Origin of the sequence: Paenibacillus jamilae (assembly GCF_050482105.1) — a bacterium.
GTDB classification, from domain to species: domain Bacteria; phylum Bacillota; class Bacilli; order Paenibacillales; family Paenibacillaceae; genus Paenibacillus; species Paenibacillus jamilae_B.
This window is the reverse complement of the sequence record NZ_JBCNHI010000044.1, coordinates 1-49,478: the sequence shown is the minus strand read 5'-3', so window position 1 is coordinate 49,478 and position 49,478 is coordinate 1. Positions and strand designations below refer to the sequence as shown.

At 39.6% G+C, this 49,478-nt stretch carries 35 protein-coding genes and 2 pseudogenes; 14 read left to right on the top strand and 23 right to left on the bottom strand.

All coding sequences use genetic code 11. From position 1 onward, the window contains the following. The 7 genes and pseudogenes from ABEW32_RS25965 to xerS all read left to right on the top strand — a co-directional run. On the top strand, positions 1 to 5,253 hold a 5,253-nt coding region (locus ABEW32_RS25965), incomplete at its 5' end, for an amino acid adenylation domain-containing protein (RefSeq protein ID WP_430193152.1). A 29-nt stretch (positions 5,254 to 5,282) separates the two neighbouring features. Further along, positions 5,283 to 15,392 carry a non-ribosomal peptide synthetase gene (locus ABEW32_RS25960; protein WP_430193150.1) on the top strand — a complete coding sequence of 3,370 codons (10,110 nt, stop codon included), beginning with the start codon at positions 5,283 to 5,285 and terminating at the stop codon, positions 15,390 to 15,392. Positions 15,393 to 15,415: 23 nt separating this feature from the next. After that, the gene (locus tag ABEW32_RS25955; RefSeq protein WP_025721395.1) at positions 15,416 to 16,138 is read left to right on the top strand and encodes a thioesterase II family protein; all 723 of its coding nucleotides are present in this window, start codon (positions 15,416 to 15,418) and stop codon (positions 16,136 to 16,138) included. Between the two features lie 201 nt (positions 16,139 to 16,339). Then, positions 16,340 to 16,543: a hypothetical protein gene (locus tag ABEW32_RS25950; RefSeq protein ID WP_430193148.1), complete on the top strand. Its 204-nt coding sequence runs from the start codon at positions 16,340 to 16,342 to the stop codon at positions 16,541 to 16,543. 332 nt (positions 16,544 to 16,875) lie between these two features. Beyond that, positions 16,876 to 18,084 (top strand): annotated as a pseudogene (locus ABEW32_RS25945) (IS5 family transposase); the annotation flags it as partial. A 659-nt stretch (positions 18,085 to 18,743) separates the two neighbouring features. Further along, positions 18,744 to 19,634 (top strand): phosphotransferase enzyme family protein, encoded by an 891-nt coding sequence (locus ABEW32_RS25940; protein WP_430193146.1) that lies wholly within the window; start codon positions 18,744 to 18,746, stop codon positions 19,632 to 19,634. Positions 19,635 to 19,830: 196 nt separating this feature from the next. Next, a complete protein-coding gene (gene xerS, locus ABEW32_RS25935) occupies positions 19,831 to 20,901 on the top strand; it encodes a tyrosine recombinase XerS (protein ID WP_023988768.1) in 1,071 nt (356 codons plus the stop codon). 435 nt (positions 20,902 to 21,336) lie between these two features. On the opposite strand, the gene bluB is transcribed toward xerS, so the two are convergent. From bluB to ABEW32_RS25890, 9 genes and pseudogenes are all read right to left on the bottom strand, one after another. After that, entirely contained in the window at positions 21,337 to 21,972 is a 636-nt protein-coding gene (gene bluB, locus ABEW32_RS25930; RefSeq protein ID WP_430193143.1) for a 5,6-dimethylbenzimidazole synthase, read from the bottom strand. A 386-nt stretch (positions 21,973 to 22,358) separates the two neighbouring features. Beyond that, positions 22,359 to 22,478 (bottom strand): annotated as a pseudogene (locus ABEW32_RS25925) (hypothetical protein); the annotation flags it as partial. Positions 22,479 to 22,835: 357 nt separating this feature from the next. Continuing rightward, on the bottom strand, positions 22,836 to 23,135 hold the full coding sequence (locus ABEW32_RS25920; protein WP_430193141.1) for a beta C-S lyase family protein: 300 nt from the start codon (positions 23,133 to 23,135) through the stop codon (positions 22,836 to 22,838). A gap of 131 nt (positions 23,136 to 23,266) precedes the next feature. Further along, positions 23,267 to 23,662, bottom strand: a complete 396-nt coding sequence (locus ABEW32_RS25915; RefSeq protein WP_017426959.1) for a cupin domain-containing protein — start codon at positions 23,660 to 23,662, stop codon at positions 23,267 to 23,269. Positions 23,663 to 23,693: 31 nt separating this feature from the next. Continuing rightward, positions 23,694 to 24,440 carry an SDR family oxidoreductase gene (locus ABEW32_RS25910; RefSeq protein WP_430193139.1) on the bottom strand — a complete coding sequence of 249 codons (747 nt, stop codon included), beginning with the start codon at positions 24,438 to 24,440 and terminating at the stop codon, positions 23,694 to 23,696. A 78-nt stretch (positions 24,441 to 24,518) separates the two neighbouring features. Further along, a complete protein-coding gene (locus ABEW32_RS25905; protein ID WP_430193137.1) occupies positions 24,519 to 25,271 on the bottom strand; it encodes a carboxymuconolactone decarboxylase family protein in 753 nt (250 codons plus the stop codon). 128 nt (positions 25,272 to 25,399) lie between these two features. Beyond that, on the bottom strand, positions 25,400 to 25,933 hold the full coding sequence (locus ABEW32_RS25900) for an NAD(P)H-dependent oxidoreductase (protein ID WP_430193135.1): 534 nt from the start codon (positions 25,931 to 25,933) through the stop codon (positions 25,400 to 25,402). 70 nt (positions 25,934 to 26,003) lie between these two features. Further along, positions 26,004 to 26,216, bottom strand: a complete 213-nt coding sequence (dmpI, locus tag ABEW32_RS25895; RefSeq protein WP_430193133.1) for a 4-oxalocrotonate tautomerase DmpI — start codon at positions 26,214 to 26,216, stop codon at positions 26,004 to 26,006. A gap of 106 nt (positions 26,217 to 26,322) precedes the next feature. Further along, positions 26,323 to 27,297 (bottom strand): aldo/keto reductase, encoded by a 975-nt coding sequence (locus tag ABEW32_RS25890; protein ID WP_430193131.1) that lies wholly within the window; start codon positions 27,295 to 27,297, stop codon positions 26,323 to 26,325. 218 nt (positions 27,298 to 27,515) lie between these two features. Here ABEW32_RS25890 and ABEW32_RS25885 point away from each other — a divergent pair, with 218 nt between their 5' ends. Further along, entirely contained in the window at positions 27,516 to 28,061 is a 546-nt protein-coding gene (locus tag ABEW32_RS25885; protein ID WP_430193129.1) for a TetR/AcrR family transcriptional regulator, read from the top strand. A 304-nt stretch (positions 28,062 to 28,365) separates the two neighbouring features. Here ABEW32_RS25885 and ABEW32_RS25880 read toward each other — a convergent pair whose 3' ends face one another. From ABEW32_RS25880 to ABEW32_RS25865, 4 genes are all read right to left on the bottom strand, one after another. Continuing rightward, complete coding sequence (locus ABEW32_RS25880; protein ID WP_430193127.1) at positions 28,366 to 29,793, bottom strand: 6-phospho-beta-glucosidase; 1,428 nt, start codon at positions 29,791 to 29,793, stop codon at positions 28,366 to 28,368. A 29-nt stretch (positions 29,794 to 29,822) separates the two neighbouring features. Then, entirely contained in the window at positions 29,823 to 31,691 is a 1,869-nt protein-coding gene (locus tag ABEW32_RS25875; protein ID WP_430193125.1) for a beta-glucoside-specific PTS transporter subunit IIABC, read from the bottom strand. A gap of 188 nt (positions 31,692 to 31,879) precedes the next feature. Beyond that, on the bottom strand, positions 31,880 to 32,761 hold the full coding sequence (locus tag ABEW32_RS25870; protein ID WP_430193123.1) for a LysR family transcriptional regulator: 882 nt from the start codon (positions 32,759 to 32,761) through the stop codon (positions 31,880 to 31,882). 309 nt (positions 32,762 to 33,070) lie between these two features. Continuing rightward, positions 33,071 to 34,288 carry a multidrug effflux MFS transporter gene (locus ABEW32_RS25865; RefSeq protein ID WP_430193121.1) on the bottom strand — a complete coding sequence of 406 codons (1,218 nt, stop codon included), beginning with the start codon at positions 34,286 to 34,288 and terminating at the stop codon, positions 33,071 to 33,073. 537 nt (positions 34,289 to 34,825) lie between these two features. Here ABEW32_RS25865 and ABEW32_RS25860 point away from each other — a divergent pair. Next, positions 34,826 to 35,377: a TetR/AcrR family transcriptional regulator gene (locus ABEW32_RS25860; protein ID WP_430193120.1), complete on the top strand. Its 552-nt coding sequence runs from the start codon at positions 34,826 to 34,828 to the stop codon at positions 35,375 to 35,377. Between the two features lie 947 nt (positions 35,378 to 36,324). On the opposite strand, the gene ABEW32_RS25855 is transcribed toward ABEW32_RS25860, so the two are convergent. The 3 genes from ABEW32_RS25855 to ABEW32_RS25845 all read right to left on the bottom strand — a co-directional run bounded on the left by ABEW32_RS25855 (position 36,325) and on the right by ABEW32_RS25845 (position 39,975). After that, the gene (locus ABEW32_RS25855) at positions 36,325 to 37,365 is read right to left on the bottom strand and encodes an NAD(P)-dependent alcohol dehydrogenase (RefSeq protein ID WP_430193118.1); all 1,041 of its coding nucleotides are present in this window, start codon (positions 37,363 to 37,365) and stop codon (positions 36,325 to 36,327) included. A 434-nt stretch (positions 37,366 to 37,799) separates the two neighbouring features. Beyond that, the gene (locus ABEW32_RS25850) at positions 37,800 to 39,197 is read right to left on the bottom strand and encodes a catalase (RefSeq protein WP_430193116.1); all 1,398 of its coding nucleotides are present in this window, start codon (positions 39,195 to 39,197) and stop codon (positions 37,800 to 37,802) included. Positions 39,198 to 39,651: 454 nt separating this feature from the next. Continuing rightward, positions 39,652 to 39,975, bottom strand: coding sequence for a hypothetical protein (locus tag ABEW32_RS25845; RefSeq protein WP_430193114.1), 324 nt, complete (start codon positions 39,973 to 39,975; stop codon positions 39,652 to 39,654). An 81-nt stretch (positions 39,976 to 40,056) separates the two neighbouring features. Between ABEW32_RS25845 and ABEW32_RS25840 the strand changes: the two genes are divergently transcribed. Beyond that, positions 40,057 to 40,671: a GyrI-like domain-containing protein gene (locus tag ABEW32_RS25840; protein ID WP_430193113.1), complete on the top strand. Its 615-nt coding sequence runs from the start codon at positions 40,057 to 40,059 to the stop codon at positions 40,669 to 40,671. 175 nt (positions 40,672 to 40,846) lie between these two features. Continuing rightward, complete coding sequence (locus tag ABEW32_RS25835) at positions 40,847 to 41,224, top strand: GyrI-like domain-containing protein (RefSeq protein WP_430193111.1); 378 nt, start codon at positions 40,847 to 40,849, stop codon at positions 41,222 to 41,224. Between the two features lie 69 nt (positions 41,225 to 41,293). Here ABEW32_RS25835 and ABEW32_RS25830 read toward each other — a convergent pair whose 3' ends face one another. The 3 genes from ABEW32_RS25830 to ABEW32_RS25820 all read right to left on the bottom strand — a co-directional run bounded on the left by ABEW32_RS25830 (position 41,294) and on the right by ABEW32_RS25820 (position 44,327). Continuing rightward, positions 41,294 to 42,691, bottom strand: a complete 1,398-nt coding sequence (locus ABEW32_RS25830; RefSeq protein WP_430193109.1) for an MATE family efflux transporter — start codon at positions 42,689 to 42,691, stop codon at positions 41,294 to 41,296. Between the two features lie 199 nt (positions 42,692 to 42,890). Next, on the bottom strand, positions 42,891 to 43,682 hold the full coding sequence (locus ABEW32_RS25825; protein ID WP_430193107.1) for an HAD family hydrolase: 792 nt from the start codon (positions 43,680 to 43,682) through the stop codon (positions 42,891 to 42,893). Positions 43,683 to 43,706: 24 nt separating this feature from the next. Then, the gene (locus ABEW32_RS25820) at positions 43,707 to 44,327 is read right to left on the bottom strand and encodes a DapH/DapD/GlmU-related protein (protein ID WP_430193105.1); all 621 of its coding nucleotides are present in this window, start codon (positions 44,325 to 44,327) and stop codon (positions 43,707 to 43,709) included. A gap of 178 nt (positions 44,328 to 44,505) precedes the next feature. Between ABEW32_RS25820 and ABEW32_RS25815 the strand changes: the two genes are divergently transcribed. After that, entirely contained in the window at positions 44,506 to 45,402 is an 897-nt protein-coding gene (locus tag ABEW32_RS25815; RefSeq protein WP_430193103.1) for an AraC family transcriptional regulator, read from the top strand. Positions 45,403 to 45,451: 49 nt separating this feature from the next. On the opposite strand, the gene ABEW32_RS25810 is transcribed toward ABEW32_RS25815, so the two are convergent. Then, on the bottom strand, positions 45,452 to 45,667 hold the full coding sequence (locus tag ABEW32_RS25810; protein WP_430193101.1) for a hypothetical protein: 216 nt from the start codon (positions 45,665 to 45,667) through the stop codon (positions 45,452 to 45,454). A 455-nt stretch (positions 45,668 to 46,122) separates the two neighbouring features. Next, positions 46,123 to 46,992, bottom strand: coding sequence for an SDR family NAD(P)-dependent oxidoreductase (locus ABEW32_RS25805; protein ID WP_430193099.1), 870 nt, complete (start codon positions 46,990 to 46,992; stop codon positions 46,123 to 46,125). A gap of 362 nt (positions 46,993 to 47,354) precedes the next feature. Here ABEW32_RS25805 and ABEW32_RS25800 point away from each other — a divergent pair, with 362 nt between their 5' ends. Beyond that, the gene (locus ABEW32_RS25800) at positions 47,355 to 48,260 is read left to right on the top strand and encodes a helix-turn-helix domain-containing protein (RefSeq protein ID WP_430193097.1); all 906 of its coding nucleotides are present in this window, start codon (positions 47,355 to 47,357) and stop codon (positions 48,258 to 48,260) included. Between the two features lie 192 nt (positions 48,261 to 48,452). On the opposite strand, the gene ABEW32_RS26485 is transcribed toward ABEW32_RS25800, so the two are convergent. Next, entirely contained in the window at positions 48,453 to 48,572 is a 120-nt protein-coding gene (locus tag ABEW32_RS26485; protein WP_488168824.1) for a hypothetical protein, read from the bottom strand. 62 nt (positions 48,573 to 48,634) lie between these two features. Here ABEW32_RS26485 and ABEW32_RS25795 point away from each other — a divergent pair, with 62 nt between their 5' ends. Beyond that, positions 48,635 to 48,778, top strand: coding sequence for a hypothetical protein (locus ABEW32_RS25795; protein WP_430193095.1), 144 nt, complete (start codon positions 48,635 to 48,637; stop codon positions 48,776 to 48,778). Positions 48,779 to 48,893: 115 nt separating this feature from the next. Here ABEW32_RS25795 and ABEW32_RS25790 read toward each other — a convergent pair. Continuing rightward, on the bottom strand, positions 48,894 to 49,478 hold a 585-nt coding region (locus tag ABEW32_RS25790), incomplete at its 5' end, for a condensation domain-containing protein (RefSeq protein ID WP_430193093.1).

Below are 49,478 nucleotides of genomic sequence, written 5' to 3'. Positions count from 1 at the left end.
CCTGACGGCAACCTAGAATATCTGGGCAGGATCGACCATCAGGTAAAGATAAGAGGCTACAGGATAGAACTGGGTGAAATAGAGAACCGGTTATTAAAGCATGAAACAATAAAAGAAGCGGTGGTATTGGACAAAGAAGGAGCTGACGGAAATAAGTATCTTTGTGCGTACGTCGTACCGGATCAAGAAATAACCGTACAGGGGATGAGGGAACACTTGTCAAAAGAGCTCCCGGACTACATGATCCCTTCTTACTTTATGCAGATGGAAAAGCTGCCATTGACCCCTAATGGAAAAATAGACAGGAAAGCATTGCCCGAGCCTGACGGAAGTATGAGTACGGGAACAGAATATGTAGCGCCGCGGAATGAAGTGGAAGAGAAACTGGTTGAAATATGGCAGGAAGTGCTTGGAGCAAAACAGGTAGGAATAAGGGACAACTTCTTTAAAATAGGCGGAGATTCTATACGTGCAATATCATTAGTCAGCACAATATGCAAAAAGTTGGATATAAACATCCAAATCAGGGATATATACATGAATCCTGATATTGAGAGATTGTCTGCATTCTTAAAAGTAAAAGATACGGAAGATTTTAACAGTAAGATGGGTAAAGCAAGGGAAGAACTGGAGTTATTTAAACAGCGAATATTGATGAATGAAACTCTCTCAGAAAAGTTACCTTCGGACATGGAAGATATATATCCGATGAGTCACATAGAGCTGGGTATGATTTATCATTCCAAAAAAGACTATGAAAATGCAGTTTATCATGACCAATTTGCATTTCATCTGAATGACAAAGACTTTGATTTCCCAGCATTTAAAGAAGCGATGCTTCTAATGACGTCAAAACATGATATTTTAAGGACGGTTTTTAATTTAGAGGATTTTGAAACTCCTGTGCAAATTGTTTACAAGGGCAGTAGTCTTGATATTGAGCAGATAGATATCATGAATTTTAGCAGGACAGGGCAGGTTGAGTATATAAACAAATATTTGGAAAATGACAGAGCGAATCCGTTTGATATATCAAAGCCCCTTTGGAGGATAAGAATATTCAAACTTGACGCAAACCATATTTGTCTGGTTTTGATATTCCACCATGCTATCCTGGATGGCTGGAGTGTTGCTTCATTGATTACGGAAGTTTCAAACCTATACTCTAAGCTTAAGCAAGAAAAAGATTATATACCAACACGGCTTAAATGCAGCTATAAAGATTATATAGCAGACCAAATGACAATTAAGGACAACCAGGAAGTAATTAATTATTGGAGAGAGGAATTAAGTGAATATAAAAGGTTGAATATGCCTGCAAATATTCATGGAAAAACAAAAAAATCTTATAAAGTAGACCATGTAACACGCCATTTAAGTCAGGAATTTTTAGGTGATTTAAGAAGTACTGCCAGAAGATATGATGTAAGCTTAAAGACACTTTGCTTTGCTGCATACACTTATATGCTCAATATGCTTTCATACGAGGATGACTTTGTCGTAGGTTTGGTAGAAAATAACAGACCTGTATGCGAAGATGGAGATAAGATGCTGGGGTGCTTCTTAAATACGGTTCCCGTCAAAATGTGTTTTGATAAAATCGATATATGGGAGGAATTGATAAAAGTTGCAGAAAAGAAATTAATAAGCTTAAAGCTTTATGGAAGACTGCCTTTATTTGAGATCATAAATATCCTGGGCGGAAAAGAAAACAAAGAGGAAAATCCTTTATTTGATACCATATTCAATTATGTGGATTTTCATATATATAACGAGATAATAAACAAAGAAATCGGTGATGTTAAAGATAGAATTTCAGTTGATGAATATGAAGCAACCAATACAAGTCTTGACTTTACAGTAAGTAATACATTCGATGATCTTAATATAAGCTTGATCTACTCGGACAAAGTATTGGAAAGAAAACAGGCAGAAGAGTGTATAGACTATTTTATTAATATTTTAAATATGTTTATCCATAACCCCAAAGGGTCAGTTGACAAGCTTATTATATTAAGTCATGAAGAAAGAAAGCAGTTGCTGATAGACTTTAATAATACTAAGAAAGACTATCCGCAGGACAAAACCATACATGAGCTGTTTGCTGAGCAGGTGGAAAGGACACCTGACAACATAGCTGTGGTATATGAAGACAAGCACTTGACTTACAGGGAATTGAACGGAAAGGCAAATCATTTGGCCAGAGTATTGAGGAACAAAGGGGTAAAGCCTGACCGTATTGTAGGAATTATGGCCGAACGTTCATTTGAGATGATTGTGGGGATATTTGCCATATTGAAAGCTGGAGGGGCGTATCTGCCGATAGATCCTAATTATCCTGATACAAGGATAAAGTATTTGTTGGACGATAGTGGTTCCCAGATCCTTTTGACCTCCAGGACCTTTATGGAAAATAAGCAGATTGATGCGGATATTATATATCTGGAGGAAGAATATTTAAATGAAGAGAACTCAAAGCTTGAAAATGTAAACAAACCCTCGGACCTTGCGTACGTCATTTATACATCAGGTTCGACAGGGAAGCCCAAAGGTGGAATGATTGAGCATACTAGCGTTGTAAACATAATTACAGCCCTCCAGGCCATGTATCCGCTTAAAGCGGAAGACGCTTTTCTATTTAAAACAACTTATACCTTTGACGTATCCGTAGCTGAGATATTTGGCTGGTTCCTCAACGGAGGAAAGCTTGTAATATCACGCCAAGGTGTGGAAAAGGAAGCTATGGAGTTAGTAGAGGTAATAAACAAGCATAAGATAACCCATGTAAACTTTGTACCATCAATGCTGAATATAATGGTGCATACTTTAAAAGATAATGGTATAAAACTGCCATCAACTCTCAGGTATATTTTTGCTGCTGGAGAAGCGCTGCCCAAAAAGCTTGTCCATGAGCTTTTCGATGTCTCAGAGAACACATCTCTGGAAAATATCTATGGGCCTACAGAGTCCACGATATATGCAGCGGGTTACAGTATAACAAAGAAAATAGCAGAAGAACTTATAACAGTACCTATAGGGAAAGCTTTACAGAATGTATACCTTTATATACTGGACAAGCACAACCAATTAACTCCTGTAGGAGTGGCCGGTGAACTTGTGATAGGTGGAAGCGGTCTTGCAAGGGGCTATTTGAATAGACCTGAACTGACAGCAGAAAAATTTGTACCTAACCCGTTTATTCCCGGCGAAAAAGTGTACCGCACAGGGGACTTAGTAAGGCGGCTTCCTGATGGGAACATCGAATTCATGGGCAGGATCGACCACCAGGTAAAGATAAGAGGCTTTAGAATAGAGCTTGGAGAAATTGAAGCACATCTGGTGAAGCACACTGCTATTAAGGAAGCAGTGGTTATTGCAAAGGAAGAGCAGCAAGGGAAGAAGTACCTGTGTGCATATATTGTAGGGGAAAATGAATTGACCATTTCCGAGCTAAGGGAGCATCTCTTAAACGAACTACCTGACTACATGGTACCAGCATATTTCATGCATCTGGAACAGATGCCATTTAATGCCAACGGTAAAATTGATCGGAAAGCATTGCCTGAACCACAGGGGAATATTAATACCGGAGTAGAGCATGTAGTTCCTAGAAACGAAAGAGAAGAAATACTGGCCAAAGTATGGGAAGACGTACTAAAAACTGAAAACATCGGGGTAAAAGATAATTTCTTCAGCCTTGGAGGAGACTCAATAAAAGCCATACAGGTAATGTCGCGTCTTAACGTCCATGGGCTAAAGCTTGAAATGCGGGACTTATTCAAACATCCTGTAATTGAGGAACTCGTCGAATATATACAATCTACAAGCCGAAGAATTCATCAAGGCCCGGTAGAAGGCATAGTACCGATAACACCTATACAAAGATGGTTGTATAAACAAGACAGCAAGGATATCCATCATTTTAATCAGGAAATAATGATATATGGGCGTAACGGATTTGAAGAAGCTATTATTCGAAAAGTATTGTCAAAGCTTGTAGAGCACCACGATATTTTTAGAACAGTGGTAAAAATAGAGGATCAAAATATACTCCAATACAACAAAAACTTTGAAGGTGAACATTTTTCATTGGAAATTGTAGACCTTAGGGACAGCTATAATTACCGGGAAAAAATAGAGCTGGAAGCGTCGAGGATTCAGAGGAGCATGGACTTGTATAACGGTCCTTTAGTTAAGGTTGGTCTGTTTAAGACTAAAGAAGGGGACCACCTGCTAATAGCTATTCACCACCTTGTAGTTGATGGGGTATCGTGGAGAATCATACTGGAAGATTTGGACATAGGATACAGACAGGCGCTAAACAATGATGAAATAAAATTCAGCAACAAGACCGACTCTTTCAAAGATTGGGCACAGAGGCTTGATGAGTATGCCAATAGCCCTGAACTATTAAAAGAAATAAATTACTGGACCAATTTGGAAAAAACTGAAACAATACCGCTTCCAAAAGACCGAGAGATTGAAGAAAGAAGGTATATGAATAACAATAGCGTCAAGATCGAGCTGAGTATTGAAGAGACTGAGAAGATGCTAAAGCGGGTAAACCATGCTTATAACACAGAAGTAAACGACATATTGCTTACCGCCTTGGGATTAGCAGTGAGGGAATGGACCGGAAATGATAAGGTTCTGATCAGTCTGGAGGGGCACGGCAGGGAGGAAATCATTAAAGACATTGACATAAGCAGGACCGTGGGATGGTTCACCACCCAGTATCCCGTGGTGTTAGATGTCAGCGGACAACTCGATATTTCCCGCATGATCAAATCGGTAAAAGAAAACATCAGGCAGATACCTAACAAAGGGATAGGTTACGGCATACTAAAATATCTTACCTTGCCGGAAAACAAAGCCGATTTAAACTTTAATCTACACCCTGAAATAAGCTTCAATTACCTCGGTCAATTCAACCAGGATAATGTAGACAATTTATTTGGAGTGTCTGATATTCCTGCCGGAGAGTCTACAGGACCAAACTATAAAAGTGAGTATTGTATTGATATTAACGGCGGAACTGTAGAAGGCGGGAAGCTGGAATTAAACTTTAGCTACAACCAGGGCGAGTATGAGAAGAGTACTATTGAAGGGGTAGCGGTGAGTTTTAAAAAGCATTTAGTAAACATAATAACCCATTGTGCAGAAATGGACTATTCAGAAGCTACACTCAGTGATTTTACAGTAGACGATCTGAATATGGATGAGTTTGAAGACGTATTGAATAACTTCGAATAAAAAGAGTTTGTATTTAAGGAGGAGTACTTATGAGTGATTTGAAGAAACAAAACATAAAAGATATGTACCGGCTCACTCCTATGCAGCAAGGGATATTGTACCACTATATGATGGATAAAAATTCAGACGCCTACTTTGAGCAGATATCACTTTCTATAAAAGGCATCCTGGACATTGATTGTGTTGAAAAGAGCGTTAATATCATTATTGAAAAGTATGACGCTTTGAGAACAATTTTTTTGTATGAAAATGTAGCCAAGCCCTTACAAGTAGTCATGAAGGAAAGAAAGCTGTCTGTCAGCTATGAGGATATTACCTCCCTTGCCGAAGAACTAAGGGATAGGTATATAGAAGAATACAGGGTTAAAGGCAGAAAAAAGGGCTTTGACTTATCAAGGGATATTTTAACAAGATTAAGTGTAATTAAAACAGGCTACCAATCTTATAACATGGTATGGAGCTTTCATCACATCATTATTGATGGGTGGAGTCTCGCAAATATATTTAGAGAATTTATGGAAAACTATGAAACCCTGATGAATAGCCGGGAGCCGGAGTCAGGAAAGGTATATCCTTACAGCCGCTATATCAAATGGTTGGAAGGCAGAAATCAGAACGAGGCCGCAGATTACTGGGAAACCTATCTTAAAGGTTACGAGCATCAGACAGTCCTTCCCCAAAACGGCAGGTCTGCAAGTGATGATTTCAGGATTGAAGAAACGGAGTTTAAAATATCTGAACAAATAACTAGCGATCTTGAGAAGTTTGCAGCCAAAAACAATACAACCATGAGTACCATTATAAAGACCATATGGGGGATATTATTACAGCGGTATAACAATACCGATGATGTGGTGTTTGGTGAGGTGGTATCGGGAAGGCCTCATGAAATACAGGGAATTGAGAGCATGGTGGGTTTATTTATAAATACCGTTGCAGTAAGGGTGAGTTGTGATGAGGATAAAACTTTTACCGAACTGATCAAAGAGATGCAGCAATCGGTGCTTGAATCTGACCGGTACAGTTTCTATCCTCTGGCGGATGTGCAGTCAAAAACATGCTTGAAAGATGCCTTGATACATCATGTCATGGCTTTTGAAAATTACCCTATGGATGAAGCGGTTAATGCTTCATCCAGTAATGGCATTTTAAATGTAGTTGGAATGGAAATATTCGAGCAGACGAATTATGATTTTGGGATACTCGTTGATGGCGGTAAGGAATTATCTATTAAATTCAGTTATAACTCACTGGTATATGATGGCAATTTCATAGAAAAAATCAAGGGACATTTTCAGTCGGTAATAGAAATTGTAACCGATAATCCCGATATGCATATTAGGAATATTGATATACTCACCGAAGTGGAAAAGAAAGAAATAGTACACTGCTTCAATAATACAACGGAGGAATACCACAGGGAAAAGACCATTCACCAACTATTTGAGGAACAAGCGGTGAAGACACCTGACAATGCGGCAGTGGTGTTTGAGGGTAAGCAGCTAACCTATAGTGAACTCAATGAGAAGTCAAATCAGCTTGCAAGAGTGTTGAGGGATAAGGGAGTTAAACCAGACAGCATAGTGGGTATTATGGTAGAACGCTCACTGGAGATGGTCATAGGTATATTTGGCATACTTAAAGCCGGAGGGGCATATATGCCTATAGATCCTGACTACCCTAAGGCAAGAATCGAATATTTACTCGAGGACAGCGAGATAGGGGTGCTGATTTCCCAAAAGCAATTCCTGGAGAAAGTGGAGTTTTACGGGAAGTATATAGACATAGAAGATGAAAGCCTTTATGCCGGAAACCCTATGAACCTGGAAGTGGTATGTTCACCGCAAAATTTGGCATATATCATTTATACATCTGGGTCTACAGGAAAACCTAAAGGGGTTATGGTAGAACATAAAGGGGTAGCAAATCTGGAGGCGTTTTTCAAGACCCGCTTAAATGTAAGTGAAAGCGATAGGATTATTCAATTTGCATCAATTTCATTCGACGCTGCAGTTTGGGAAATATTTATGGGACTATTGGCAGGAGCAACACTATATATATCTTCAAGCGATATTATCAATGACTATCGAAGATTTGAAGAATACCTAAATGAAAATGAGATAACTATTGCTACTTTACCACCTCCGTATCTGGCAAATCTGGACCCGGAAAAAGTAACTTCCTTAAAGAAGGTAATTGCAGCAGGTTCGGCTTCCACTCCCGAACTTTTAAAGAAATGGAGCAACAGGATTTCATATATAAATGCTTATGGACCTACTGAGACAACCGTATGTGCAACGGTATGGAAAGCAGATGATTGTGAGACGGCCGATAAGTCGGTACCTATTGGTAAACCTATTACCAATACCCGGGTGTTTATAGTTGATGAAAACAATAATCTTAAGCCCATAGGTGTTGAGGGTGAACTCTGTGTTTCCGGGGCAGGATTGGCGAGAGGATACTTGAAAAAACCGGAACTTACCAGGGAAAAGTTTGTACCGAACCCATTTATGCCTGGAGAACTGATGTATAAAACAGGAGATCTTGCAAAGTGGCTTCCTGACGGGAATATTGCATTTGCCGGCAGAAAAGACCACCAGGTTAAAATAAGAGGGTATAGAATCGAGCTTGAGGAAATAGAAGCAGCCCTTTTGAAGCATGCTGATATAAATGAGGCGGTGGTCATTGACCGGGAGGATTCAAGTGTAGGCAGGTATCTTTGCGCTTATATAGTGTCTGACCGAGAAGTGACAGTGACCGAAATAAGGGAGCTTATATCTAAAGAGCTGCCCGATTATATGATTCCATCCTATTTTATGAGGATAGCAAAAGTACCGTTAACCATAAATGGAAAATTGGACAGAAAGGCGCTGCCGCTGCCTGATGGAAGAATAAATACAGGAACAGAGTATGCAGCGCCTTCAGGTGAAGTGGAGGAAAGGCTTGCGCTGCTGTGGCAGGACATCCTTGGAATAGAGAAGGTAGGAAGAAATGATAACTTCTTTATGCTCGGAGGACACTCGTTAAAGGCAACAAGCCTTGTAGCAAGAATTCACAAAGAGTTCAATGTAGACATACCTCTTAAGGAAATATTCAAGACACCAACCATCTTAGAAATTGCCAGCTACATTGAAGACTCAAAGGAGAGCCTATATCAGTCCATTCAACGTGCTGGGGATATGGAATATTATCCCATGTCATCCGCCCAGAAAAGACTATATATATTAAACCAGCTTGAAGGAGCTGGAATCGCCTACAATATACCTGGCATAATATTGCTGGAAGGTACTGTTGATAAAGCACGTTTTGAGCAGGCTTTTCATAGTCTGATAGAAAGGCATGAGAGCTTTCGAACCTCCTTCCATATGATCGAGGAAGAGCTGTCTCAGAAAGTCCATGACAAGGCGGACCTAAGTATCATGTACCTGGAAACCAGTGAAGAGAAGGTTCCCGAAATAGTGGAGAAATTCATAAGGCCCTTTGACCTTGGAAAGGCTCCACTATTAAGAGTTGGACTTGTAAAGATTGGAGAAGCCAGACATATTATGGTGTTTGACATGCATCATATCATATCGGATGGAGTGTCCAACGACATACTGGTAAGAGAGTTTATAAGCTTATATGAAGGGAAAATACTTCCTCCACTGCGTATACAGTACAAGGACTACTCAGTTTGGCAGAGGGAATTGTTTGCAGGAGCTGCCATAAGTAAGCAGGAGGAATTCTGGCTCCAGACCTTTCAGGGAGAGATCCCTGTGCTGGATTTATCCACCGACTACCCAAGACCCGCAGTACAAAGCTTTGAAGGAGACTACATCAGCTTTGAAGCTGATAGCGAGCTTGCGGTTAGACTTAACAAGCTTGGATCAGACAATGGAGCTACATTATATATGACGCTTCTTGCTGCATACAATGTGCTGTTATCTAGATACACTGGACAGGAAGATATTATTGTGGGAAGTCCTATAGCTGGAAGGCCTCATGCTGACCTTCAAGACATCATAGGTATGTTTGTAAACACTCTGGCCATGAGAAACCACCCGCAAGGAGAAAAGACTTTTATTGAATTCTTGAAAGAAGTTAAAGAAAATGCTTTGAAAGCATACGACAATCAGGACTATCAGTTTGAAGAATTAGTGGATAAGCTGGACATAAGGAGGGATATGAGCAGGAATCCCCTCTTTGATACCATGTTTGCCATATACAATGTTGGAAAAGCAGAGCTCATAACGTCTGATCTAAGCTTCAAGCCGTACAACAAAGGGATAGAAGGCAGAATATCAAAATTTGACATCACCTTAAATGCATTTGAGACTGAGGATGGTATAGCCTTTGAACTCGAATACTGTACAAGACTGTTTAAGAAAGAAACAGTTGAAAGACTTGGGGCTCATTACATCAATTTGCTGGAAGAAATTGCAGCATACCCCGAAAAAAGGCTTTATGAAATCGAAATGTTATCACAGGAAGAAAAACAGCAAGTATTATACAGCTTTAACGATACTGCTCTCGAATATCCCCTGGATAAAACCATACACCAAATGTTTGAGGAGCAAGTGAAAAAGACTCCTGATCATATTGCAGTGGTTTTTGAAGGTAAACAATTAACCTACCGAGAACTGAATCAAAAGGCAAACCAATTGGCCAGGGCATTAAGAGAAAAGGGAGTAAAGCCTGATGATATTGTAGGCATAATGGTGGACCGCTCGCCTGAAATGGTTATAGGTATAATGTCAGTAATCAAGGCTGGGGGGGCGTACCTTCCTGTAGATCCTAATTATCCATTGGAAAGAAAAAGGTATATGATGGAGGACAGCAAGGCCAAAATTTTACTCACCCAAAATCATCTTATGGATCGTGATGATTTCGATGGTGAGATTATTGATTTATCTGATTATGATTATAATTTTATAAACGATGTGAATATAAAATGTATAAATAAGCCTGGTGATACAGCGTACATCATCTATACCTCTGGCTCAACGGGAAACCCTAAAGGTGTTTGCATTGATAATAAGAGTGTATTAAACCTGGTAGAGGGTCTGTTCGAGAGAATATATAACAAATATGAATCACCGTTGAATGTTTGCCTCATTGCCCCTTATGTTTTTGATGCTTCGGTGCAGCAGATTTTCGCAGCACTGCTAATGGGGCATGCATTGTACATTGTACCGGAGGAAGCAAGGAAAGACGGTAAAAAGCTGCTGGACTTCTATAGTGAAAATAGGATTGATATTTCGGATGGAACGCCCATACACGTAAATATGATGTTAAATTCTCCTCCTATAGATAATAACCTAAAAGTGAGACATTTTATTATAGGCGGAGATGTTCTTCCATTTGATGCAGTAAAAGACTTCCTAAGCAGATTTGAGGATGTGCAACCTTGCATCACAAATGTTTATGGTCCTACCGAATGCTGTGTGGATTCTACGGAATATTTGATTACTGCGGCGGGGCTTAGTAGATTGGATAATATCCCCATAGGCCGTCCTTTGCCAAACACCAGAGCATTCATACTTGGTAAGAAATTAGAAGTAAATCCTATAGGTATCGCTGGGGAATTATATATATCTGGGGATGGTCTTGCCAAAGGCTATTTAAACAAGACGGGGCTTACTGCAGAAAGATTTGTATCTAACCCGTTTATAAAGGGAGAAAGAATGTATCGTACTGGGGACTTGGCAAGATGGCTGCCTGACGGGAATATAGAATTTTTAGGCAGGATGGACCACCAGGTAAAGATAAGGGGATTTAGAATAGAACTTGGAGAAATAGAGGCTCAGCTATTAAGACATGCTTCAATAAAAGAAGCTGTGGTTATTGTAAAGGAAGACCAACAGAAGAACAAGGATCTGTGTGCATATTTCGTTGGGGAAAATGAACTGACAATAACTGAACTAAGGGAATGCCTTTCAAAAGAATTGCCCGAGTATATGATCCCGGCATACTTCATGCAGCTGGATGAAATGCCTTTGACAGCCAATGGTAAGATAGACCGGAAGAACTTGCCCCACCCTGCTGCTCATTTAAATACTGGAGTAGAGTATGAAGCACCTTCAGGTGAAGTGGAAGAGAAGCTTGTACAATTGTGGCAGGATATCCTGGGGGTTGAGAAAATAGGGAGAAATGATAATTTCTTTGTGCTTGGGGGGCACTCATTAAAAGCAATAAACTTTGCAGCCAAAATTCACAAAGAGTTCAATGTAAATATATCTCTTAAGGAGATATTCAAGCTGCCGACAATTGCAGAAATTGCCAAGTACATCCAGGAAGCCCAAGAGAGTATTTATCAATCTATCCAGCCCACTGGAGAAATGGAATACTATCCTATGTCGTCTTCCCAAAGAAGGCTGTATATATTAAATCAGCTTGAAGGAGCAAGGGTGGCATACAATATGCCAGAGTTTATGTTGTTAGAAGGCAGTATTGATATAGAACGTTTTGAGAAAGCCTTAGATCAGCTGGTAAAAAGGCATGAGGCTTTCCGGACCTCCTTCCATATGGTAGATGGTGAACCGGTGCAGAAGGTCCATGATGAGGTGGAATTTAGTATCATGTACATGGAAACCGGCGAAGAAAAAGCCTCAGAAGCAGCAAATGAATTCATAAGGCCATTTGACCTTGGCAAGGCTCCTTTACTAAGAGCAGGGCTCGTAAAAATTAGAGAAGACAGGCATGTCATGATGCTTGATAAACACCATATCATATCTGACGGGGTGTCGGATGAAATACTGGTAAGAGAATTCATAAGCTTGTATGAAGGAATGAATCTTCCAGCACTTCAGATTCAGTACAAGGACTATTCCGTATGGCAGAATAAATTGTTTGCTGACGGCACAATCAGTAAACAAGAAGAATACTGGCTCCAGGCATTTAGGGGAGAAATACCAGTACTTGATATGCCGTTAGACTACCCAAGGCCGGCTATACAGAGTTTTGAAGGCGATATGGTCAGTTTTGAAACAGGCCGGGAACTTGCACATAAACTGAACAAGCTTGCCGTGGATCATGGAGCAACACTGTATATGGTGCTTCTAGCTTCATACAATGTGCTTCTTTTCAAATACACCGGACAGGAAGATGTCGTAATTGGAAGCCCTATAGCAGGAAGGCCACATACAGATTTGCAGGACATCATAGGCATGTTTGTCAATACCCTAGCTATGAGGAATTACCCTCAAGGTAAAAAGAATTTCAGCGAGTTTTTGATGGTAGTAAAAGAAAACGCTCTACTGGCTTATGAAAACCAGGATTACCCATTTGAGGAACTTGTGGAGAAGCTTAGCATTAAGCGGGATTTGAGCAGAAATCCGCTGTTTGATACTATGTTTGTCTTGCAAAATAAAGAGGCATCAGAATTTAAGATGAATGGGCTAAGGTTCATGCCCTATGATAATGAGTTCAGGGCGTCCAAATTTGATTTGACCCTAAACGCCCAAGAGACCCAGAATAATATTGTATTTGGGTTAAAGTATGCTACTCGTCTGTTTAAGAAAGAGACAATAGAAAAACTTGGGGTCCATTTCATCAATGTACTGGAAGAGATCACAGCTTACCCCGAAAAGATGCTGTCCGAAATAAATATACTATCTCAGGATGAAAAACAGCAAATACTAAATAGTTTTAATGATACAAAGGCAGAATACCCTAGGGATAAGACTCTACATGAGCTGTTCCAAGACCAAGTGGAAAGGACACCTGATAATGTAGCTGTAGTGTTTGAGGACAAGCAATTAACCTACAGGCAGCTCAATGAAAAGGCAAATCAGCTTGCCAGAGCACTTAGAAGTAATGGTGTAAAGCAAAACAGCATAGTTGGAATAATGGTAGAAAGATCCGTAGATATGCAGGTTGGAATACTGGGAATATTAAAAGCAGGAGGTGTCTATTTACCAATTTCAACCAAACTTCCTGAACTAAGAATAAAAAAATTACTGGAAGATAGTAATGCAACTATGCTGTTGACGCAATCACATTTAGCGGATAAAGCAGAGTTTTACGGTAATATATTACTGCTTGATTCCCCTGAAATATACATTGGAAGTGCTGAAAACCTTGATAAAATAAATAAACCAGAGGACTTAGCTTATATCATTTATACATCGGGATCTACTGGAGTTCCGAAGGGTTCAATGATAGAGCATCGAAGTGTAGTTAACTTGGTTTATGGACTAAGAAAGCTTGTCTATGAAAATTATGATAATTATTTAAATGTTGCCCTTGTGTCCCCTTACTTTTTTGACGCATCTGTAAAACAAATATTTGCGGCTTCTCTCCTTGGCCATACGCTGTTTATAGTTCCTGAGGATACAAGGCTAGATGGTGAGGGCCTTCTAAAGTACTATAACAGGAATTCAATTGCTGTTTCAGACGGAACACCAGCACATATAAAGCTTTTAACAGATACTGCCAGGTCTGGAGAAAGTCTTTCAGTTATGAAGTTTATTATCGGAGGGGAAGAACTTTCATGTAAAGGTATACAAGGTTTCTATGATCGGTTTAAAGATAATAACCCTACTATAACAAACGTTTATGGTCCAACAGAATGCTGCGTAGATTCAACTTATTACCATTTAAGCCGTGAGAAGGTGAGAAATCTAACAAGTATACCTATAGGTATGCCATTGCAGAATTATAAGATATATATACTTAATGAAGACATGAATATCTTACCGGTTAATACAACTGGTGAAATATATATATCTGGAGATGGGCTGGCAAAAGGCTATTTGAACAAACTTGAATTGACTACGGAAAAATTTGTAGCTAATCCTTTCAGCTCTGGAGAAAGAATGTATCGTACCGGTGATCTTGGAAGGTGGCTTCCTGACGGAAACATCGAATTTATAGGCAGAGTAGACCATCAGGTAAAGATTAGGGGCTTTAGGATAGAGCTTGGGGAAATAGAAGTGCAGCTATTAAAGCATCCTTCAATAAAAGAAGCTGCGGTAATTGCAAAGACAGACCAGGAGGGCAACAAGTATTTGTGTGCTTATATAGCAGGGGAAAGTGAATCTACAATATCAGATTTAAGGGCGCTTCTCTTAAAAGAACTTCCCGATTACATGATACCACAATACTTTGTTCAGCTGGAAAAGCTGCCTTTGACAGCCAATGGCAAAATAGATCGGAATAATTTACCTCAAAATGACGGTACTTTAGCTACATCAGTAGAGTATGTAGAGCCTTGCGGTGAAGTTGAGGAGAAGCTTGCACTGCTGTGGCATGATGCCCTTGGAGTACAAAAAATTGGTGTGAATGATAACTTCTTTGAACTGGGAGGATACTCACTGAAGGCAATATCCCTTATAAGCAGAATTTATGAACAGTTAAATGTTGAGGTACCACTAAAAGACTTTTATATGGCCCCAACCATAAAGGAAATTGCCCGTTTTATACACAATACGTACGCCAATGATTATATTACACCAAGTCCGGCAATTCATTTTAATTCAGCAATGGAGAGTCTTATGTTTGCATTCCCTCCAGGAGGAGGAAATGGAATAGCTTATGGTAGTTTATCAAAACAAATGAATGCTTATTCCATATATTCCTTTGACTTTATAGAAAATGAGAGCAGGATGGAGGAGTATGTGAAGGCAATTACTTCTGTCAAACCCGAGGGCCCATATATTCTATTTGGTTACTCGGCAGGAGGTAATCTGGCATTTGAAGTTGCTAAAGTATTAATTGAAACTGGACATCATGTATCCGATATAATCTTTCTGGATTCGGCTAAATCATTTGTCCTTATTGAGGAAGAAAGCGAAGATGCTAAGAAACTTGCTGAGCAACAGGATAAAGAATTTATAGAAGAAAATGAGAAACTTATAAAAGGCATGTTTGGAGATAACCAGGCAGTTATTGAAAAGGCCATTGAAAGAATGAGAAATTATCATAAATACACTAGAAGTGTTATAAACTCGGGACAGATAAACTCCAATATCCATCTTATTATATCACAGCAGCAAGACAATGAAGGTGAAGCTGATTTATGTGAAGGATGGAGAGAGGCAACAACGGGAGAGTTCAAAGTATATAACGGATTTGGCAGTCATTTTGATATGTTAAGTACAGGATATATAGATAAAAATGCGGCTATTATTAAAGAAATATTGGAAGAGATCAACCAATAGTTCAGATATAAGGGGTAGATATAATGGATAAGATTAAATTGTTTTGTCTGCCGTATGCAGGAGGTTCTGCAGCAGTATATAAATATTGGGAACAATACTTGCATGATAGGATTGAGCTTTTCCCGATTGAGCTTGCGGGAAGAGGCAGCAGGATTGGTGAACCGTTTTACGGAAGTGTTGAGGAAGCGCTTGAAGATATACACCGTATTATCATAAGCAACCTTGAAGAACAACCTTATGCGTTGTTTGGCCACAGTATGGGCAGTGTACTTGTATATGAACTTGCCTATAGAATAAAGGAGCTCGGACATCCATATCCTGTCCATATGTTTATTTCCGGCAGATATCCTCCGGGTTTTGTAAGTAAGAAGAAGGTACTCTATGATTTGCCGGATAAGGAGTTTGTGGATGAGGTATTTAAGCTGGGAGGCACTCCCAAAGAGGTTCTGAAAAGCAATGAATTAATGGAGTTGTTTTTACCGATACTCAGAGCGGATTTTAGAATTACTGACACATACAGGCACATTGAAAAAAACGCTAAGCTTGACTGCGATATAAGTGTATTGTGGGGAAAAAGAGAAAAGGGAGCCACTATTTTTGACGTTGCAAAATGGCATGATTATACGTCCAAAAGTTGTAAAATTCATATGTTTGACGGGGATCATTTTTTTATACACGATTACAAAAAGGATGTAGCAGCAATAATAAATAGTAGTCTCATCGACTTTGCAGACAATGGTATGTGAAGACTGAAGTTTATTTAAAATTTAATATGAAATCAAGAGGCTAAGTTTTTAGGTTGACTTTAATGACCTGTAGACTTAGCCTCTTTCCAGTCTAATCAAAAATTTCAAGAAAGTAGAACCTACGTCCTATTGGAATTATTTTCATGTTTCTGTATTACGACGAAAGCAGCGCTCCATTCCTATACGCTATCCCAACGGTACATGCTTAAAGACACATCGGTGAAAATCCTGGAAATTGCGCCGCCAGGGGTTCAAACGTATTTCAATAACGATCCGAGCTCTATGCTACTAGCATCATTCATTGATGAAACGATGAAGGTACTTGGTACGGATGCGGACGAGGTTCTAGTGGAAGAAGCGAAAGTATTTCGAAACAACCCGGGCCCGAACGAAGGTATTTTGTGAACCAGTTAAACAATATGATGTTTGAGCCGCCAAAGGGTCATTAATCCGTTTAATACTTAGCGTATATTTTCGTTAATTATCTCAACTCGCTTTTAGAAAATCCTTGATTATCAAGGGCGTGTACATCGAAGACATGTAAACAACGTATTCGCCTTGACAATGAGCCTCGCGGCATCGGAGTCTAAACACGTGCGCCGATGCCCATAGGACACGGTTTACCTAGGGCTTGCTGAACGAATCAAAACTCCAACAGGCACAAGGGTTTAGGGCCTCTTATGTCGAAGGAAAACGGGGCAGCCCCGTGAAAAACCGTGCACTTGGAGGCGTCAGGATTGTATCAGCGAACCGAGAACCAGATGAACCTGCCCGTCGACTTTTTTCTGCCGTTCGGCGGAAAGCTCGCAGAAGATAACCGCTGGGTGCTGCTGGCCCAGATGATTCCGTGGTGGATGCTCGAAGAGAAGTATGCGAAAAACTTCAAGAAAAGCCTCAAGGGCCAAAAAAGCCGTTTCGATCCGTATCGCGCTCGGCGCACTCATCATCCAGGAGCGGCTTGGCACCGATGATCGGGAGACACTTCGTCAGATTCTGGAGAACCCGTATCTGCAGTACTTCCTCGGTCTGCCGGAATATCGGTACCGCCGTCCGTTTCATCATTCTCTCATGACGCATTTCCGCAAGCGATTGGGTGGTGAAATTCTGGATGAAGTGAATGAATGGATCGCTCTGGAAGAAGCGCGCAAGTGTCGGATGATTCATCGGACGACGATGAACCTGGCAGCGGAACTGACGCAGCGTCCGGTAAGCCTTCAGAAACGCAGCCACAGCAGATGGAACTGACGAACGAGGGCGAACTGCTGCTGGACGCTACCTGCGCGCCGGCGGATATCGCCTACCCGACGGATTTGTCGTTACTGAATCAGGCCAGAGAAAAGCTGGAGAAGATCATCGACATCCTGCACGAACCGGAACGTGGAAAGACCCGCAAGCCCAGAACATACCGAGAGCGTGCCCGCAAAGCCTATCTGGCGGTTGCCAAGCAGCGGCGCGTGAAGCCGCGAGCGATACGAAAAGCGATCGGCAAGCAGCTCAGGTTCGTTTCCCGTGATCTGCGCATGATCGCCGAACTCGCCGATATGACGAGCGGCCTGCCGCGGCGTTTGTACAAGGAACTCCTGGTCATTCAAGAGCTTTATCGTCAGCAGCAAACGATGTATGACAAGCGGACACACAGCATATCGGATCGGATTGTCAGTATCGCACAGCCACATGTCAGACCGATCGTGCGCGGCAAAGCCAGGGCAAACGTCGAGTTCGGAGAGAAGCTGGCGATTAGCGTGGTGAACGGCTACGCTTTCCGCGAGCATCTGTCGTGGGATAGCTACAACGAAGGGCAGACATTGCAGGACGCCGTAGAGCGTTACCGCGCCAGATTTGGTTATTATCCCAAAGCGGTGCTGGCCGACCAGATCTATCGAACCCGCGACAACTTGCGCTTCTGCAAAGAGGGAATTCGCTTAAGCGGACCGCAGTTGGGTCGTATTAATAATGGTTTCGCATTTTCAATAACCTTAGATATAGTCGAGCTATTTCATAACTACACTCACCTAAAATCACTTTGCGATGATTCGCTGCTCTCATCAGTTGGAGTAACTACAGACAATCTCTTTGTATTAGCAAAGTTAACATCAATTAAAGACTTTATGAGATTATTAATAAATTTACGCCGACCAATCGGAATTATTGGTTCGATTTCAACTTTACGGGAATACGGGTTTCTCAGTTATGAATATGTTAATTCAATGGACATTACGATATATCCGATTAAAAGTGAAACAAGCAATTTTTGGAACACAATTCCAGAAAATCCAATTAACCAGTGTGCAAATCATTTAAGATTATATATTGATGGTGATGGTTATATTTATCCTTGCTATGGACTAGTGGGGCTGAGAGAGTTTTCTTTGGGTAACATTAAAGATGGTTTTGAGAATTCAACTTTTGTAACAGATAATTACGATTTAGATTTATCAGAGTTAAAGAGAAATGGACCGAAGCTACATGAAAGTACAAATCAGCTACAACGAGTATCAACACTTCCTTGGATTTGTGAACGTCATAGAATGGAGTTGTTAATGGATTGAAGTATCATTCAAATACTCAAACATTGTTATTTCACCTTGATTCTATATTTCCACACATGAAAATTCAAGAATTACTCCCACTATCATTAAATAGAAGTTATGTATATAAAGCCATCACAGCGCGTGAAGATTTTCTTTTGAAGATTCTTCCTATCAACTCTTTGGATAGATTACAACGTGAATATCTTGCTATACAAACACTATTTCGCGAAGGAGCTCCCGTACCACGTCCCCTCAAAGAAGAGAATAATATAATACAAATTAATGAAGTGGCATTTATGGCAAGGGCTTATGAGTTTGTTGAAGGTCATGCACTACAAATTAATAAATCCAATTTCTTCTCACTAGACACTTCAATTGGTCATATACACAATATTTGGGATAAGATGAAGAAGCCGAGTTGGCTCCGAGATATTACAATTAATGAGTTACTATATAACTCATTGGACGCAATAAGAAATTCTTACAATGATTGTGAAAGTCTCTTATTGACTGAACGACTAACAAGCACAATAGCTGTAATATTAGAAAAGTATAACGATGAATCTTTATTTGGATGCTCACATGGGTATGCACACCACTTAAATGCAATACAAACAACTCTTGGACAAACTGTGATAATCGATTTTGAAGATGTTGGTTGGCAGTGGAGAATATATGATCTAGCGACTGCAATCTGGGGCATTTTTGGGAGAGGGGGGACCCCTGAAATTTGGAAAGAGCTTATTTCAGGGTACTCCTCTATACGCTTTTTAAACCAGGAGGAGGAAGGCCTAATACGTTTCTTAATTTTTGCCCGTCATTTATGGTGGCTAGGCTTACATGCTAAGAACTGGAATATGTGGGCGCGACAATATTCAAAAAAACATTTTTTCGAGTCAGGGATTAATTTGTTAATAGCCATAAGCAAAGATGTTTGTGGACTTAAGGTGCTGGGTGGTCTCTAACAGTACATTCTCTTAGGTATTCGTTTGCAACGCGACATCATAAGGAAAATAATAATGTACCTAAACCAAGGAAGAGACCAGTTTAATTACTTGGAAGTATTTCGACCTACTGTGACCTCATTTGATAATTACGTAAAATATAATTTTGACGAATATTTATAACTGAAGTATAATAATTTACGGAGGTTATACATATATGGATAAACAAATGAAAATGCATTACATGAATCGAATCGATGAAAAATTGTCTGATCTTCCGTGGTTTATTACGGAATTTATTGATAGTAGAAAACGAAAACTTTCTCCCACAACGCTTCTGAACTATTGCCATGACTATATTATTTTTTTTGATTGGTTAGTTGCAGAAAATTTTACTGAAGATAGCCGTAAAAACATTAAATTAGCTACTTTGGAGAAACTAACGATTCGTGAAGTGGAAAATTTCCTATCTTTTTTGGAGTATCAACTAGGCAATGCCAAGCTAACCATCAACCGTAAATTGTCCTCACTAAAATCCTTATTTGATTACTTACAGAACAAAGCTGAAACAAATGACTTAAAACCATATATCCAGCGCAATGTTATGGCCAAAATGGATTTAAACGTGATTAAAGAAAGCCAAGAAACCATTGCCAATCGTATTGATGGGAAAATTCTTAGAGAAGACGATTTTGAGTCATTTAGGCAGTTTATAGCTCATGATTTCGGAGAAATCAATAAAGAGAATAAACGTATTTTCAATTTCCATCAATTTAACCGTGAACGAGATACAGCTATTGTTTCCCTCATTTTAGGTTCTGGTCTTAGGCTCTCTGAGGTAGCAGGTATTAACATTGAAGATTTAGATATGAACAAAGCTTTGGTGCGTGTTATACGAAAAGGCAATAAAGAACAATACGTGTATTTCAGCAAGCAAGCGTTACTAGATTTAGAAAATTATCTGCAGATTAGAGAATCCAGATATATCCCAGAAAAAAACGAAAGCTTTTTGTTTATTGCAGCTTCCATAGGTCGTAAAGGAAAAAGCCGACGTTTAACGCAGCGATCTATTGAAAAACTAATCGAAAAGTATGCTTCAGCTTTTGGAAAACCAGCATTAACCGTGCATTCTCTAAGACATTCATTTGCAACGCGCTATCATTTAGAGAACAATGATGTGCCTAGATTGAAAAACCAATTAGGACATTCCTCAATACAAACAACCATGATCTATACACATTTAACAGATGAGGAAATGAGGAAGGCAGTCAATAATATGGATAAGTAATGTAGAGCGCGTCAAGTAAGTGACACTAAATTGCCTACCTGACTGGGAGAATGACACAAAGTTACCTACTTGACTGGGTGAGTGATACAAAGTTACCTACTTAGCTTGATAAATAAAAAAAATTACCTCATTCGCTTGAAGAAAAAGAACTAAGTCACTCAAAAGTATGATTTAACTACTAAAGTAGGGAACTTTGTGTCATTTTAGTAGGGGATTTTGTGTCAATGTACAGTACAAGAATTTACAAAAATCCAAGTGAGTTTTTGTCATCCGACATTAACATATTCACAAAACCCGTATTTTGTACATATGTTAGATGAAAAATGTCTGAGGACAACACTGTTCCATTCTACATTTAAAAATTTGACACAAGCTTATGAAACAATCGTTTCTGTGAACATCATATCCAAAAAAGGGAATTTACTTATATTTCAATCATTCCCAAGCATTAAGGTGTATTAGATTATTTAGATTTCGACGTCTCTCCCAATTTACTTGCTCTAGGATTGGTTTTGTAGGATAAAAATCCGTATAACCTAATGAAACCAAAGCAATAGGATCAATATGTGGTGGAATATTTAGTATTTCCCGTACGTCTGTTTTCTTGTAAAAGCTAACCCACCCCATAGCTATTCCTTCTGCATAAGACGCCAACCACATATTTTGGATACAACAGGCCACGGATAGAATATCTGTTTCAGGAATAGAGTTTCGCCCAATTACATGCCCGCCACCTCTTGTGGGATCACATGTTATACAGATCGTTATAGGTGCTTCCCTTATACCCTCTAATTTTAGCGAGAGAAATCTTGTCTTTTTTTCGTCTTCATAGTGTATGGACAAGGCTTGTATTTCTTTATGACATGCATGCGCCAATCGTTCTTTAACTTCTTGAGAGTCAATTACAATAAAATCCCAAGGTTGCATAAAACCAACGGAAGGTGCATGATGACCAGCCATTAATATGTTGTTTAACTTATCTTTGGATATGGGTTTTCCATTAAATGATCGAATATCTCTCCTTTCAAAAATGGCTTTAAATATTCCTTTTCTTTCATTATCATTTAACAATTTAATTCCTCCCTTAAAACAAAAATACCCAGAATGCGCCGGTACTCAGATTATTATGACAGGGTTCCAGGTTCAAGTTTACATTGAAGTTGGTATTTTTATGATATAACTCTAATATTGTTTATGCTTGAAATCAATATTATCGCTTGCAGTTCATTATCAATCCGTAGTCTAAACTGCCTGACCCTCAAAGCAACGAACTACGATCACAAAACTATAAACTTTTCACAGACTGATTCAATTGAACAACCCCACATAAACTATCTGGGACTTCAAAGCCTGGCTAACCTGTCCCAATACATGAGGTTCTGAAATATGTATTCATCGCTTGCTGCACATCAAATTATAATAGTCCAAATACTTGCTCCATATAATCAGCGATTCTGCAAATACTTGGCATTGTCAAGAACTCTTTCTATATAGGTTACAAAATCTGGTTGTAGCGCTTCTCCAAGTGCTACAGCTTTTGATGCAATGACATTCATAAGTGGGATCCCCTTGTATCCCTGGGATCAACACCATAAGAAACAAAATTATAAAAAAGTTATAGGAAACCATTATGATATCACTTTGGGACTGCAAACCGGCAGCGGTAAGACTCTGGTTAGAAAGGTAACACCAAGAAAGAGATTTTCGAAACGTGTTACGATTTCGCTGGCATTGGCGGCATACAGATAATCCGCCCCCAATGCCAGAATTAGATTGTATTGTTCCTCACGCGACGCTTTGCCCTCTCAATGCACGATAATAGCTCCACTTTTGCAAACACCATAAAATCGACGCCAACTTCATTAAGTGATCGTGCTACTTTATCCAAGATTCCTATTCGACTCGTGAAGAAGTATCTGGTAACCATTATTATATCAATCGTTCACTCTTTGATATGCCTGAATCCCAAGCTTCAAGCGCTGCAATCCATCAGTTAGTCGTTTTTTAGGACAGGCGTAGTTCAATCGAATGAATTCGTGCCCATTGCCGCCATAAATGGCGCCCTCCGAGACATACAGCCCCGTTTCTTTTCTTATGAATTTACACAGTTGACTTACATTAGGAGTTATGTTCCGGCAATCAATCCAAGCCAAATAAGTCGCTTCCGAATGGATAATTCGGAGCTTTGGCAGTTCACTAGCCAGATAATGTTCGAGATATTGCTTGTTCGCCATGAGATATTCCAATAAGCCTTGTAGCCAGGGTTCGCCTTCCGTAAAGGCAGAGATTGCTGCTTCAATCGCAAAAAAGCTTCTATATAAACGGCGGCATTAACGGCTGCCGATTATATGTGTTAATTCATTTACTATAGCTTAATATATTCTTCATCCAGTACGGGTTCTAACCAATCTGTTTGTCCTGGTGTAAGAGCTAAGTGAACAAACCAGCTATCCTTTGTAGCCCCATGCCAATGTTTAATGTTCGCTGGAATGTTTACCACATCGCCTGTTTTGAGTAATTGAGCTGGCTTTCCTTCTTCTTGATACCACCCCTCACCGCCAGTAACTAACAACACTTGCCCGGTATGATGAGAGTGCCAGTTATTACGGGCACCGGGAGCAAAGGTTACATTCCCGATTGCTGTATTGAGTGGTGCTGGATCGGTAAACACCATTTGTAAGTATGCGTCTCCGATAAAGTTTTTTTCGACTTTTTGCCCCAATGGGAAGAGTGTGCTATGGCTTAAGTGCTCGTTCTTCATTTTTCATCTCTACTTTCTTATATTTTTAACGTTATCCAACTTGAGCTGTTGGTCGAATGATCATCTCATTAATGCCCACATCCGATGGTTGTTCGATGGCAAAGGTAATGGCACGTGCAATGCTGTCTGCATCGATTGCTATCTTGTAAAAATCATCCAAGTCCGCTTTCATTGCCGGATCTGTTGTCGTCTCCAGCAGTTCGCTGGTCACAGCCCCCGGCGAAATATTGGTCACACGAATATTTGTACCACTCATCGCTTCTTCTTGACGCAAGCCTTCAGAGATTGCTCTTACGGCATGTTTGGTGCCACAATAAACTGTCCCGCCTGGGTAGATGTTGTGTCCAGCCACGGATGAAAGGTTAATAATATGACCTGATTTCCGTTCTCTCATAGATGGAAGGACTGCCCCGATTGCGTACAATACCCCTTTGATATTGACATCGATCATTCGGTCCCATTCATCAACCTTTTTCAAAGCAAGAAAAGCCTGCGGCATGATTCCAGCATTATTGACTAAAACATCGATTTTTCCAAACTCGTTAAGCGCATATGCAGCAAGATCCTCCATTTGTTGGTGTGAACTTACATCCGTCACTTTATATATAGCTTGTCCGCCGCTTTGTTCAATTTCATCTTGTAGCTTCTTTAACCGGTCTTCGCGGCGAGCGGCAAGAACCAATTTTGCACCTTTGGATGCCAGTTCTTTTGCAGCTGCTTCTCCAATGCCGCTGGACGCCCCTGTAATAATAACTACTTTTTCTTGAATATTTGACATTCTAGATAAACACCCTTTCCTACTTTAGGTATACTTTCATCTATAAAAAAATCTATTTCTTGGCTTAATTTTCTCCTGCTATTCTGGAATGATTTCATTCACACAACTCAAAGCATTTAATGTTCTCGGAAAACCCATATAAGGAAGGCAATGAGTGATGGCGGTGATCATGATATCCTTGTCATTGCCTACATTCAGGTTGCCTTGCACATGTGCCTTGACTTGATTTTCACAACCGCCGAGACTACTTACGATACAGAGGGTCAGCAACTCCCGTGTTTTCAAATCAAGGCCTCCACGAGTATAGAAGTCACCAAAACAGAAGGCAGAAAGATAGTCCTGTATATGCTTTTGATTGTATGGAACATTCCCCCTGTTCTTTTCAATGATATCGCCAAAGATTTTTACCTGCACTGCAAGGCCCTTGTCTAACCGATTCTCTTCTTCAACCTGCTTTTGACTTTCGAGAGGTAACTCGATATTTCTGGATTGGAAAACCTCATTAATCTCCGCGATGGCATTTAGCGTTTTAGGGAATCCTAAATAAGGCGCACATTGGTAAATGGCCTCTTTGATTTCTACCGGTGTCAGCCCAACGTTCAGAGCAGCATGAGCATGTGCCTTGAGCTGAGGTAACGTTTGGTTCGCTACAAGCACCACTAGAGTGATAAGCTCACGTTGTTTATCGTCCAACGTACCTTGATAAAAAACTTCTCCAAAAATAAAACGGCTCAGGATGTCCTGAAAATCAGGATCAGTAGCGTATGCTGCTGGCACTCCATCACCAAATAGCTGATTAAACGTTTCTTGGCTCTTTTCAATTCGGTTCATAACTATGCCTCCTGCTTGTTTTTTTGCGGATGAATAAGACCCGCCGAAAGAATGACGATAATTGCGACGTGGTAACCTCCAATTCCCGACTCTATGATGAAGCCGACAGGCTTAGAATCACCATTCTTCTAGGCAAGTTCAGGGTTCAACGCATAAGCCACATAGTCCTTGGCACTTTGCTCTAGTTCTTCGTCTGACAGGTGTTGCATTACACCGTACAAGATATATGGTGTCAAATAGCGTGTTCCAATCAAGTTACTGGTTGCTTGAAGAGGTCGCAGCAGCTCGGAAACGGTGTATTTAAAATTACCGTCTGGTAAATAGTTTTCTTTAGCAGCGCCGGTAGAAACGGCAATCAGCAGCTCTTTTCCGTGCAGCTTATCCCCTTTGCTTCCAAATGCCCAGCCATGAGTTAGGACTACATCCTCCCATTTTTTCAACAATGAAGGCGTACTGTACCAGTAGAATGGGAATTGCAAAACGATGCGATCATGCTGCTCCAATAGGCTCTTCTCGGCTTCGACATCGATCTTCTCATTCGGGTATGCCTCATAAACACGGTGAATTGTAACACCAGCTTGTTTCTCCATTTCTTCCGTTAAGCGACGATGAACACGGGAAGCAGTTAAATCAGGGTGAAAAACAAGAACGAGTATTTTCATTTTAAATTTTCTCCATCCAAGAATATTTTTTTCTATCTTAATTGTTTAAATGGATACCAAGTTAATTATTTTACTCTTCACTTTTCAGTGGATTATTTACAGCTTTGTCTGCTAAAATCCGTCCTGCAACACCTATATTATCTAGTTCATTTTCCCTTACGAAAACAAAGAATGCTTGTTCAGGTATATTCATGATAGTTGAAGCTGATGTGGTAAGTTCTTTTACTAACTTTCTTTTTTGTTCTTTAGTTAATTTAGCTGATTCAATTGTAATTACAGGCATAATTTATTCTCCTATATTGTGAACTTAAGTCCACTTACTTCGAGAAGACACCAATACTCATATTTATCTTTTGTCAAAGCAGTCGTGGACTCCAATTTATATGAATTTAAAAATGACCAACGATTCGATGCGGTACATACGGTTCTTCCAAAAACGCAATTTCTTCAGCTGTTAAGTGAATAGATAGAGCAGCTTCTGCATCTTCGAGTTGGGATATTTTTGTAGCACCGACAATAGGAGCGGTTAGCGGTTCTTTATGCAGAAGCCACGCAAGTGCGATGTGAACCCGGCGAACACCATGTTTCTCTGCCAAACTCGCAACCCGGTTAACCACCAATTGATCCGCATCTGTTGTTGCATCATATTTTTGTTTTGCAATTTCATCAGTTTCGGCACGATGTGTTGTTGTCTCCCGCGCCAACCTTCCTCCTGCGAGCGGGCTATAAGGAATGACCCCGATTTTTTCTTCCTTACAAAGTGGGAGCATCTCTCGTTCCTCTTCACGGTAAATGAGATTTAAATGATTCTGCATTGATACAAATCGGGTCCACCCATTTTTCTCAGCTACATGTAAAGCTTTCTGAAACTGCCATGCCCACATAGCAGAGGCTCCGATGTATCTTGCCTTACCAGCCTTGACTATGTCGTGCAGTGCTTCCATCGTCTCTTCGATGGGCGTGTTGTAATCCCAACGATGAATTTGATACAAATCGACGTAGTCGGTTCTCAATCTCTTAAGGCTTTTATCGATTTCGCTCATGATTGCCTTGCGGGAAAGCCCGGCTCCATTGGGTCCTGGATGCATTCGTCCATGTATTTTAGTTGCGATGACAATCTCATCACGGTTCGTATAATCCTTTAATGCACCTCCAATTATTTCCTCACTTGTCCCGTCAGCGTACACGTTTGCAGTATCAAAAAAATTGATTCCAAGCTCCAGAGCTTTTTTTATGATTGGACGAGCACGTTCCCCATCAAGCACCCATCGATGATGACCTTTTTCTGCGTCTCCGAAGCCCATACAACCAAGACAAATCCGGGATACATCCAAGCCGGTATTTCCAAGTTTCGTATAATCCATTTCATGGTTCCTCCCTTTCTTATCCTTAAAAATTATCAAGATCGAACATAATACTTCTAATAACTCCGAACAAAAAATGAACATTGATTGTTTAATCAACTTACGTTTATAATTCTAAACGGAAACAAAATGCTTGCAATAATCAATTTCTCTCGATGTGTAGGTTACTCAACAAATTATTAATAATTGCCGATTATCTCAGTAAGGGGAATTTAAAAATGACTAAAGTGGACAGAAGGGTACTCAAATCTCAAGAAGCCATAAAGAAAGCAATACTTGAACTGATGACTGAAAAAAACTTTGATGACATTACAATTCGAGATATTTCAGACAGGGCAAATGTTAATCGAGGAACAATCTATCTCCATTACATGGATAAATTTGATTTGCTAGATAAGATAATTGAAGAACATATAAACAATCTCCGTGAACTTTGCCACTCAGCATCTGAAATGAGTTTCCAAGAAGGAAATTATGTCTGGTTCGAATACTTTGCAGACAATCATTTGTTCTTTTCAACCATGCTAAACACGAAAAGTTCAGCTTATTTTCGTAGTCAATTCCTTGATTTAGTCGTCCAGGAGTACAAGGTTGAAGTCGATGTAACAGAAGGAAAAAATCAAGGCTTAAGTGAAGATGTTATTCTTCAATTTTTTGGGGCCGCAGTCGTGGGGATCGTAGAATGGTGGTTCAGGAATGGAATGTCAGTCCCCCCTCGTGTTATGGCAGAACAAACTGGGATATTGTTAGACAGAAATTTTTAACTCGCATTCCCAACAAATCTAGTAAATCGAGTAATTGCTTGTACCGAGGTTATTTAAACAAAATTCTCATCCTAATTTCGTGATGAGGGTAGGGTTTTGAATACTGTTCTCGCATTCGGGACTTGAACATTAAAGATAACGCCTATACCCGGCACAGTACCGAAAACATGAAGCGGCACCCGCTCCATGTTTTCGTACTTAAATCCTTATTTTTATTTCCTATTGGGAACACGATCCCGAATAACAAGAAAATGCTTACCACAAGAAGAACTTGCCTCATGCTTGTTCTTATTAATTGGCGGACTTAATCTAAATCTTCTCCATTGCTGCTAATTACTTTCTTATACCAATTAAAGGATTTTTTTCTACTACGGCTCAACGTACCATTTCCCTGGTCATCTTTATCAACGTAGATGAAACCATATCTTTTGTTCATTTCTCCAGAGCTTGAGCTTACTAAATCAATACACCCCCAGGTTGTATATCCTAACAACTCTACGCCATCTTCTTTTACAGCAGCTTTAAATGCTCGGATATGTTCCCGAATATACTCGATTCTGTAATCATCCGAGATCCATCCATTTTCATCAGGCTTGTCCGCGGCTCCCAACCCATTTTCGACAATAAATAATGGTTTTTGATAGCGATCATACAATGCATTTAATGTAATTCTCAGCCCGAGGGGGTCAATTTGCCATCCCCATTCACTTCTTTTTAGATGGGGATTTCGTAATGTCGGAAATAGATTGGCAGCGGTTTGAGTATTAACTGCTGGGTCAGCACTTGTTAATCGCGAACCATAGTAACTAAATGAAACGAAGTCAACGGTATTATTTTTCAGAAGGTCTTCATCACCATCTTCCATTTTTAGATGTATATTCATCCTTTCGAACATTTTTTTAGCATAATTCGGGTATTCACCACGAGATTGTACATCCACAAAGAAGTAATGCTCGCGATCCCTTGTCATGGCTTTCCATACGTCTTCGGGAGCGCAAGTATAGGGATAAGTGCTGGCCCCCGCCAACATACATCCTATCTTGAATTCGGAATTTATTTTGCGTGCAATTTCAGTTGCTTTAGCACTCGCGACCAATTGGTGATGAGCTGCCTGATACTTCACAGCTTCTTCATTTTCATCTTCTTCAAACACCAACCCTGAACTCCCGAAGGGTAGGTGTAATAACATATTGATTTCATTGAAAGTTAGCCAATACTTTACTTTATCTTTGTAGCGAGTGAACAGTGTTTGACATAGTCTTTCATAATAATCAACCATTTTACGGCTTCTCCAAGAACCGATCGTTTTTACCAAATGCATCGGCACATCAAAATGAGTGATCGTTACTAAAGGCTCTATATTATATTTTAAACACTCATCAAAAACATCATCATAGAACTTCAAGCCTTCTTCGTTGGGTAATGTATCATCCCCATTGGGATAGATTCGTGTCCATGCGATAGATAAACGAAAGCATTTGAAACCCATTTCTGCAAATAAAGCAATGTCTTCCTTATAATTATGATAAAAGTCGATGGCTTCATGGCTCGGATAGAAATGCTCATCATCACATTCCATCATTTTCATCTTGCCTTTCATTACAGAAACGCGGTCCTTTCCTGCGGGTATAACATCGACGGTTGACAATCCCTTATTCCCTTCCAAATATCCACCTTCACATTGGTTTGCAGCAGTTGCTCCTCCCCATAAAAAGTCTTTGACTAAAGTCATTTATAATCCACTCCTTAAATTTGATATGGTTACACTATTAGGACTAACAACTCATTGTTAAAATCAGTGACTGTACTACTGTTATTAGTTAGCACATCAGCATAACTGTAAGTATTCGTAACGATCACCGGGGTCTGAGTAACATATCCTTCCTCTCTGATTTTCTCCAAATCAAACGTGATTAGTGTCTGTCCCTTCGTAATTCTCTGACCCTCTTCAACATGAGCATCAAAGTACTTCCCATTCAGTTTAACGGTGTTCAATCCTATATGAATGAGTATTTCAACCCCATCATCGGAGAGTAAACCGATTGCGTGCTTCTTGGGAAACAACGAAACAATTTTCCCATCAAAAGGAGCGACCACTTTTCCTTCGCTTGGCTCAATGGCAACTCCTTTTCCCATTGCTTCTGTGGAGAAGGCCGCATCTTGAACATCCTTCAATGGAATCATTTCTCCTTTGATAGGACTTGTAATAACCGTATTTTTAAGTGTGATGATTTTATCGTTTGTGGTGACTTTATTCTGCTCAGACGTTTCTTTCTCATATTTTAAGGTTAGAAAATAGGTAAGCACTGCAGTTATAACCGTCGTAATTAATAATGCGATGAGTATATTATAGAAATTCCAAATGTTTTCTCCAATATAAAGCGGAATAGCTGGAAGCCCTGATGAACCTGTTGCATAACGTGAAACTTCCATAACCCCTGCGTAAAGCCCGCCAGCAGCGGAGCCAATCATAGCCGCAACAAGAGGATATTTTTTAGGTAAATTAACACCGTAAAGTGCTGCTTCTGTAATTCCCATTAAGCCTGTAATTCCACTTGTAGTGGAGATTTGCTTGGATACTGTATCCTTTGTTCTCCAACTGACAATCAACGCGGCTACACCCTGCGAAATATTGGATATCATGGCTCCAGGTCCAATGATATTTTCATATCCCAATGTCGTGATTTGAGCTAATGATAACGGAACGATACTGTGATGAAGTCCAAACATAACAAGGATTGGCCAGAAGGTTGCAATAATGAAAATGACTACCCATGCTCCGTGCGATCCCAAAAAATCAAATCCCATTGCCAAATATGTTCCGAAGAAAGAACCTAACGGTCCTAGTGCGGTTAAGGAAATAAATCCAACAACCAGAATGGTAAACATCGGAACAAAAATAATTTTTACAGCGTTAGGAATGATTCTTTTAAAGAATGGTTCAATGTAGGATTGCGCCCACACGGTTAATAGAATCGGAACAACCGATGAACTGTAAGCAACAAGTGTCAATGGAATATTGAAAACGCTAACATTATTACCCGCAGTTCTCAATAGATCCAGATTCGGATGAAGCAATATCCCAGCCAACACAAGTGCTAGTACAGGGCTGCATTTTAATTTGTTTGCAGCCGAATATGCTAATAAAAAGGGTAAGAAATAAAAAATGGCATCCGACATGAAATTGATTACATAGTACGTTTGTGATGCTTTTGAAACTACATTAAATAAGATCAGCAAAGCCAATAGCGCTTTTATCATTCCTGCGCCTGCAATAGCCGGAACGATTGGACTGAATGTACCTGAAATAAAATCGATTAATTTACCAAAAACGCTTACATTTTTTTCATTAGATAATTTATCATCTATATTTTCTGCATGTTTTATATATTTGACCACTTCCTCATATACTTCTTCAACATGGGTGCCAATAACCACCTGAAATTGTCCGCCGCTTTCAATCGCATCAATCACGCCATCCAAAGCTTTAATAGCGTCTTGATCGGCTTTTTTATTTTGGTTTAGTGCGAATCTAAGCCTTGTCATACAATGAGTTAGTGTTGATACATTTTCGCTACCACCAATCTTCTCTACAATATCCTGAGCTAATTTTTCATATTTTTTGCTCATTTGAAAATGCCCCCTCTTCTTGTTGCTGAACAATGAATTACGCCTTTTATTTATTAAACATAAACAACTTTTCCCGCTAAAAATAAAAAAAGTTATTTATCGGTAATATTTAAAGGCTTCATTCAAGCTGCACCTTTAAGATATCACTAGATAAATAACCTTATCCAATACCTATAATCTATGTTTTATTATGCTTGTGAGGCATACTTGATTAATTGAATTAAGTGAGAAGTAGCCTGGTTAAAAATCTTGTGTTTCTTCCAAACAATAACACAATTAAATTTGAGTTCTGGAAAAAATGGTCTGAAGCAAAGATGTTTTGAACCTGTCATCGCAAGAGCACCTTCAATACAAATAGCAGTTCCCATACCATTATCCACAAAATTAATTATGTTAGAAATTAAGTTGTATGTGGCTAGAACATGTATATTTTCATATTCATCAGCAAACCAATTAGCAATTTCATTTTGTACTGTTGGACGACTAGAAAGAAGTAAAGGAACTCCAACAAGATCATTGGGTGTAACATATTCTTTTTGTGCAAGAGGCGATGAAGCCTGTGTTAGAATTCCCCATCGTTCCTTTTTAGGCAATCTGATAAAATCATATTTTTCAATATTTATGGGCTCTAATAAAATCCCAACTTCAAGTAATCCTTTGTCTATTTTTTCCTTTATATCATCCCCTGTTCCGCTATAAATATAATAATTAACCTGTGGATACTCTTCATGAAAAGCTTTTAATGTTTGAAATAAATAATGCGATGTTAGTGATTCGACGCTTCCTATAGAGATAGTTCCTCCAACCAGATTATTTTGATCTTTGAATTCTCTCTCTGTTTTATCCGCAATCGTTAGGATTTCTTCTGCCCTTTGACGTAAAAGCATGCCAGCATCCGTTAATGACACCTTTTTTTTTCCCCGAATAAGCAGTTGAGTTCCTAAATTTTTTTCTAAATCAGCCAATTGTCTGCTTAATGTCGGCTGTGTTACATGTAGTACATTTGCTGCATGTGTAATACTTTCCAAACGAGCAACTGTAAGAAAATAACGAAGCACTCTTAACTCCATGTTTCCCCCTGTTGATAATATGTGCTTGAGAATAGATTCAATATGTCTAGTAATTAACTTATCGCCTTAAATACAGTTCTTTCAGTTTAATTTTTCACATACTTCTCTGCCATTATAACCATTAATCAGTTCTATATGCATATGATTATATGTGGAATTGAATCAATATATGGGAAAGATTTGGGTATTGTTACGTGAACATAGTATTGTTGGGTTTGAGCATTTTGCATTTTTACCTCGATACCAAGATAAAAGAAGCTCCGATAATGCTGGGGCCTCGTATAGATCTTAATGTTCGCTAGCGATTAGTTAAGTATTGGATTTGGTGCCGGATAATTTTTTTATCCCTTTAACCAGAATGAGATAAGTAATTATAGATAATAAACTTGTAGAAAAAATAACAATTCCAAAAGGTATAGCAGAATTTTCGCCTGCAATTCCCACAAGTGGAGACGTAATGGCACCTAATGCGAATTGTAAGGTGCCGAGCACGGCGGACGCGCTCCCTGCAATATGCCCCTGCGATTCCATTGCTAATGTAAAAGAGATGGGGCCAATGATCCCAATGGATAACGCGAATAAGAAGATCGAAATAAACATAGCTGATAGTACTCCATGTACTAGTACTATAAATAAGACTGCTGCAGAAGATATAAACGCTAGTATTATCCCGATCAAAAACAATCGACCTTCCGTTACCCGGCCTGCGAGTAGTTTGACGAATTGAGATCCCAAGATAATAGCAAGGCCATTCAACGCAAAGAGGATTGAAAACAGTTGCGGCGACACGCCGTATATGTTTTGATAAATAAATGGGGTACCTGCAACATAGGCAAAAACACCTGCGAACAATATGCCATTGACTAGAGCATACCCCATAAAAGACCGCTTTCGGAATAAGCTATTATAATTTTTCATCAACACACGGGGACTGCCTGAAATACGTTGTTGTACAGGTAAGCTTTCCTTTAACCCCCATATGGTTATCCCTGTTAACCCAATGCCTAGCACCCCTAAAAATATAAATACACCTAACCAAGAGCTGTATGACATAACCGTACTTCCAGCCGTAGGGGAAATTAACGGTGCCACATTGCTTATCATTGTCAGCAACGATATAAACTTAGTCATTTCAATCCCACTAAACCGATCCCGAACAATAGCGCGCGAAATAACAAGTCCAGCGGACGCAGCAACCCCTTGTATAAATCTTAAAGATATAAACCATCCTATGCTTGGTGCAAAAGCGCATCCAATAGAGGAAAAGATATATAGTATCATAGAAATCAACAAAGGCTGGCGTCTTCCATAAATGTCGCTTAAAGGTCCCATTATCAACTGTCCTAGCCCTAATCCTAACAGACTAGTGGTTAAACTCGCTTGAACCGCAGTTGCGCTTGTTCCAAAAAAAATAGCGATTTGCGGAAGTGATGCAAGATACATATCGACGGTAAACGGCCCCAACGCCGAAAATACTGCCAATATTAGAGCAAAACCGAGAGAATTTTTTTTGGTCTTATACTTCATTCTTTTAACTCCTATGATTGTTTAAATGCTTTCTTTAAGTTAACGCATTTGCTTTAGATGATGGTTTTATTACCCGGTGACATTATATCCATCCAATATACAAAGGGTTTTGATAAATTTCATAAGATAATACCTTGTAAAAGTTAGGAAAACAGTTGGGAACTTCGGCTGAGTAGATTTCATGAGATCCCCCCCTTTTTTTCCTCATCCAAGTCTTCTTCAAAGTTTGAGATAAAACTATATAACCTCCAATGAATAGATTTTTTATCAGTTAGCTATTTAGAAATTAGTAATTATTATCCTCACCTCTTTATTAAAAACCAAGTGAACACCCCTCTTTTTTAAATATTTAAGTTCTCCTCTTAGGTAAGTAAGCCACGGAGAGCGAATAAACAAAACTGGTTGTTTAATCAACTTATGTCTATTATTATAAAATAAGAAACCTAAGTTCAATGGTTAAAAAAGCGCAATTTGTTGAAATAGCAACATCATTGCGAAAATTGTTCATTATTTTTTTAATCAGGGGGAAAAGACAAGATGATTAAAGTGGATCGGAGAATCCTAAAAACGCAAGAATCCTTAAAAAAAGCCGTTATTGAACTGATGGCTGTAAAAAACTTCGATGACATTACCATTCAAGACATTGCAAACAAGGCAAACGTAAACCGCGGTACAATTTATCTTCATTATCAGGACAAATATGATTTATTAGATCAAATCATGGAAACACACATTAATGAACTAAAAGAAATGGATACGTGGGCATGTCAGATGGAGTGGACTGATGCTCTTGTTCCATATTTCGAGTACTTTGAGAAAAATTATTTACTTTTTTCAACCATGCTAGCTGCATCAAAAGGTGCACCTTCATCTTTTAGAACGCGGCTACTTGCTTATTTCATGGAAGGATTCAAAGGGGAGATTGACAAAGAAAGCGGGAAAAATACGGAATTAACTGAAGATGTAATTTTGCAATATGCAGGGACTGCTTATGTAGGGGTCATTGAATGGTGGATTCGAAATGGAATGCCCTATTCACCGCAAGTCATGGCCACGCAAGTTGGCACCTTGCTAGAAAGAAGTTTTTAATCGGTAATTGTATTCTGTAAAGTAAATGGACTTTTCCCTTTTCAATAAAGGTCACAGTATACAACGAAACACCAAAGCAACGGCAGCCGATCGACTGCCGCTTCTGCATGTTTTTTCATTTTTTATTAGAGTTTTTATATTCTTCCTCGGTTACGTTTATCATCCCAGTCTAGGTACTAAATATACAATTCTAACTATCCTTCGTGCCTCATGCCAATATTTTAATTTACTCTTCGGTAATGCATATTTTTGCCCTGCAGCTCCTCCCTTGCCCGATGACCTAATATCAAAATATGAGAACTGATCGGGGAGAGATAAGGAACAACAGCACGCTTGGAGCTTTTCTGTCATAACATGCAACTTTGTATCAATTTCCAGTATTGTAGCGCCCATACCAGAAGTTGCACCAGTGACTATTGCCACTTACTTTTTAATCGATTTACCATTATAACCCCCTATTTTTTTGTTGATTGTTCCCAATTAGATAATAAGGATACTAAACTTTACGTCTCAGACTCATCATAAATATAAACTCGTTTATTCATCACCATGAACTTTGATCTTGTGACCCTGTGACCCTATCTCATTAATACTCTTGCTTTAAATAAATTGCGTAATATCAGCAGCAAAACCTTGAGCTTCAATTCCTATATTTTTCAATTGCTCAGTATACTTGTCAAGTTTCTCTTATATTCTTGAAATCATAGCAATACGAAATCCGTGTTTACCAAACGTCTTAGCCAGGGAAATTCCTAATCCGTGGCCCGCACCAACGATAGCTAATGTCTCAACTTAGACCACTTCTTTTTTTAAAATAAAATTATGGATGCTTTACTAGTTACTTATTTATGATTGAAAAAAGCAGACGATCAGTAATTCGTCCGCTCTATTTTTTCAAATCATTGATTTGTAGGAATTTGACCTACGTAGTTTCTTCTGGGTACGATTTAAAAGGTGGATGTATCAATAACAAATCGATATCGTACATCATTTCGGATAAGTCGCTCAAAAGCCTCGTTAATTTGATTCGTGTGAATCACCTCAATTTCAGGAACAATGCCATGCTCTGCGGAGAAATCAAGCATTTCTTGGGTTTCACGAAGATCGCCTCCAGGCGTTGCTGCAATTCTTCGACGACCCATAAGTAGACTCAGAGTATTAAACTGATTCGGTTTTCCGGAATCACCAATAATAACAAATGTACCATTAATATTAAGCATGGATACGTATGCATCCAAATTAAGACTTGCAGAAGTCGTATTGAAGATGACATCAAATTGACTAGCTAACGTTGTGAATGTTTCTGGATCGTTGGTTGCATAGTAATGAGCAGCTCCAAAACTTAACGCATCACTTTTCTTATCCATTGTCTGGCTCAGGGCCGTGACTTCTGCTCCTAATGCATGGGCATATTTGATAGCCAGGTGACCAATACCTCCGATACCGACGATCGCTACTTTTTTGCCTGGACCTACTCCCCAGTGTTTTAAAGGATAGTAAGCCGTTGCTCCTGCACAGAGTAATGGACTGGCAACATCTAATCCCAAATTATCTGGAATTCGAAGAACATATTTTTGCCTTACCACAATTTTTTGACTATAACTACCATAGGTAATGTTCCCATCGTAATCTACGGAGTTATACATCATGACCATACCTTTTTTACAGAACATATTCTCACCCTGTAGACAGTTCTCGCACTCTCCACAGGAGTTCACCAGAGGTCCTACCCCAACTCGGTCACCGACAGAAAACTCAGTTACTTCAGATCCGATTGCTTCTACAATTCCTGTCATTTCATGACCGGGAACCATTGGATATTGAGAATAACCTGAATCATTATGGACCATATGGATATCGGTGTGGCAAACACCGCTATACTTAATGTCGATTAAAACGTCATCAGGGCGTAGTTCCCTCCGTTCAATCATGGTCCGTTCAAAAGGTGCATTCGCACTGGGAACACTTAATGCATGAACTTTACACATCTTTGTTATACCCCTTTCATAAAAACGTGTCCAACTTCAGACTTAAGGTACAGCAAGTTAATTTATCTAAGGTTGTCTGTTGGATACTCATAGTTTAAAACTTCAACGATTTGGTTAACATAGTCTGATTACAGACAAAGTTGTCTCAATTACTGATTATTAGGTCCAGTAAAGAAGAATACAAAAGACCCTCCAACTTCAAGGAAGCAGAAGGGTTCATCATTTCAAATAATTTCAGTATCCAAAACAAATCGCGATATGGCCTAATTTCAGTTGATTATCCAATTGGCAATAGCACAATGTTCTTATTCCTCTACACTCCCATCGGAACACATGTCTGTTAAAGAACAAGAATTTGTACCGATAAAATAAAAAAGCCGCTAAAATAGCGACTTCAATGGGAATATGTTCTTGTTCTCCGATAATTGCGTAACTCATCCCTTCTTTGGTGCGGCGATTTGACGTGAAATCCTTTCGGCTAATGTTGCATCAGCCTGGAATAAATAGCCCAACACCACCCTCTGAATTTCATGAGAAGCCGCTGATAAGTCATCAGCGAGGTTCTGAACAAGATGATTCTGCTGAACTTGTGTGAGGGATTGGTAGAATTGTCCCGCTTGCGTGAAATTATCGGCCTTCGGGATATCGGATCGAACGAGCCGGCCGGCTACATAGCGCCCTGTCCCACTCGTTACCTGTTCAGTCGGCGACCAGTTTGCTTGATGGTTAATCGGAATTTTGCGGAAATCCGCTCCAAGGCGATGCCGCTGTGAATCCCAATAAATATTGCTGCGGCCTTGCAGCATTTTATCATCGGACAGCTCGGCACCATCCAGAAGATTTGACGGGGAGAATGCCAGCTTCTCGATCTGCTCCTGATAATTAGTAGGGTTCGTATCCAATACGAGTCGCCCAACTGGAAACAGCGGGAAGTGACGCACATCCCACACTTTCGTGTCATCCAGCGGATCGAACGACAGCGTCGCCTCATTCTGCGGGTCCATCAACTGCACATACAGCCCGTATTGGACTGGTGTACCTTTGGCAATCGAGTCATACAGATCTTTACCCGAATAATCCGGGTTCTCGCAGGCCAAGCGAGCCGCTTCTTGTGCATCGATATATTGCTCTCCAGCCAACGGAATCCAGCGATATTTGACGTAGATGCGGACGTTCTGTTTATTTTTCCAAACATAGGTGTTAACACTGTGTCCTGGCGTATGGCGGAGACTCTTGACCGTCCCTTCATCCGAGTACAGACGTACAACGAAATGGGTTGCCTCAGGCGCTGTAGCAACGAAACCCCAGAATCGATTCGGATCGATGAGATTGTTAACTGGTGATGGCAGGAAAGCACGAATTGACTCAGGGAACCGGATCGGGTCTCTTACGAGGAACACAGGGATATGATTACAGAGCAGGTCGAAAACGCCTTGCTCGGTATAAAATTTAGTCGAGAATCCACGCACGTTGCGGGATGTATCTGGTGTCCCTTTGTTGCTGACCGCAAGTGAGAAACGAACTGTAACGGGTACCCGTTGTCCCGGCTGCTGCAAGAAGCACAGATTCGTATAAACGGCCATCGAGTGAAGGGTTTCAAAATAACCCAAGGCACCAAACCCCTTCACGTGGACCGGACGCTCTAATATCTTTTCGTGGACAAAGGTTTCAAGTGTTTCATGCAGCATGCTGTCCTGCTCCAGAATTGGTCCCCGTTCCCCTACCGTCTGTGAATGGTGTTCCAGCGACTGCTTAGCATTCCATTGTGATTGAGCACTGCCTCCCTGCCAGCTTCGAGCGTTTGCCTGATTGTTAGCTTTGTTGCCGTCCATTGATCCCCTCCTATCCCTACATTCTCGGGGATATATATGCTTTGGCTAAGTACGGTTATGACAGCATGTCAAATTCGGTGGTCGTGTTCCAAACTTACCCACCTACATTAAGAAATCCGTAGATGCCAGCCTCTATAGCCTGGGACTGGATTACATTGATCTCTATTAGTTTAGGTTCAGAAGCTTTTGGTCTGGATTTAGCGTTTTCATGATTTTCTCCAGTTGGTACTGAATGTGATTCCTATCAATCAACATTCAATCGGCAATGACACAATGCTTCTTATCCGCGACAAAAAACCGTCAATCTTTATTCAGATCAACGGTTTTTCAAGAAGTTAAACTCTTAAATTTCACTACATCCATCCGACGGCTGTAAGGACTGCAAACTCTTTCGTTCATATAATAAGATTCGTACTTACAGTGTCTACAATGTTCAAATATCCGTTACCCCTCTTTACATATATTGCATCCAAACGTGGGGATCGTTGTAAACTCCAACATTATGACTTAAATCAATTTGAACAGGTTGTGATGCTCCTTTAATCACGTATACGCCACTCTCTGGAAAATGCATACCAGTCCATTCCTCCCATTGTTCCACAGTATCTGTTACTGTGAAAGCATTATCGAAGGGTTTAATTATTTTTGCCCCTAATCTCCAGTGTGTCCGAATCCACGGGTCGAACGGCTCCCCATCCTCACGTTTCCAATGAATATAATTCTCCGTTTTCGCCAATGGATAATTCACCTTAAAACTGAGACGAGCTGGCACAATCATTTGCTCAAAACCTCTTTCAAGCGCACTTACCGTCAACTTGGACGTGCCTATTTAATTACAGAATTGCGGAGTATTGGAGTATTGTTAGAGGATATCAAAGACTATTGTGATAAAAGGACACCTGAAAGAATGCTTGAGCTATTCAGTGCAAAAGAAAAAGATATAGAAAAAGAAATTGCCAGACTAAATGAAATCCAGAGTGTTATGCGTCTTTATTCGAATTTAGTTAAAGAAACTAAGGAAGATGACATTCATAATATTGTGATAAAAGAGTTGCCGGAAAAAGAAATATTTGTGGGGCCTCTATTAGATACAATAACTGCTAAAAACTATAATGATGCTAATATCGAATTTTATAAATTTAGCCTGCAGCATGGTCTGGACTTAATCTATCCTTTTGGTGTTATCGTATCCAAAGATACCTTGTTAAAAAATGATTATTCAAATATCCTGCAATGCTTCTTTTCAGTACCTTATAAAGGAAATGATATAAGGCCTGCTGGACATTATTTAATCGGTCATATGTTTGGAGCCTATGGTCAATCTGCCCCACTCTTTGAAAAATTGCTTAACTATATCAAAGAAAATAACTTAATCATTTGCGGTAATGCCTATGAAGAATATCCACTTAATGAAATGACAACGGTAAATGATGAGGAGTTTTTAATTCGTGTAATGATAAGAATTAAATATTAACTCAAAGCGCCGTAAAGATCTAACTTACGGTGTTTTTTTTCGCAGAAGTCCCCCCTATAAATGCTCTCCATTCGGCTGAATTCCCTAGTAGCCAAACAAATTCTTAGGGCTCGTCCCATCATATCCAGATTGGCCTTGCTTGCAATTCAATACACGCATAACTAGAGATGAGGAAATGGATTATACCATCAAAAAGCTACATCAGAAGCACAAAAGTCATATTCTGGATTTTGGCAATCAACTGTACGGGGCATCTGTGCTGAATCTTGGCATGAGAGATGTTTTCAACTCCGTCTTCTTTATTTTTTCTCCGGATGAAGCAGGAAAGATCGACTACGATTTCGTCCTGCCTGCTGGCGATTATTTGTCGTTCTATTACCAAGGGAATTATCGCCAAAGCTATGAAAAAATTTTAGAAGTCATAGACCATGCCCGCGGGAACGGTCTTCGCCTATTAGGAGACCCTTTCGAAATTTATGAAATCGATAATCGCGATACGATCATTACAGAACAATTCTTAACCGAAATCCAAGTGAGGATCGCCACGGTGTGAGAATTATTCATTACTGATTCACCTATTTGAGAAGTCATTCGTTGCGAACGCCAATACAAAAGACTTCTTTTATCCTGCTTTGGCAAAATTTCTTGTTATATTCTTCAGCCATTTAAATTGACGATACCGCATTAAGGCAGCTGGCAGCTTAACTATTTCATCCAAGCTGATTACAGCATATAGTGCAATAGGTGATAAATTCCACACAAAAGCGCTGATGTAACTTAACGGCAAAATAATGCCCCACATTACTATCGTATCGCACCAGAAGCCAAATTTGGAATCTCCTCCTGCGACGAATAAACCAGCAATGGTCGTCGCGTTCATCGACTTGGCAATACAATAATAAACGCATATATAAATCATGCCATGAAGATATTCTTGTGCGTTTGGATTCAACTCAACCGCATAGAACACCAGCGGTTTCATTAATAAAATTAGTCCGCCGGATAGTATGCCAAAAATCAATGCGTACCAGATCATCCGACTTCCGGCCCTTTTCGCCGTCTCAATTTCATTGTTGCCTAAATACTTCCCTACAAGCACCGAGCCCCCAGTGGCAATGCCTCCACATAATACAACAGCCAAATTTTTTAACACTGACGCAACGGAATTGGCTGCGACCATATCAGCATTTACATGTCCAATAATTGCAGCTGTTGCAGTCAGGGCGCCGCCCCACACGATATAGTTGCCTTGCACAGGCGTTGTATATTTTAAATAATCCTTAAGCAATTTACGCTGAACACCATCACGCACAGGCCATTGAAAGCGAATTGTCCTACGTGTAATGGAATAAATAAAGCACCACCCCAGTTCAAAGAAACGAGCAACAACTGTTGCAAGCGCAACTGCCGTTATCGCTTTTTCTGGCACGTCTGGGAAAAACACAAATATACATAGTGCATTTAATAGAATATTTAAAAGTAAGCCTGAAGAACTAATCAAGGCGCTCAATCTTGCATTTTCCATACTTCTTATCACACCGAGAAACATTTGAGTGAGGCCCATTGCTAGGTAGGAAAAGGAAATCGTATGAAGAAAATTCGCACCGTATCTAATCAATTCTTCGTCCTTCGTAAAAAAGCGCATTAATTGTTCCGAAAATGCCAAGGAAACCGCGAAAAAGATCAGAGAGATCATAACGGCAAACACGCAGGCGATGCTGAGAACTCTTTGTATCGTTTGCAGGTCCTTCTTACCCCAGTATTGAGCGGCAAGAATACCTGCTCCCGCTGACATTCCCATGTAAAACAAGGTCAGAACAAAAGTGATTTGTCCTGCCAGCGATACAGCCGACATTGCAGATTGACCTACCACCCCCAACATTACAACATCGGCCGAGACTGCAGTTGCTGCTATAAGGTTCTGCAATGCGATAGGAATGACCAGGTATACAAGCTCCCGATTGAACGTACGATTAAAATTAGTGTCTACTGTATTTACCAGCTTTACATGTTTATTCACACTAACCCCTGCTTTCAACATCTAATTCTTTAAGGATTTCATAAGAAAAGACACCTTTCTTGATAGAGACAGAGGGTGTCCTTTCTTTATGTCTTACACAAGCTTAAATTCGGTCCAACTTATTTTAAGTCCCTTTTTCACCAGCTCAAGTTTCAGCTCATAATATCCTATTTCAAACGCAAAATTTCACTCTGGGGGGTTATTCCTGCAAAGACAACATATGAATAATTGTTTTCATTACCGCATCGTCATCATTAGATCCTGTAATGTAATTTGCAGCGTCTTTAAGTTCAGGGACAGCATTTCGAACAGCAAAACTGAAAGCAGCACGAACAAGAAGCTCCAAGTCATTGTATCCGTCTCCAAACGCCATGGTCTCTTCCGGTGTTATATTTAATAGATGCTGTAAGTATTCTACAGTTGTACCTTTATGAACATTCACGTTAGCGATATCAATCCAAGCAGCCTCAGACGCTACAATGTACGCTGATTCAAAAAAGCCAGATAATTTCTTATGTGTTTCGAAGCATTGAAGTGCCGAGTCATAAACTGTAATTTTAACAAAATCCTCTTTGATTTCCTTGAAGTCAGCAACTTGTCTAACCTGAGCGTAAGATCTTCTGACAATATCGGTGGGTACAGTGTCTTTTATGACTGCGCCGTTCCTTGTACATGCAATGATGATATGATCCAGGCTGATTTCCTCTAGTAATCGAATAATTTCGAGTCCAAGCTTATTGCTTAACAGATTTTCATAAACAAATTCTCCGTTGTGCTTAATACGAGTTGCGCTATCTCCCAAAATCCAAAGATCATTTGCGTCATCTTCAAATAATTCTTCAACCCGCTCACACTGCTTGCCAGTAACCGGGGCAAAGATAACCCCTTGTTTCTGCATTATCTTTTTTACATCCTTATATAACTCTCTGTTAAAATCACCGTTATTGTTCAAAAATGTTCCATCCATATCAGTAAGCACTAATTTAATCATTTCAATTTCCCCTCATCCGGTGTATTATCTCAATTTAGCTTCTTCATCTAGGTCTTCTTTAGTGATTTCTCTATCTTTATAATAATATTTTTGGTCATGTTCATTAATCGTGCGCATTACTTTGCAAGGATTGCCGACGGCCACGGAGTTCGCTGGGATATCTTTGGTTACTACACTACCGGCACCAACAACAGTGTTTTCACCGATGGTGACGCCTGGACAGATTGTGACATTTGCTCCGATCCAACAATTGTTCTCGATCTTCACAGGATCTGCGAACATATATGCTCGATAATCCGGGTGAAGCGGATGTCCTACAGTAGCAATTGTTACAGCAGGTCCGAACATCACATTTTTGCCAATAATAATCTTCGTATCGTCAACAAAATTGCAATTGAAATTAATGTAAGTTCCTTCACCAATTTCAATGTTTGTTCCATAGCAAAAGTAGAAAGGCGGTTCAATCCACGCATTTATTTTTTTGCCAAATATTTCAGACATAAGCTGGGCGCGCTTATCTAAGGCATCTGGTCCCGTTGAATTGAAGGCAAGCATTCTTTTTTTCGCCTGGATTCTGTCTTCAGGCAGACCTTCACAATAATCAGTAAATAACTTTCCAGAAGCAATTCGTTCTCTCATAGTCATATTTTTTTCTCCTTATAAAGCCAAAATTTTAGCTAACTACGTTATGGTAGCTTAATCAGTTGCTTCAACATCTACTTTCTTAGAAGTTATCAAAATTGTATTCTCTCATTGTGGTTTTATCCACCGAAATCGAATATAATTTTATCAAAATCGTATTTTCTTTAAGGGAGATGTAACTATGAATGTAAAGCTGGAAGTATTCTCCGACTTATCGGAAGAATTAAATTACAATCTTCCCGATTTCCCACTTTACGTACGAAAAGGATCACTAAATCAATTTGATAAATATGCTGCTGCGTGCCACTGGCATCCAGACTTAGAATTCATCTTAGTGCTGAATGGAGAGATGGAGTACTTTGTGAATGGAGAAATTGTGAATATTGTACAAGGAAATGGCTTTTTCGTTAATAGCAGACGCCTTCACTACGGTTTTTCTTCTAAGAAAATCAATTGTTCATTCATCGTCATAGCAATACATCCCGCACTATTTGGAGAAAACACATATTTGGGCAAAACATACTTTGAAGAAAAGTTCGGTTCAAATACCGAGGACTACATTTTAATTACTCAGCAAAGTAATTGGGAGAAAGATATCCTACTTGCTTTAGATCAAACTTATAAGGAAATGAACAGCACTTCATATAACCCACTACGACTTCTCTCTTTGGCTGCAGAACTTTGTGCGACCATCAGTGATCATATACAAAAGGTTCCTGGGCAAGCTAACGATAACCATTCGTGGGTTACCCTTAGGAATATGACTGGATTTATTCATCATCACTATGATTCAAAAATAACGCTCGATGAAATTGCTGCTGCTGGGTCTATCTGCCGAAGCAAATGTTGCGAGTTATTTGACAAATATACAGGGAAAACGCCTAACTCGTATTTAGTGCGTTATCGCATTCAGAAGAGCTGTGAGATGCTGACAGAAACTAATAGATCTATTAGTGAAATTGCGATAAGATGCGGATTTCAAAGTGGGAGTTACTTTTCATATGTTTTTCGTAATGAAATAGGCCTGACGCCACTGAACTATAGAAAAAATATCCGGATGCTATCTTCTTCAAATTAAGATTGTGGAATTAAAAAATACTCATTTTACTAACGTCGATAATGTCCAACTATCTATGCCCAGAAGCGACAGCGATTTTTTTATTTCCATCACGGTTGCATTCATCAACATTCATATACATGTAATCCTCACTACTATACACATTAAATTTTTTGGATTGACGCTTAGCCAATTTCTCAAACCAAGCAGCACTAATCAAGGCACGAAGCAAAAAATATAAGCAGGTTACAAAAATAATGCCAATTAACATAATTTGAAGAAACATATAATTTCCCTCCTAATAATAAAAGATGAATTGAATACAAAAAAATTCATTTTTACATTTTCACGTCTTGCTTCCTCTTTACTTTAAGAATAGTATATTTTGCATCATGTTTATCTCAAAATCGGCTTTAATTTTATCAATATCGTATGTTGACTTAAAAATATTATTCGTGGAGTAAATCGTCGGAAGTGAAATTATTTAACCTCTCTAAAATAAAAACAACCGACTAAGAGCAGCCGGTTGTTTTGGTTAGATAGGCATTTGGGACATAAATAGTGATATATGCTGTCCATACAGAGTAAGCTCTGACACCACCATTTTCCCCAAAATATAATTCCCTACCCAAAATAAATTAGCTAAAATAAGGAACATATATATTTTTCTCTGTTTCATTATTTATCGCTTCTTTCCTGCTAGATTGTATTTTGGGGAATTTATACATTTACCTCTTAACACTAATTGTTCAGATATGGGCTAATAACCTTCTGACAGTAGTCCCAAATTTTTATTTCGTTCTCTATAGAATAATATTTATCCTGCGCTTTTTCCTCTTTCATGTTGCCAAAAAATTTCCCAGTAACATTTTCTACTTCTTGGGATGTGGCCAAATAAACAGTGGTAGCGGCTCCTTTTTCAGGTGTACTCATGAATGGAAGTGCCAACTTAAATACCATATTATTGATAAAGCCTTTGTCGTTGTCTTGGCCAAATCTGGTGGCAACAGCACCAGGATGTAACACGTTCGCAGTTATATTTTTCAGTCCCCTTCTCTTTAGTTCAGCTGACCAGTGTCTTGTGATCCAAATCGTATACAATTTGGAGGATGCATATGCCCTGGAAGATGAATAGTTATTTTCGAACTGCAAATTATTGAAATCCGGCTTTTTTGCAATTTTGTGCGTTCCAGAGGACGTGTTAATAATCCTTCCGGACGGACTCTTTGCAAGAACATCTAATAATAACTCTGTTAAAAGCAACGGGGAGAATACATTAAGTGCCATTGTTTTTTCAAGACCCTCTTTTGTTAATTCCCTCTCCTTGCTAAAAATTGCACCTGCATTGTTAACCAGTACATCTAGCCGATCGTACTTCTGCTTAAAATCTTCAGCCATACGTTTGACCTCATCAAAAGAAAACAAATCACCTGTTATGTTGTCTACCTTATCGTTTCCTGTTTCAGCTTTTATTTCTTCACATACTTTCTGAGCTTTGTTTTGGTTTCGTCCATGAATAATTACAGCGTGCCCCTGCTTTGCCATGGCCTTGGCCGCAACTTTTCCAATCCCGTCAGTAGCTCCAGTAATGAGAATATATTTTGTTGTCATCGTAATTCTCCTTTTTATTCAAGTAATATTCCAGTCATAAACATTCAAGGTAAATGCGCCCCAGTGAACCGGAAGCAAAGCTCCGCCTCACTAAGTCGAATATAAATATGCGTATCATACACAAACTGTATTTAGGACGGGATCAACTTTACACTTATATTTATAATGCAGCGGGCTTGATTCGGTACATATCCAGGTTACTGATGATATTGTCCAGATTACTGATAAATAGTTCCGTAATTAAAGCAAGTTTATCGTGGATTAAACTATGTCATACTTGAAATTAAGAAGGTATGATGAGGAGAATCTTTTTATTTTTCAAATATGCGATGACTTATTTTTGTTCATAAGGAGGGCGAATAATGTTAACGGTTGATTCAATATCTGAATTACATGAATTGCTCGGATACAATAAACCTAAACATCCATTAATTACTGCGATGAATTTTGAAAGTGCTGATCCATCTAAAACCATGTTCAACACTGAGGTCATGTTGAATTTTTATGTAATATCTCTAAAAAGTGGTACTCAGTGTGATTTTAAATATGGCAGGCAAAACTATGATTTTCGTGAAGGCAGCCTTGTTTTTACTGCTCCTGGTCAAATCATGACTAGTGAAGGTGATTATACACCCGAGAATTTGAACGGCTGGATGCTTTGTGTTCATCCTGATATGATCAGAGGAAGCTCGCTATGGTCAAAAATGTCTGAATACAGCTTTTTCGAATATGAAGCAAATGAAGCCTTGCATCTCTCTGAACAGGAGCGAGAGACGATAGAACGTATTGTGAAGAACATTGAGGATGAATACAGTAAGAATATAGACCTTTACACGAAAGAATTAGTTGTGTCCAACCTGGAATTACTCTTAAACTACGCTAAACGCTTTTATGGCAGGCAATTTATCACTAGAGCAGTTGCTTATAAAGACGCAGTCACCAAGTTTAAAGAGCTTTTGAATGAACAGTGTACAGTGGATATTATTGAAAAATCAGGAATGCCAAGTGTAAAAGGCCTTGCTCAAGCAATGGGGTATTCACCTAATTATCTTTCGGACATGCTAAAAAAAGAAACTGGTAGAACAGCTCAGGATTTTATCAAATCCCGGATGCTGGAACTTGCAGAAAACTTACTTTTGACGACTAAAGAGCCTATTCATCAAATTGCTGAGAAGCTTGGATTTGAACAGCCTTCTAGCTTCACAAAATTTATAAAGACCCAATTAGGTATGAGTCCGATAGATTTCAGAAAACAGCATTTGGTATAAACAATAAAAGGGCCTGTCTCCATGTTCATCTCGGGGCAGGTTCTTTTGCACTAAACATATTCTTTAGGCTCCATGATTTTTAAATCTGTTCCAAAACTAGCCAAAAATCGGAAATCAATGACGTTTTGAGGTACATCTATTTTAGCGATTAGGAATTCAGAATTAGATGTGAGATTAATGCTTTAATTGAGATTAATTTCGGTTGGTAATGTCGTCTAGGCGTTTGTAATGAAGCTGGCATGGCTCGACCAATCTATTCGTCTTCAATCCATTTCGATCTTTATAGTCGAAGGAAAGTAACCTTCCTTGCACGATTGCCTGCTGACAAGCCTTTAAGATTTGGGCAATTTCAGAGCAACCTTCCCATTCATAAAATGACAGATGAATTGAGTGAATTTATCGTATGCACTCCAACCAAGCAGCCTATTCGAACGTTACTTAAAATAAAAAAAGCCGCTATTATAGCGACTTTGAATGGAACAATGTTCTTGTCCTGCGACACTGCTGTAACGACGTAAGGAGAATTGATCGTTGCTATATCGTAAAAAAACACTTTGCAGGCAAGGACAGTCGGACAAGCCGCTGTCCTCTGCACATGCAAAGTGAAATCGTTGTACTTTAGAAAAATGATATTTAGAAAATAAAGTCGATAGTATCTGGCGAGAATCCTTCTGGCTGCTCGCTTGTGTTCACCTGAATATCGCTTAATAGCAAATCTGGATTGGCTCCAACCTGTGTCAGGATCGCTATCAAATCTCCGGTTAACCGCTCAATAGCGTCTGCGCCAAACAGCTTTGTGCAATACTCAAAGGAACCCTTGATTTGCCCCTCTTCATCACTCATAGATAAGGTCAAATCGAATTTGGCGGTCCTGTGTTCCTTAACATATGGACTGAAGGACAGTGTTTTAAGCTTCGCTTCCTGTGACTCCATATTTTCCAGTACAAACACAGTGTCAAACAATGGATTACGGCTGGCATCCCGAGTTACATCCAGCTTTTCCACCAGCTCTTCCAGCGGATAATCCTGATGCTCGAAGGCTTGCAGCGTACGATCTCGGGTTTCCAGCAGGTAGCTGTGGAACGTTTGATTGCCCTGCGGCTGATGCCGGATGGCTAGTGTATTGACGAACATACCGATCAGTGGCTCCAGCTCAGGTAACAAGCGGCCGGCGACTGGCGTACCGATGATTAAGTCGTCCTGACCGCTGTATTTGGA

Coding starts and splice junctions, on each gene's coding strand:
- ABEW32_RS25915 (WP_017426959.1), bottom strand. CDS start 23,662: ATGAAGAACGAGCACTTAAGCCATAGCACACTCTTCCCATTGGGGCAA.
- ABEW32_RS25910 (WP_430193139.1), bottom strand. CDS start 24,440: ATGTCAAATATTCAAGAAAAAGTAGTTATTATTACAGGGGCGTCCAGC.
- ABEW32_RS25850 (WP_430193116.1), bottom strand. CDS start 39,197: ATGGACGGCAACAAAGCTAACAATCAGGCAAACGCTCGAAGCTGGCAG.
- ABEW32_RS25810 (WP_430193101.1), bottom strand. CDS start 45,667: ATGTTTCTTCAAATTATGTTAATTGGCATTATTTTTGTAACCTGCTTA.
- ABEW32_RS25880 (WP_430193127.1), bottom strand. CDS start 29,793: ATGACTTTAGTCAAAGACTTTTTATGGGGAGGAGCAACTGCTGCAAAC.
- ABEW32_RS25835 (WP_430193111.1), top strand. CDS start 40,847: ATGGATTATACCATCAAAAAGCTACATCAGAAGCACAAAAGTCATATT.
- ABEW32_RS25955 (WP_025721395.1), top strand. CDS start 15,416: ATGGATAAGATTAAATTGTTTTGTCTGCCGTATGCAGGAGGTTCTGCA.
- ABEW32_RS25795 (WP_430193095.1), top strand. CDS start 48,635: ATGACAGATGAATTGAGTGAATTTATCGTATGCACTCCAACCAAGCAG.
- ABEW32_RS25870 (WP_430193123.1), bottom strand. CDS start 32,761: ATGGAGTTAAGAGTGCTTCGTTATTTTCTTACAGTTGCTCGTTTGGAA.
- ABEW32_RS25800 (WP_430193097.1), top strand. CDS start 47,355: ATGTTAACGGTTGATTCAATATCTGAATTACATGAATTGCTCGGATAC.
- ABEW32_RS25940 (WP_430193146.1), top strand. CDS start 18,744: ATGAAAATTCAAGAATTACTCCCACTATCATTAAATAGAAGTTATGTA.
- ABEW32_RS25855 (WP_430193118.1), bottom strand. CDS start 37,365: ATGTGTAAAGTTCATGCATTAAGTGTTCCCAGTGCGAATGCACCTTTT.
- ABEW32_RS25920 (WP_430193141.1), bottom strand. CDS start 23,135: ATGGCGAACAAGCAATATCTCGAACATTATCTGGCTAGTGAACTGCCA.
- ABEW32_RS25865 (WP_430193121.1), bottom strand. CDS start 34,288: ATGAAGTATAAGACCAAAAAAAATTCTCTCGGTTTTGCTCTAATATTG.
- ABEW32_RS25885 (WP_430193129.1), top strand. CDS start 27,516: ATGACTAAAGTGGACAGAAGGGTACTCAAATCTCAAGAAGCCATAAAG.
- ABEW32_RS25960 (WP_430193150.1), top strand. CDS start 5,283: ATGAGTGATTTGAAGAAACAAAACATAAAAGATATGTACCGGCTCACT.
- ABEW32_RS25815 (WP_430193103.1), top strand. CDS start 44,506: ATGAATGTAAAGCTGGAAGTATTCTCCGACTTATCGGAAGAATTAAAT.
- ABEW32_RS25905 (WP_430193137.1), bottom strand. CDS start 25,271: ATGAACCGAATTGAAAAGAGCCAAGAAACGTTTAATCAGCTATTTGGT.
- ABEW32_RS25820 (WP_430193105.1), bottom strand. CDS start 44,327: ATGACTATGAGAGAACGAATTGCTTCTGGAAAGTTATTTACTGATTAT.
- ABEW32_RS25825 (WP_430193107.1), bottom strand. CDS start 43,682: ATGATTAAATTAGTGCTTACTGATATGGATGGAACATTTTTGAACAAT.
- ABEW32_RS25950 (WP_430193148.1), top strand. CDS start 16,340: ATGCTTAAAGACACATCGGTGAAAATCCTGGAAATTGCGCCGCCAGGG.
- dmpI (WP_430193133.1), bottom strand. CDS start 26,216: ATGCCTGTAATTACAATTGAATCAGCTAAATTAACTAAAGAACAAAAA.
- ABEW32_RS25890 (WP_430193131.1), bottom strand. CDS start 27,297: ATGGATTATACGAAACTTGGAAATACCGGCTTGGATGTATCCCGGATT.
- ABEW32_RS25845 (WP_430193114.1), bottom strand. CDS start 39,975: ATGATTGTGCCAGCTCGTCTCAGTTTTAAGGTGAATTATCCATTGGCG.
- ABEW32_RS25860 (WP_430193120.1), top strand. CDS start 34,826: ATGATTAAAGTGGATCGGAGAATCCTAAAAACGCAAGAATCCTTAAAA.
- xerS (WP_023988768.1), top strand. CDS start 19,831: ATGGATAAACAAATGAAAATGCATTACATGAATCGAATCGATGAAAAA.
- ABEW32_RS25900 (WP_430193135.1), bottom strand. CDS start 25,933: ATGAAAATACTCGTTCTTGTTTTTCACCCTGATTTAACTGCTTCCCGT.
- ABEW32_RS25805 (WP_430193099.1), bottom strand. CDS start 46,992: ATGACAACAAAATATATTCTCATTACTGGAGCTACTGACGGGATTGGA.
- ABEW32_RS25875 (WP_430193125.1), bottom strand. CDS start 31,691: ATGAGCAAAAAATATGAAAAATTAGCTCAGGATATTGTAGAGAAGATT.